Genomic DNA, 56619 nt, shown 5'->3' on the forward strand with positions numbered 1-56619 from the left:
GCGCGCCACGCGCGAGTGCAGCACGTCGCCCACGATGGCCACGGTGAGGTTGCTGAAATCTTTTTTGTAGTGCCGGATGGTGTACATGTCCAGCAGCCCCTGGGTGGGGTGGGCATGCCGGCCGTCGCCCGCGTTGATCACGTGCACATGCGGCGCCACGTGCTGGGCGATGAGGTACGGTGCGCCCGACTCGCTGTGCCGCACCACGAACAAATCGGCCGCCATGGCCGAGAGGTTGGCGATGGTGTCCAGCAGCGACTCGCCCTTGCTGGCCGAGCTGCGCGCGATGTCGAGGTTGATCACATCCGCCGACAAACGCTTGGCCGCGATCTCGAACGTGGTGCGCGTGCGGGTACTGTTCTCGAAGAACAGGTTGAACACGCTCTTGCCGCGCAAAAGCGGCACCTTCTTGACCTCGCGGTCGTTGACACTGACGAAGTTAGCCGCCGTGTCGAGGATGTGCGTGACGATGTCGCGCGGCAGCCCTTCGATGGACAGCAGGTGGATGAGTTCGCCGTTGCCGTTGAGTTGGGGGTTGCGCTTCATCAGCACGGTCAGGCCTCTTTGACTTGGAAATGGAAGGTGCCGCTGTCGTCACGCGCCAGGGCCAGCGACTGCGATGCCGGCAGCGCCACGCGTGCAGCGGCGAAGTCGGCCTGCACCGGCAGCTCGCGGCCGCCGCGGTCCACAAGCACCGCCAGGCGCACGCTGGCGGGGCGGCCGTAGTCGAACAACTCGTTGAGCACCGCGCGGATGGTGCGCCCGGTGTAGAGCACGTCGTCGAGCACCAGCACGTCGGCGCCGTTCACGTCGAATGGCAGCGTAGTCTGCGCGCTGGCGGCCAGGCCGCGCTGGGCGAAGTCGTCGCGGTGCATGGCCGACGAGAGCACGCCGGCGGGGCCTTCGAGGCCCAGGTCCTTTTGCAGGCGCTCAGCGAGCCACGCACCGCCCGATGCGATGCCCGCCAGGCGTGTGGTGCCGGTGTGCATGCTGCGCACGCCGCGCAGCAACTCGCGGTACAGAGCCTCGGCATCGAGCACGAGGCTCCCCGCGATGGAGTGGGTCGGGGTGGTCATGGGAGGGTCCTCAAAAACTGTTCCAGGATGATGCAGGCCGAGGCGGCATCGGCGTCCTTGGCGCCACCGGCGATGGCTTCGGTGGTGCTGTAGCGCTCGTCCACCTCAAACACCTGCAGCCCGAAGCGCCCGCGCAGCTGGCGGCCGAACTTGAGCGCGCGCGCGGTGTTCTCGTGGCTGGCGCCGTCGGGGTGGTAGGGCACGCCGATCACCAGGGCGTCGGGCTGCCACTCCTTGATGCGCTCGGCCACGAGCGCAAAGCGGGCATCGCCCTCGGCCTTGATCGTGGCCTGCGGCGTAGCGCTTTTCAACATGCGGTTGCCCGAGGCTACGCCCGTGCGCTTGAGGCCAAAATCGAAAGCAAGAAAGGTCTGGAAATGCGCAGGAACGGCTGGCTGAGCGGGCAAGCCGGTCATGCGTGCCCCGCCTCGGGCGACAGCATCCAGGCCTTGAGGCCCAGCAGTGCCAGGGCGCGGTCGTAGCGCTCGGGCACGGGGGTGTCGAAGATCACCGACAGGTCGGCCGCCACGGTGAGCCAGGCGTTCTCGGCCAGTTCGGTCTCTAGCTGCCCTTCGCCCCAGGACGAGTAGCCCAGCGTGATCAGCACGCGGCGCGGGCCTGCACCGGTGGAGAGGGCTTCGAGCACGTCCTTGGAGGTCGTCATCTCGAGCCCCCCCGGAATGGTCATGGTGGATGCGTAGACCGATTCATCGGCCTCGGCACTCTCAAAAAGCATCGGTTCGTGCAGTACAAAGCCGCGCTCGGTCTGTACCGGGCCGCCCTGGAACACTGGCTCCTTGGTGAGGTCTTCGCGCCGCAGGGACAGATCGACCTTGTCGAACAGGCCCTTTAAGGTGATGTCGGTGGGCTTGTTGATGATGAGCCCGAGCGCGCCGCGTTCGCTGTGCTCGCACAGGTAGACCACACTGCGCGCGAAAGACTCATCCTCCAGGCCGGGCATCGCGATCAGGAAGTGATGCGTCAGGTTGATGGGCGCAGAATCGGTGGACATCCCGCAATTTTAACGGTGAACATGCAGCCCCCCTTGGCGCCCTCGTATTCCAGCGGGCTGGTCTGGTTCCGGCGCGATCTACGCGCTCAAGATCAGGCCGCCCTGTACCACGCCCTGACACAGTGCCAACACGTGCACTGCGCTTTTGTCTTTGACCGCGACATCCTGGACCCGCTGCCCCGCAAAGACCGGCGCGTGGAGTTCATCCGCGAATCGCTGGTGGAGCTGGACACCGCGCTGCGTGGCCTTGCCGGCCACGAACGTGCAGGGCTCATTGTGGTCCACGCTGTCGCGGCGGAAGTGATTCCGGGCCTTGCGCAAGCGCTGGGCGTGCAGGCCGTGTTTGCCAACCACGACGACGAACCCCAGGCGCTGGCACGGGACAGCACCGTTCGCACCCGGCTGGCCGCGCAAGGCCGCGCGTTTCATACCTTCAAGGACCACACGATCCTGGAGCGCAACGAGGTGCTCACCCAGGTGGGCAATCCCTACAGCGTGTTCACGCCCTACAAGAACGCGTGGCTCAAAAAGATCAATCCGTTTTACCTGAGCAGCTACCCGGTAGAGCGCTATGCCGCGCGGCTCGCGCCCCGGCCCGAAGGGCTGGGCCAACCCGTGCCCACGCTGGACGCGCTGGGCTTCTTGCCCACGGAGCTGGCGCAGCTGAAGATCCCGGTCGGAAGCCAGGGCGCGCACCAGCTGCTGAACGACTTCCTGGAGCGCATCGACCGGTACGACGATGCACGCAACTTCCCCGCGATCAAGGGCCCGAGCTACCTGAGCGTGCACCTGCGCTTCGGCACCATCTCGCCCCGCCTGCTCGCCCGCACGGCACTCGAGCGCGTGCGGCAGGGAAGCCCCGGCGCAGCCACATGGCTCAGCGAACTGATCTGGCGGGATTTCTATTTTCAAATCCTGTACCACCACCCCCACGTGGTGGGGCAAAGCTTCAAGCCCGCCTACGACAACATCGCCTGGGAGACGGGCCCCGCAGCCGACGCACTGTTCGCGGCCTGGTGCGAAGGGCGCACCGGCTACCCCCTGGTGGACGCGGCCATGGCCCAGATCAACCAGACGGGCTACATGCACAACCGACTGCGCATGGTCGTTGCCAGCTTCCTCGTCAAAGACCTTGGGCTGGACTGGCGCAGGGGCGAGGCGTACTTTGCGCTGCAGCTCAACGACTACGACCTCTCGGCCAACAACGGGGGCTGGCAGTGGGCGAGTTCGAGCGGCTGCGACGCGCAGCCGTACTTCCGCATCTTCAACCCGGTGAGCCAAAGCGAGAAGTTCGACCCGGACGGCAAGTTCATCCGTCGGTACCTGCCTCTGCTGGCCGGGTTGCCGAATGCGGCGCTGCACGCCCCCTGGAAGGCCAAGCCGCTGGAGCTGCAGGGCGCGGGTGTGCAACTGGGGGGCAACTACCCTCTGCCCATCGTGGACCACGAGGCGGCGCGGCAGCAGACGCTAGCGCGTTATGCGATGGTCAAGGCCAGCGCCTGAACCGAAAAACTCTTGCTATGGGGCCTGCCCGGCGTGCGTTTGCCATGCGCCATGTCTCGTGCGCCATGGCCCCAATGCGCCGCTTGTTCCGCGTCAGGCGGGCGGCAGGTTGTCCCGCATGGTCATCCCCGCGACGCTGAGGGACCCGCCCGCCGCCAGCCGCAATTTCAGCGACAGATCTGTGCGGTTGTCCGCATGGGCAATCGCCTCTTCGGCGCTGATCGCCCCGGATTCAACCAGCGCAAACAATGATTGGTCAAAGCTGCACATCCCCTGCTCCACGCCGCGGCTGATGGCGGTCTTGAGCTCGTCGACCTGGCCTTTTTGAATCAGGTCGGCCACATAGGGTGTGAGAAGCATCACCTCGGTCGCGGGCACGAGCCGGGCCGACACGCCCCGGATGAGGCGTTGCGCGATAACGGCACGCAGGTTGAGCGACAAGTCCATCTGCAGTTGCTTGTGCGCGTGCTCGGGAAAGAAATTCAGGATGCGCTGCACGGCCTGGTTGGCGTTGTGCGCGTGCAGGGTGGACACACACAGGTGCCCCGATTCCGCGTAGTGCAAGGCATGCTGCATCGTGGCGCGGTCGCGGATCTCGCCGATCATGATCACGTTGGGCGCCTCGCGCATGGCACGGCGCAGCGCCTCGTCGTAGGAGCGGGTGTCGATGCCCACCTCGCGCTGCGTGATCAGCGATTTTTTGTGGGGATGCAGGTATTCGATCGGGTCTTCGATGGTCAGGATGTGGCCCGCCGCATTGGCGTTGCGGTGGTCCAGCAATGCGGCGAGGGTCGTGGTCTTGCCGGAGCCCGCAGAGCCCACCGTCAACACCAGACCACCTTTTAGAAAGGCCAGCTCCTTGAGCACCTTCGGCAGGCCCAGTTCATCCAGACTGGCAATCTGTGAGGCCACGTGGCGGATCACCATGCCCACCTGGCTGCGCTGCAAATGCACGTTGACGCGGAACCGATCACCCTGCGCGGTGGCATAGGAAAAATCGCATTCCATCGTGGTTTCAAACTCGTGGTGCTGCGCCTTGCCCATGATCGAATAGGCCATGGTGCGGATGTCCTGCGCCGTCAGCACCTGCTGGCTGATGGGCAAGAATGCGCCCTGCCGCTTCACGGTGGGCGGCGCCCCGGCCAGCAAAAAGAGGTCCGAGGCACGCTCTCGTGCCACCAGGGCCAGGCAGGCCAACAGCCGGCTGTCGCCAAACGGCGCGGGTGCAGTGGGCTCGATCAACACATCGGAGTCTTGGCGCATGGACAACCCAGAAAAAAGGGCACCCTGAGGCGCCCGTTGTAGGAACTTGGTAGGCCGGCCTGCAGCTCCCGTGGGGCGCTGCAGGCCGAGGCCCACGTTCATCAAGCCGGCTACTCAGGCCTCGGCGGCCGCCGCTTCCAGGCGAGCGTAGTGCTGGACCAGGCTCAGCAGCTCCTCATCCGAGTACGGCTTGCCCAGGTAGTGGTTCACGCCCAGCTCCATCGCATGCTCGCGGTGCTTTTCGGCGATCCGCGAGGTGATCATGATGATCGGCAGGTCGCGCAGGGCACCGTCGGCCCGGATGTTGCGCGCCAGGTCAAAACCATCCATGCGCGGCATTTCGATGTCGGAGAGCACCACGGTAGGACGTTCTTCCTGCAGGCGCTCGAGCGCCTGAAGGCCGTCGGCCGCCAGGGAGACCCGGTAGCCTTCGCGCTGCAGCAGGCGCTGCGTGACGCGGCGCACCGTGATCGAATCGTCGACCACCAACACCAGTGGCACCTGGCTTGGGCCCGCCAACTGCGGGGATACCAAGGCCTTGCCAGAACCGGTGCCACGCTCTTGTGCGACTGGTGGCAAACCCACACTGGCAGCGCGAACCTGCTCGCCGTACACCGTCGACAGAGCGACCGGGTTGTAGATCAGCACCACAGCACCCGAAGCCAGCACCGACATGCCGGCCAGACCGGGCAGACGGGACAGCTGGGGACCCAGGTTCTTCACCACGACTTCCTGGTTGCCCAGCACTTCGTCCACGTGCATCGCGATGCGCTGTGCGGCGCTTCGGAAAATCACCACAGGGCGGGTCTTGCCGGCAGGCTCGTGGCTGCGGCCCGAGGCCTGCAGCAGGGCACCTGCCCAGAAGAAGGGGACCTTTTCCGTACCGTCGTCGAAGGTTCCGGTGCGGTAGGCCTCCTCTAGATCCTGGGCCGAAGTGCGGCGCACGATCTCGACCACGCTGGCAGGCACGCCAATGGCCAGGTCGCCTGCGCGCAGCATCACCACCTGCGTCACCGCGGTAGTCAGGGGCAGCACCATCCGGAACGCCGCCCCTCTGCCGGCTTCGGTGGAAGTCTCGATGCGGCCACCAAGCGCGTTGATTTCGGCGCGGACGACGTCCATGCCAATCCCGCGCCCTGCGAGCCCCGTAACCTCCGAAGCCGTAGAGAACCCAGGCATGAAAATCAGTTGGGCGGCCTCTGCGTCGCTCAGCTCCACGCCGGGCTCCACGATGCCTTGCGCCTGAGCCTTCTCACGAATACGCGGCAAATTCAGGCCAGCACCGTCGTCGCGGAATTCCACCGACACGTCGTTGCCTTCGTGGTGCAGATCCACCGTGATCGTTCCGGAAGCTGGCTTGCCCGCCGCCGTCCGCACTTCGGGGTCTTCGATGCCGTGGGCCACGCAGTTGCGCAGCAAATGCTCGAACGCAGGCGTCATCCGGTCCAGCACGCCGCGGTCCATTTCAATGGAGCCGCCGGTGATATCGAGCTTGATCTGCTTGCCGGTTTCCTTGGACGCCTGGCGCACCACGGCGTACAGACGTTCGGCAATGCCCTCGAACTCCACCATGCGGGTGCGCAGCAAATCGCGCTGCAGCTCGCGGGCCTGGCGGCCCTGGGCAATGAGGTCGTCCTCAGCGCCTTCCATGGCGCGCTGCAGGTTGCGCTGCACGGTGGCCACGTCGTTCACCGACTCGGCCATCATGCGCGTGAGCTCTTGCACCCGGGTGAAGCGGTCGAACTCCAGCGGATCAAAGCCCGCAGCGGAATCCTTGGACAGCGCCAGCCGCGACTGCATTTGTGATTCGGCCTGCACTTCGATGTCGCGCAGCTGTTGCCGCAGCCTGTCGAGGTTGCCCGAAAGATCGGTGAGCGAACTGCGGAACTGCCCCAGGCGCACATCCAGGCGTGAGCGGCTGATCATCACCTCGCCAGCCTGATTGACCAGGCGGTCCAGCAACTGGGCGCGCACACGCACCGACTGATTCGACGCCACACGCAAAGGTGCGAGCTGCGAGGGTCCGGGCATGCGGGCTGCCTGGGAGCCGATCAGCGATACCGCAGCTGCACCTGCAGGCGCGGGAACTACTGCTGCCGCAGAGCTTGTGTCTGTCGGTGCCGCTGTGGAAGTGCCCGAACGACTCGGCTCCACAGGCAGCGACACCACCGTGTCCGCACCGGTCTGGCCAATCGCTCGCAGGGCATCAAAATTGGCCTGCAGCCCGTCAAAACTGCCTTGTAAAGGCTCGATCTGGTCGGTTGTGACCGTTTCTGCGTCGAGGTGCTCGATGGCTGATTCCAACCGGTGGGCCATCTCGCCCAGGCGCATCGCACCTGCCAGGCGCGAACTGCCTTTGAGCGTGTGAAGTGCCCGGAGCACCTCGCTGCGCGCACCCAGGTTGTCGGGGCGGGAAGCCCATTGGCGCAGAGCGCCACCGAGCTGCGGCAACAGTTCAGCCGCCTCTTCCTCGAAGATCGGGAACAGGTCCGGATCGATGACGTCGATGGCGTCGATATCGTCGTCCACGTCCGAACCCAGCGCCACGGCGCGGGCAATCGCGTCGTCGACCAGTTGATCTTGGTCGGGGACCACCACCGACAGGGCGGGCGCCACATGGCCTTGCGGAACGATGAGCGGAGCGGGCTCCAGCGTCGCCTCGGCGAAGGTCTCGGGCTCATCCAGCGTCTCAACCACGGTTGATGCCTCTGCGGCCGCTGGCTGCACCACCTCCGCAGCAGCATCCATCGGGAACGCTTCTGCCGCATCTTCTTCGGGCGGCGTAAGGGTGTTCTCGACCTCGGTTTCCAGGATCTGGCGCAGCTGCGCGAGCACTTCCTGGCTCGGCTCCTTGAGGAAGCCCGCAGCAAATTGGTGCAACAGGCGCCGAATATCTTCGGCCGCTGCCATGAAGGCTTGGCCCTGCTCCTCGGTGCCGCCAGACTGGAACTGCACGTGCTGCAGTGCATGCTCCAGCGTGCGGGCCATTTCGGACAGTGCGCTGAAACCTACCGTGGCCGAGCTGCCGGCCAGGGAGTGCGCCAGCGCCACGGCGTTGTCGGGCAGGGGCTCGTGGAGTTCCAGGGCCCATTCCTGCAGGCTCGTCACCAGACGGCGCGACCATTCGTCGGCCTCGTTCAGGTACACGTTGTACAGCGGGATTGGAATGCGCAGCGTGTCGATGACCTTCACGGCGTCGTCGCTCGAGGCGTCGTCCTGCGCCAGAGGCTCGGCCAAATCGATGGCCTCCGCCACCGGCTCGGCTTCCTGAAGACCATCAACGGCAGGCTCAGCGCCATCCGCCGCCGTGGCGTGCTCCGGCTCGCCAGCGTCCAAAAGCTTTTCCAGTTCAGCAAACTCTTGCGCTTCGAGAAATTCGACCGCTTCGATTGATTCCGCGGAAGGCAGGGCCGGCGCTGCGTCCGCCTCTTCATCCGCGGGTGCCGCGAGCAGCGATACCGGCTCGTCGATGACGGGAGCGGCAGCCACAGGCTCCAGATCGGGGAGCTCAAGGTCGAGCACAAAATCCACGCTCGAAGGATCCGGAACCACTGGCTCGGCCACTGGCGGCGCTTCGTTCAGCGCGGCGCTGAAGACCGAGAAGTCGATGTCCTCCGCCACTTCCGGCGCGGCCGCGGCCTCTTCGATCATGTGCTCCGAAATTTCGGTGGCTTCGAAATCGGGAACGACCAGGTCTTCCTCGATGGCCTGCGGCGGTTCTTCGGCGCGCAGCTCGGCAACGTCGAAGGACAAGGTCTTCCCAAACTGTTCGTCGGTGTTCACCGCGGGTTCTGGCACCACGGAGGCTTCGGCCGGCGGCAGCGCGCCGTCCGGAACCACCAGAGGCACCAGACTGCCATCCAGTCGCATGGCATCGGCCGACGCGTGGAAGGTGTCTGGCCTCCAGGCGGAGGCCTGGCCCGTAGCAATGTCGTCGGCCCAGCGGCTGAAAGCCCGCAGCGCGTCGGACGAGAGGTCCAGCAAGCTCGGCTGCATGGGCTTTTGCTCCGCCAACCAGGCGTTGAGCAATTGCTCCATCGACCAGGCGGCCTCGCCGAAATCGTTCAGGCCCACCATCCTTGAGCTGCCCTTGAGCGTATGGAACGCGCGGCGCAAAGTGGTCTGTTCACTGAGATTGCCAGGCTCATCCTTGAGCACTGCAATGGCCGCCAAACCGTTGACGACCACCTCACGGGCCTCTTCAAGAAAGACCTCGAGCAGTTCGTCCTCGATGTCGGGCGCTGGGGCTGCAGCTGCCACGGGCGCAGCAGTGGGCACGGGTGCCGGGTCGGCACCGCTTTGCGCAGCAGCGGGCAGGTCAAAGGCGATCTCGGGCGAGAGCGCAGCAGGCTCCTGCTCCGCAGTCGCTGCGCTGGAGACAGCCGAGGGCATGTCCGGCAACGAAGGCAGAGAGCCAAAATCGGTGGGCTCGCTGAGGGGCTCCTGCACCGGGAACCGCGGCATCACATCGGGTAGCGGAATCGTCCGCTCCTCGAGCTTGGCAGGCGACTCTTCCACGGCATCGGAGGCACGGGGGCGGGTCTTGCCCATGAGGATGCGCAGCTCACCCAACTCTTCGTCGTACACAAACAGCTTGCGCGCCATGGTGCGCTGGTAGCTGAGCATGTCGATCAAAAAGCCCAGAGCGCCCAGGCTGTTGCCCAGCTTCTCGAAAACGCTTTGGCGGTCGGCCTCGGGCACTTCGTTGATGAGCAAGCGTTCGACCATGTCGCGCATGCGCACCACGGCGAGGGAGGCTTGGTCGAGGCCCAACACCGACAAAACGCCCCGCATCTGGGCGAGGTGGGTGGGCACGCTCGCCAGGACTGCGGTGTCCTGGGGATTGCGGAAAAACTGATCGAGCGCCTTCTCGGCCTCGCCGAGCGTGGAGCGCAGCTCGTCCACGACACTGCCCATGGTCTGGTTGTCGCTGACCCTGCGGTACAGCTCTTCCATCCACTGTTCCAGCGGCTCGGGCTGCGCGCCCGCGCTGACCGCGTCCAGACGCTCGGCAAGACGGTTCGACCGGACCTCCATCTGGTCGTCGGCCGCATCCAGTTCCTCAAAGGTTGCCTGCAGATACAGCACCGAGGTTGCCACTTCCATGGCCAGCGCGGCCGATGGGGGCTCGCCCGAACGCGTGGTCGCGTCCAGCGTCCGCGTCAGGGCCTGGGCCAGGCTTTCACTGCCGGGTTGCAGCTTGCGCAGGGAGTCGCAAACCAAGCTGAATTGGTCCGCTGCGGGCTTGAGCTTGTTGCGGTCTCCACCAGCCAGGGCCGACCAGGTCTCGGTGGCTGCGGCGATCCGCTTGCGGGCTTGGGCCAACATGGCCGGGTCGAACCGACCGAAACGTGCGGATTCGTAATCTACTGGCTTGAACCGATCCAACGCAAAAGCCTGCCGCACGGCTTGCAAGGAAGGTATTTCGACCGTGGCTGCGTCTGCCGGCTTGGCCTGCGAACAGAAAAACAGCAAGTCCTGAACAAGGCGATCAGCGATGGTCGTATCACCCTTGGCCAGGGTGGCGTACTGCATCAGCACACGGGACGCCACACGCTTGACATAGACGTCCGCGGGAAGCAGGCCATTGCCAAACGCTTCAAAAAAGCCCGCACAGATCTTCCAGAACGCACGCGACTGCCGGTCTGGCTGAGAGGCGACAAACCCCAGGCAGGTGTCCCTCAGGCTCAGTGCGGCTTTTTGGTCGCCCGATTTGACGATCCGCAAAACCGCGGAGTCCAGGCGCGCCCGTGCCTCGGTGCCGTAGGGCAGCGGCGCAGCCGACACCGTTCCTTCGGGTTCACGAAAGCGGCGTTCCACCGGCCACAGATCGGCAGGGTGGACCCGGTCGGCGCCGGCCAGAGCCTGGGCATCCCGGTATTGCGGAAACAGTGCGACGGGCGAAGCTGCTTTGCCCGCCAGAACGGTTTCAAGGTATTCAATCAGCGCAAAACTGGCGCGCTCGATGACCGCTGCAGCGTCATCGCTGCAGGTTTCGGGCCGCTGCACAAACTTCTGGACTGCGGACTCCATGGCGCGCAAGACGAGCGCGGGAGGGCCCATGCCGACCATTTCAAGCGCACCGCAGGCCTGGTGCAGCTGCTGACGGGCGATCCGAAGCGGGCCAGCATCCAGCGCCGCAAGGTCTGATTCACGAGCGGCTTCTGCATCGCGCACGAAGCGCCGCATGGCCTTGACAGCACCGTCAAGGGATTTGCGCAGTTCGTCAAGCACCCAAGCCAACGGGCCCAGGTCCTGATCCCCCTGAGTCCCATCCGCCGCCGGTGCATTGTTGACATCAATAGATGACATGGATTCGTCCCCGGCTGCTAGGAGCCAGCTGGTTGATGACTAACGACTAACTGCGGGGTCAGGCGATCTTGAACCGTGCCACCGATTGGCGCAATTCCTCGGCCATGTGCGAGAGTTCGCGCACCTGTTGCGCCGTGGTGCGGGTACCTTCACCCGTCTGCTCCGTCACCGCAAAAATGTGCTGGATGTTGTCAGCCACTTCATTGGCGAGGACAGCTTCCTTGGAGGTCGAAGACGAGATCTGCTCAATCAGTTCAGCAAGGCGGCGCGACACGCGGTCAATCTCGGTCAGTGCGGTACCGGCGCTGTCGGACAGGCGGGCCCCTTCCACCACACCCTGCGTGGAGCGCTCCATAGCGGCCACGGCATCCTGGGTGTCGGTCTGAATGGCCTTCACCAGCGCCGAGATCTGGCGCGTGGCGTCTGCGGAACGTTCAGCCAGTCGCTGCACTTCTTCGGCCACCACCGAGAAGCCTCGGCCGGCTTCACCGGCGGAAGCGGCCTGGATGGCGGCATTCAGGGCCAGCACGTTCGTCTGCTCGGTAATGTCGGAAATCAGCTCGGTGATTTCGCCAATCTCCTGTGACGATTCGCCCAGGCGCTTGATCCGCTTGGAGGTGTCCTGGATCTGGTCGCGGATGGAGTTCATACCGCCGATGGCGTTCTGCACAGCCTGCAGACCGGAATCGGCAGCTTGCAGCGATTGGCGGGCCACTGTAGCGGACTCTTGCGCCTGGGTGGACACTTCGTTGATTCGGGTCGCCATGTCCAGAACGGAGCGGCCGGTTTCACGAATTTCGCGCAGCTGTTCGGTCGATGCGGCCAGCAGCTCGGTCGACGTGCTGTCCACCTGGGCTGTCGTCTGTGCCACCCGGGTTGCCGTGTTCTGCACGCTGCCCACCAGCTGGCGAAGTTCTTCCACCGTGTAGTTCACCGAGTCGGCAATGGCGCCCGTGATGTCTTCGGTCACGGTGGCTTCCTGGGTCAAGTCGCCTTCAGCGACCGACTGCAGTTCGTTCATCAAACGCAAAATGGCGGCCTGGTTGGCGTCGTTGACGCGCTTGGCTTCCTGCTCCTGGCGCTTGGCATCCTTTTGCTGCGATTCGGCAGCTGTCTGGCGGCCCCGGCTGTCCAGCAGCTGAACGCGCGAGATGCCCACGCCGCAAAGAATCACGAACAGGCCGGCAAGGGCCAGGGCTGCCAGCTGGCCACCGCCCACACCCGTCTGGGCGGAGAGCTTGGTCTGCAGGCCTTCAAGCTGGCGGCGCAGTGGTTCGCTGTCGGCAATGATGGCGGACTGCGCTTCGCGGGCAGACACCAGGCCCTGCAGGTTGCCCAAAATGGCGCTAGCCTGTGTGCGGGTCTGCTCATAGAGCTTGATCAGCGCTTCGAGTTGTTCACGGGTCTGTGCATCCTTGGTTGCCGCCAGGCGCAGTTCAGGGCTGCCATCCAGAAGGCCTTGGGCGATTTCCTTGAACGAGTTCAAATCCTTGCCAAGCAAGAACACGGCCTCGGGGCTGACGCCTTCCATGGTCTGAAATTCGTTGGCGGACTTGCCGATACGCTGCGTCAACATCACCAGCTGGCCGGCCGCGGAGATTTCAGCGGCTGGAGCGTTTTGCTGCAGTTTCAGCGACGACACGGTTTCGGCAATTTCCAGCAGATCGGACGACTGGCGGTTGATGGTGCGCAGAGCGTCACCCACCTGGGTCAGAATTTTTTGCTGGCCCATCACCACGCTGGCATTGCGCTCTGCGCGTTCCATCAGCGGATTGACCGCATCCAGGTCCGGCTTGTAGGGCTCGCCCAGCGATTCCACGCCCAGTTCCTTGTCACCGGCAGTCAGGCCACGCACGTTGCGCGCCAACACGCCCGAGCTTTCCACCACGTCAGGGAAGGCCTGGGGGCTACCCACCAGGGCCTGCGATACCGACTTGGCCAGGCGCTGCGACTGCATCAGCGATTGGCCGGTAGCGGCCAGCTGCTGCGCGGAGCGATCGGCTTGCTGCAGCACCCAGAATGCAATCGCACCCAGCACCAACACCCCGAAAAGCAGCAAGCCCAGCAGCCGCCGCTGGTGGGCGGCAGTCGTAGCGCGGCCCAGCAGTGGCAGAGAGATGAGGTCCTCCTCGACATCGGGCGCCGTCAGCTCCGGCGTGTAACCGTCGGGATCGCCCTGCACGCTGTTCATGGCTTCGGCCTGGTACGCATCGCGCAGTTGCCCGCCGTCCAGCGAGCCCGTGGCCAGAAGGTCCTGCCCGTCATCGACAGCGCCGGCATGCGCGCCGGTGTCCGGCGTGTCAGGTTTCCGGTTGAACAGTTTTCCAAATTGATTGACGACGGACATGGTGCAGCCTTACAGAAAAACTCAAGCACTGATGCTCAGGAAAGCGGGATGTTGGGAAAGAACCTGCAGGTTCAGTTCCTGCCAGCGCGTACCGCTGGAATCGATATAAGTGGTGCCAAAGAAGGCGGGGGCGTCCCCGGCAGGCGGCTCGGAGGACACGAACGCGTCGGTCCCGCGCAAGCCGGCAAGCCGATCGACCAGCAAAGCGGCGTTCACTTCGAGGGCCGCATTGAAGGCCAGCAGGCTGGCTTCGGTCAGGGCCTGCTCAGTGCGCGGAGCGGCCGAACCTAGCAGGCCCGCCAGATCGACCACACCCACCAGACCGCCGCGCAGGTTCGCGACGCCCAGGAACCAGCTTTGGGTGTAGGGCACCGCCTGGATGGCGACCCAGGGGAAGATTTCCCCCGACTGTCCCAGGGGCAGCAAATAGAGACTCCCGGCGGACTCTACAGCCAGCCAGGACGACACAGACGTTCCTTCGGTTCTTGCAGCCTGCAGTCGGCTGGCAAGTCGGGTCTGGAGCTCTCGCAGGGCTTCGCGGTTGGCCATGAACGCGCCGCAGCCTCAGTTCAAAGCGTCGATTTTGGCCTGCAGTTCAGCGGGATCCACGGGCTTGGTGATATAGCCACGCGCACCCTGACGCATCCCCCAGACGCGGTCCGTCTCTTGATTCTTGCTGGTGCACATGATGATGGGCACATCGGCATAGAGCGGATCACGGGTGATGGCCCGCGTGAGCTGAAAACCGTTCTGGCCGGGCATCACCACATCCATGAGGATCAGGTCCGGCTTTTCTTCTGCGAGGCGGCGGAACGCTTCATCGGCATTTTCTGCGGTACGTACCTGCATGCCTTTTTTCTGAAGCAGGTCCGTCAAAAACATCAACTCGGTCTTCGAGTCGTCGACGACCAATACTTTCTGGATGGGCATTACATCGCTCCTTGTTGGGGATTGCCGAACTGCTGCACGGCCTGCAGGAGTTGGTCTTTGGTAAACGGTTTGGTGAGATATTCCTGGCAGCCGACCATGCGCCCACGCGCCTTGTCGAACACGCCGTCCTTCGAGGACAGCATGACCACCGGGGTATCTGCAAAACGGGCGTTGCGCTTGATGATGGCGCAGGTCTGGTACCCGTCGAGCTTGGGCATGAGGATGTCGCAGAAGATCAGCTGAGGCTGGTAATCGTTGACTTTGGCCAAAGCGTCAAAGCCGTCGTCGGCCAACAAGACTTCGTGCCCCCCCTGCTTGAGAAAAATCTCGGCGCTTCGACGGATGGTGTTGCTGTCATCCACCACGAGCACTTTGAAAGATGCGCCTGTTGTAGTCAATTGTTACTGCTCCCGACGGAAAAATAAACAACCCTGCGGTCATAGTTACGGCAGCGTTTCAAATCTGAACCATCTCGAAGTCTTCTTTGCGGGCGCCACATTCAGGGCAGGTCCAGTTCATCGGGACCTGATCCCAGGGCGTGTTGGGTGCAATGCCGTGCTCAGGTGATCCTTGAGCTTCGTCATATATCCACCCGCAAATCAAGCACATCCAAGTTTTAGAGTCGATCACAGCTTAAAGGGCCTTCACATAGAATGCAACGATTGTATCTAGTCATCTCAGCGGGCTGCGGCTTCGGTGCCACCCTTCTAGCAGGATCTGGTCCATGACCACCAAAGCATCCCCACCCCCCCCAGAAATCATAGATATTGAAGATGACGGTTCGCAAGACGCCAGCCCGGCCTGTGTGCTGGTCTTCAACGCCAGCGACCCCAGCGGCTCCGGCGGCCTGACCGCCGACATCACCACCATCGCCTCTGTCGGCGGCCACCCGATCGCCGTGGTCTGCGGCGCCTACGCACGCGATACGGCGCAGATTTTTGACCATTTCAGCTTCGACGACGAAGCCGTTGCTGAGCAGGCACGGACGGTGCTTGAAGACATGCCGGTGCAGGCCATCAAGGTCGGCTTCGTGGGCAGCCCTGAGAACATCAGCGCCATCGCCGAAATCACGACCGACTACGACGAAGTCCCCGTGATCGCCTACATGCCCAACCTGTCGTGGTGGACGGAGGAGCAGATTGACGAGTACCTGGACGCCTTCCGCGAATTGTTGTTACCGCAGACCTCAGTGTTGGTAGGAAACCACAGCACACTGTGGCGCTGGCTCTTGCCAGACTGGTCCGGCGACCGGAATCCCACGGCGCGCGACATCGCCCGCGCGGCCTCCGAGATGGGCGTGCCCTACACCCTGGTTACCGGCATCCCCCTGCCCGAGCAGTTCGTCGAGAACGTGCTCGCATCGCCCCAGACCATCCTCGGCAACGGCAAGTTCGAACTGTTCGACGCCACCTTTGCCGGCGCGGGCGACACCCTCTCGGCTGCGCTCACCGCCTTGGTGGCCTCCGGCAACGACCTGGGCGAAGCCACCAGCGAGGCGCTGAGCTACCTGGACCGCTGCCTGGATGCCGGCTTTCGCCCCGGCATGGGCCACATCGTGCCCGACCGCATGTTCTGGGCCCAGCCCGACGACGATGACGATGCCGACGACGACACCCCCATCGACGATAAACAGGCCATCGAAGGCTTTGTGATGCCCCCCCATGACACCAAGCACTGATCTCAACATTCCTTTGTTCGAACGCGCCAAGGCGCTCATCCCCGGCGGCGTGAACTCGCCCGTGCGGGCCTTCAAGGCCGTGGGCGGCACGCCGCGCTTCATCAAGCGGGCGCAAGGTGCGTACTTCTGGGACGCCAACGACCAGCGCTTCATCGACTACATCGGCTCGTGGGGTCCGATGATCCTGGGCCACGGCCACCCGTCCGTGCTCGACGCGGTGCAGAAGGCGGCGCTCGAAGGCTTCAGCTTCGGCGCGCCCACCGAGCGCGAGGTCGAGCTGGCCGAGGAGATACTGGGCCTGGTGCCCTCCATGGAGATGATCCGCCTGGTCAGCTCGGGCACCGAAGCCGGCATGAGCGCCATTCGCCTGGCGCGCGGCGCTACCGGCCGCAGCAAATTCATCAAGTTCGAAGGCTGCTACCACGGCCATGCCGACTCGCTGCTGGTCAAGGCCGGCTCGGGCTTGGCCACCTTTGGCAATGCGACCAGCGCGGGCGTGCCACCCGAGGTGGTGCAGCACACCCTGGTGCTCGAATACAACAACGTGGCCCAGTTGGAAGAAGCTTTTGCCCTGCACGGCAAGGAACTGGCCTGCGTGATGATCGAGCCGATTGCCGGCAACATGAACCTGGTGCGCGCGAGCGTCCCGTTCATGAAGCGCTGCCGCGAGCTGTGCACCGAATACGGCGCCCTGCTGGTGCTCGACGAGGTGATGACCGGCTTTCGCGTGGCGCTGGGCAGCGCGCAGAGCGTGTACGCCCAATCGATCCCCGGCTTCAAGCCCGACATCACGGTGCTGGGCAAGGTGATTGGCGGCGGCATGCCGCTGGCGGCCTTCGGCGGGCCGCGCGCCATCATGGAACACCTGGCCCCGCTGGGCGCCGTGTACCAGGCCGGCACGCTGTCGGGCAACCCGGTGGCCACCGCCTGCGGGCTGGCCACGCTGCGCGAGATCAAAAAGCCCGGCTTCTTCGATGCGCTCTCGGCCCGCACCCGCTCGCTGGTCGATGGGTTGTCTGGCGCTGCTGCTGCCGAGGGTGTGCCCTTCAGCGCCGACTGCGAAGGCGGCATGTTCGGCTTCTTCCTGCTGCCCGAGCTGCCCCAGAACTACGCCCAGGTGCTCAAGACCGACAACGCGCGCTTCAACACGCTGTTCCATGGTTTGCTGGACCGCGGCGTCTACATTGCGCCGGCGCTGTACGAGGCTGGTTTTGTGAGCTCCGCCCACACGGCCGACGACATTGCGGCCACCATCGCCGCCGCAAGCGAAGTTTTCAAAACGCTATCGAAATAATAGCTACAAGCGCTTATTCATCAAGCGCTGGCGGCCATTTTCATTCATATTTCGGCTCCCAAGCCGTTAGAGCAGGCCGCGCAACTCGCGTGCGGCCTCCTGCAGCAGCGGCAGCATGTCGCGCTGCAGGCTGCCCTCGTCGATCTGCTTGGGTGACGCCACCACGTTCAGCGCCGCCACCGTGCGGCCCTGCAGGTTGCGCAGCGGCACGGCCAGCGCGTGCACGCCCAGCTCATGCTCTTCCACCGCCAGGCAGCAGTCGTCCCGCCGCACCTTGGCAATCACCTGCCGCAGCGGCCCGACCTGGGTGATGGTGTGCGGCGTGAGGCGCTGCAGCGCGCAGCCCTTGAGCCAGGCCGTCAGCTCCGCCGCAGGCAGCGCGGCCAGCAGCACCCGCCCGGTGGATGTGGGGTGCGCCGGCAGCCGCGCGCCCAGGTGCAGGCCGTAGGCCAGCACACGCGACGGAGCACCGTACACGCCGCTGCGCGCCACGATCACGACCTCATTGCCATCCAGCACCACGGCCGAGAATGACTGCTGGGTCTGCGCCGCCAGCCGGTTGAGCGTGGGCTGCAGCACCCGCGGCAGACGGGCCGACGCGAGGTAGCTGCCCGAAAAGCGCAGCACTTTGGGCGCCAGCCAGAAGTAGCTGCCGTCCGTCTCCAGATAACCCAGGTGCGCCAGCGTCAGCAGGTGCCGGCGGGCCGCAGCACGCGTGAGGCCGGTGCGCTGCGCCGCCAGCGTGGCGTTCAGCCGCTGGCGCTCGGTGTCGAAACTCTCCAGCACCGCCATGCCCTTGGCCATGCCTTCGATGAAGTCCGCCTTGGCGATGGAGGACGCGGTCTGAACGGTGGTCATTGCGCGATGATCGCACAACATATCCGCCAATCGCACGCTACCGCCTGTGCGCCCTGCCCGTTTGACGCAGATCAACCTACGCTTGGCAGCATCTTTTCCCCACGAGGTTGCCCCACCATGCGTACCCAGGTTGCCATCATCGGCGCAGGCCCCGCCGGCCTGCTGCTCGGCCAGTTGCTCTACACGTCCGGCATCGACGCCGTCATCATCGAGCAGCGCAGCCCCGACTACGTGCTGGGCCGCATCCGCGCCGGCGTGCTGGAGCAGGTCAGCATGGACCTGCTGGACCAGGCCGGGGTCGGCGCCCGCGCCCATGCCGAAGGCCTGCCGCACGACGGCATCGAGCTGCTGTTCAAGGGCGCACGGCACCGCATTGACCTGCACGCGCTGACCGGCGGCAGCCGGGTCACCGTGTACGGCCAGACCGAAGTGACCCGCGACCTGATGGACGCCCGCGCCGCCGAGGGCCTCGCCACCGTGTACGACGCCCAGAACGTGAGCGTGCACGACTTCGACGGCCAGCAGCCGCGCGTGACGTACGAGAAGGACGGCCAGACGCACGAGGTGCTGTGCGACTTCATTGCGGGCTGCGACGGCTACCACGGCGTGTGCCGCGCCAGCGTGCCGGCCGACGCCCTCAAGACCTACGAGCGCGTCTACCCCTTCGGCTGGCTGGGCGTGCTGGCCGACGTGAAGCCCGTCTCGCACGAGCTGATCTACGCCAACACCGAGCGCGGCTTTGCGCTGTGCAGCATGCGCAGCAACACGCGCAGCCGCTACTACCTGCAAGTGCCATCGACCGACAAGGTGGAGCAGTGGAGCATCGAGCAGTTCTGGGCAGAACTGGGCAACCGCCTGGACCCCGAGGCGCGCGAGAACCTGGTCACCGGTCCGGCGCTGGAGATGAGCATCGCCCCGCTGCGCAGCTTCGTGGCCGAGCCCATGCGCTTTGGCCGCCTGTTCCTGGCGGGCGACGCCGCCCACATCGTGCCGCCCACCGGCGCCAAGGGCCTGAACCTGGCGGCGAGCGACGTGGGGTACCTGTGGAATGCGCTGTCGGACTACTACCGCGACAAGTCCAGCGCGGGCATCGACACGTATTCCGACCGGTGTCTCCGCCGCGTGTGGCGCGCCGAGCGCTTCTCGTGGTGGTTCACCTCGCTGATGCACCGCTTTCCGGACACGGGCGAGTTCGGGCAGAAGATGCAGGAGGCGGAACTGGATTACTTGGTCAACTCGCGTGCGGCGTCCACTTCGCTGGCGGAGAACTATGTGGGGTTGCCGCTCGACTTTGCGCAATAGGCACTACTGGTGGGATACAGGCCGTAGAGGCTGATCCGGTCGTCTGAGGCGGACCGCGCCGGCATCAGGCTTCACCTGTGCGTACGGACGATGCACGCATTTCAGTCGAGGGAAAAATCCTTGTCCAGAATACCTTCACAGCGTTCGCAGTAAAGGTATCTGGTCCTGTTCCCTACTGCCAACGCCGCCCACCCGGTGGCGCTATCGATGGTCAGCCGGTAAGTCTTGCCATTTTTAGAACGGATGAAACCCTCGGCCGTGCAGTCACCCGTGATCATTGCCTTTTGATAATTGAAGGCCGTGCTCGCGAGCGCATGCTGGACGAAGAACCGCATTTTTCGCTCGGTAAGCTCCGAATCGCCACACACATCCTGATCGCCTGACGAATTCACACCCACAGAACTCTTGATGATGTATGCCGCTTTGTTGTCCTTCTGAATGGAAGGCAGATCTTCTGCAGCATGGGCCAGCGAACCGACGCCGAGGACCATGCCGATCAGCGTGGTGGACAGTATCTTTTGCATCATCATTCAGCCGCGTGCGGTCGACTCCCTGGCAGCGCATGCAGCTGTTGACTTGGATAAGACCGACGGCCGCGCCGATGCTGTGACAGCAGGCAGCGTACGGGCAGGCACTGCGGCACTTGTCTAAGCCGTGGGGCCGAGCCGACCCGTGAGCATCATCCACGCCAGATTCGCCATGCCCAGCGCAATGGCCGCGGCCAGCACGCCAATCACCCACGCCACCCAGCGCGGGCGTGTCGTGTCCTGGTCTTCGTCGTCGGTAGGGGGTGAGGCCATCGCGTGCGCTCAGCCCCGCTGGGCCAGGCATCGGCGCCCGCTATCCCAGCACCGCATTGGCTTGCGCAATGTCACCCGCATCAATGGCGGAAGTGGCGCACGCCGCTGAACACCATCGCCACGCCGCGCTCATTCGCGGCGTCGATGACTTCGTTGTCGCGCATCGAGCCGCCGGGCTGGATGACGCAGGTGGCGCCTGCGTCCACCACCACATCGAGGCCGTCGCGGAAGGGGAAGAACGCGTCGCTGGCCACCACGGTGCCCTGCAGCGACAGGTTGGCGTGGCCGGCCTTGATGCTGGCGATGCGGGCGGAATCCAGGCGGCTCATCTGGCCGGCGCCCACACCCATGGTCATGCCGCCCTTGCAGAACACGATGGCGTTGCTCTTGACGTACTTCGCCACCTTCCAGGCGAACAGCAGGTCTTCCAGCTGCTCCAGCGTGGGCTGCTTTTGGGTCACGACCTTGAGGTCGATGAGCGACAGCTCATGGTTGTCGGCCGTCTGCAGCAGCAGGCCCGAGCCGATGCGCTTGGCGTCCATGGCGTTGCGGCCGCGCTGCCAGTCGGTCAGCACGTCGGTCTTGGATGCGTGGGGTGGCAGCGCGATCTTGAGCAGGCGGACGTTGGCCTTGGCCTTGAAGACTTCCAGCGCCTCGGCGGTGAAGTCGGGGGCCATCAGCACTTCGACGAACTGCTTGCTGATCTGCGCTGCGGCCGCGCCGTCGAGCGTGCGGTTGACGGCGATGATGCCGCCGAACGCGCTGGTGGGATCGGTCTGGAAGGCCTTGCTGTACGCATCGAGTGCATCCAGGCCCACGGCCACGCCGCAGGGGTTGGCGTGCTTGACGATGACGCAGGCAGGCGCCTCGAAGCTCTTGACGCATTCCCACGCGGCATCGGCGTCGGCGATGTTGTTGTACGACAGCTCCTTGCCTTGCACCTGCTCGGCCGTGACCAGCGAGCCGGGCGCCGGGTGCAGGTCGCGGTACAGCGCGGCCTGCTGGTGCGAGTTCTCGCCGTAGCGCAGGTCTTGCACCTTGGTGAAGATGCCGTTGCTTTGGCCGGCGAACTGGGCGCGCGCGGGCACGTAGGTTTCCGACAGTTTTTCTTCTTCGAACGTGACGGAAGACAGGTAGTCGCTGATGGCACCGTCATACTGGGCGATGCGGTTGAACGCAGCCACTGACAGCGCAAAGCGCAGCTTGTTGGAGAGCTTACCGCCTGCTTTCAGTTCGGCCAGCACAGCGTCGTACTGGTCGGCAGAGGTGATCACGCCCACGTCGTTCCAGTTCTTGGCGGCGCTGCGCACCATGGCGGGGCCGCCGATGTCGATGTTCTCGATGGCGTCGGCCAGCGTGCAGCCGGCCTTGGCCACGGTGGATTCGAACGGGTACAGGTTGACCACCAGCAGGTCGATGGTGTCGATGCCGTGCTCCTTCAAGGCGGCCATGTGCTCAGGCAGTTCGCGGCGGGCCAGCAGGCCGCCGTGCACCTTGGGGTGCAGCGTCTTCACGCGGCCGTCCAGCATCTCGGGAAAGCGGGTGACCTCGGCCACCTCGGTCACGGGCAGGCCGTTGTCGGCCAGCAGCTTGGCGGTGCCGCCGGTGGACAGCAGCTTGATGCCCAGCGCGTGAAGGGCCTGGGCAAATTCGACGATGCCGGTCTTGTCGGAGACGGAAAGAAGTGCGTTCATGGCAGTGGTGGTGGGGAAAGTTTGAATAAAAACGGGGCCTGGCGCTTGATGGATAAGCGCTAGCAGCTACAAATTTAATAGCAATGGGTTGCGTGGGCCTTCACAGCAGCTTGTGCAGCGACAGCTTCTTGCGCAGGGTGTTGCGGTTCAGGCCCAGCCATTCGGCGGCGCGGGACTGGTTGTTGTCGGCCTGCTGCATCACCACTTCCAGCAGCGGTTTTTCGACCACGCGCACCAGCATGTCGTACATGCCGTCGGGCGTCTCTCCGCCCAGGTCGCGAAAGTAGCCTTGCAGGCTCTCGCGCACGCATTCCTCTATGTGTTTCTTGCTCATGCAGCCATTCCCTCTTGTTCTTCTGAGTCAGCGTCCACGCCGGTGGCGGCTGGCAACCGGTCCATCTGCTGCCCCAGGGCATCCAGGTGGTCGGCCACGGCCTGCCACTGCGTGGCGCTGTCTTCGATCGTATTGATGTGTTGCCTGAAGGCCTCGCCGCCCGGCAGCGCGCGCAGGTACCAGGCAATGTGCTTGCGCGCACTGCGCACCCCGGTCAGCTCGCCGTACAGGCTGTAGTGGTCGTGCAGATGCTCCAGCAGCAGGCGCCGCACCTCGGCCACTAGCGGCGGCGCCAGGTGTTCGCCCGTGGCCAGAAAGTGGCCGACCTCGCGGAAGATCCACGGCCGGCCCTGGGCGGCGCGGCCGATCATGATCGCGTCGGCACCGGTGGCGGCCAGCACATCACGCGCCTTTTCGGGCGATGTGATGTCGCCGTTGGCCGCCACGGGCACCTTCACCGCGGCCTTGACCGCCGCGATGGTGTCGTACTCCGCATGGCCCTTGTAGCCCTGCTCGCGCGTGCGGCCGTGCACGGTGAGCATCTGGATGCCCACGCCTTCGAAAGCGCGGGCGAGCTGCACCGCGTTCTTGTGCTCCTGGCACCAGCCGGTGCGCATCTTCAGCGTGACGGGCACGTTGAAGGGCGCGCAGGCATCAACCACCGCAGCGGCGATCTCCACCGCCAGGGCCTCGTTCTGCATCAGGGCGGAGCCCGCCCATTTATTGCAGACCTTCTTGGCGGGGCAGCCCATGTTGATGTCGATGATCTGCGCGCCACGCTCCACGTTGTAGACCGCGGCTTCGGCCATCATCTGCGCCTCGGTGCCGGCGATCTGCACAGCAATCGGCCCAGGCTCCCCCTCATGGTTGGCACGGCGCGAGGTTTTGAGGCTGTTCCACAGGTCCTTGCGCGAGGTCACCATCTCGCTCACCGCGTAGCCCGCGCCCAGCGCCTTGCACAACTGGCGGAACGGCCGGTCCGTGACGCCCGCCATGGGGGCGACGAACAGGCGGTTCGCCAAAGGGATGTGGCCAATGTGCATGGGGAGGGGGGTGCGCGCAGGGGGCAGCAGCGAATGCTGAAAAAGGAGGCGGGATTGTACCTGCCCAAAATTTCAGCAACTGAAATGTTCCGCCCACTGAAATATGGGGCGATGGTGGTGTGACTGCGAGGGCTCGGAACCGGCGCCGAATGCCCCGCGATGCGCTGGGCAGCGGCGGGCGAACGCTCTGGGTTGCGTCTCGGCCTGTTCAGCGGAGTGCGGTGTCAATCACCGCGATGCGAGATCGGTGTCAGCCGCTTTAGAAGGCGCTGCACCGCGCTGAGCGAAGTGCCACCACGCATTGGGCAGGTTGTCGAACTGGTGGCGGGCCATCAGGCCACGCAGCCAGTCACGGTTGTGTTGCACGTCGGGTGAAAACCCTTGCGCCCCCGGCTGCGCGCCGGCCAGCTCCACACCGGGGGGCGTGCCCATATCCACATCGTGCCCATCGGCCAACGGGCCGCGTACCACCTTGCTGGCCTTCAGGCCATCCACCACCCTTACCTGCACCACCCAGCCGCCGCGTGCCCTGTCGGCCGCGGTGGCCTGGCAGGTTGCACGAAAAGCCAGGCCCTTTTCCTTGAGTTCCTGCGCAACGCCTTGCAGGGCGGCGCGGGTGTCCGAGGTTTCGCGGCAGGCAGGTGCGGACTGTGGGCCGGGCGCAGTGGCCACCAGCGGGTCAGTGGTTTCTGGCACTGCCGCCTGCGGGCTGTGCACACAAGCGGCCAGCAGGAACGCCGTCACCACCGATGGCCAACGCATGCCCTGCGGGCGTGCAGCGCCGTGCAGACGCTGGGTGGCCTTGGCAAGTGCGGGGATCTGGGGCGTGGTGGTTGTATGCATGGGCAAACTCCTGAGTGGCATGCCTGCAGATTTCCTGCTCGGCACCGTGTTGCCCACGATATAAACCGCCCTGCTCCGCCCGCATGCGCCGATGCCGCAGCCCCGCGTAGGACAGCGCCACCACGCACGATTGGAGCGCTGACGCCGCCCTACACTTCGCGGCTATGGAAATCTGGATGCACCAGCTGCTTGAATGGCTCGCACTGCCGCAGTTCGGCCTGAGCACCGTCTTCATCGTTTCGGTCATTTCGGCAACGCTCCTGCCGCTGGGCTCAGAGCCCGCCGTGTTCGGCCTCATCAAGATCAACCCCGAGATGTTCTGGCCTGCGATCCTGGTGGCCAGCGCCGGCAACACGTTGGGCGGCGGGATCAGCTGGTGGATGGGCTTTGGCGCGCACAAGGCGGTAGACAGAGCCCGGGGCGGCGCGACTGAAGTGCGCGCCCTGGCCTGGCTGCAGCGCTTTGGCGCACGCGCCTGCCTGCTGAGCTGGCTGCCCGTGGTGGGCGATCCGCTGTGCGCCGTAGCGGGCTGGCTCAAGCTCCCCTTCTGGCCGTGCCTTGCCTACATGGCGGTGGGCAAGTTCTTCCGGTATCTGGTCATGACGAGCGTGTTGCTGTACTTCATGCCCGGACAGCTGGGCACTTGAACGGCTCGCCCCGGCATCTACAGACCCGCGTGGCCGCTGGGTAACGACTGGCCCAGGTCTCCTTTGGCCACGGGCTCTTCGACCACCACCTGGTTGCGACCGCCCTCTTTGGCCATGTACATCGCCGTGTCGGCGCGCGAGAAGAACTCCAGCACCGACTCGCCCAGCACATAGTGGGTAACGCCGATCGAGACCGTCACGCGGCCCTTGAGCAGGCCGGTCCAGGCGTGCGTCTCGACCTGCGCACGGATGCGCTCGCAGGTGTTGAGTGCGGGCAGGAGCGAGGTGGCCGGAAAGATCAGCAAAAACTCCTCGCCGCCATAGCGCCCGAACACGTCGCCACCGCGCACACCCTGCTGTGCGATGCGCGCGAAAGTGCGCAACACCTCGTCGCCGCCCAGATGCCCCAGCTCGTCGTTGATGCGCTTGAAGTGGTCGATGTCGAGCACGGCCAGGCACAGCGGGATGCCGCTTTCATCGGCCATCTGTTTTTGCTCTTCGAGCGCGGCCAGTACGTAGCGGCGGTTAAAGCAGCCCACCAGCGGGTCGCGCTGCGCGTCTTCCTGGATGTTCTTGATCTTGCGGCTGGCGTGGTAGAGGCTGCGGTACAGGCGCTGCACCTTGCCCATCAGCAGGATGAAGGCAGGCAAGGCCGCGAGCAGAGCGAGCCCGTGCAGAAGCTCCAGGCGCAGCAGCGCGGTGTTGCGCTGCTCCTGGAAGTGCAGCGCTATTACCCCCGCATACAGAGCCAGGAAACACGCTGCCAAGCCCAGCAGTGCGCGGCGCGGCACCGTGAACGTGCCGTAAGCCACGGCCACAAAAGCAAACGGCGCAAGCAGGATTTGCGTGACCGGCGCGAGATAGAACAACACCAGCATGCAGCCCAGGGCGGTGGCCACGATGGCCAGCTTGAGGTGCCTGTGGCGCAACTTCTGGTGCATGCCGCTGCGAAACACGATCCAGAACGCCCCGCAGCAGAGCCCGATCAGCCCTGCCAGCACTGCAAGCACCTGGGCATCCACCATGTCAAAGGCGTAAAAACCCAGCATGGCCAGCGCGTGCAGGCCGATCAGCCCCAACACCTGCACCCACTGCTGCGCCACGCTGCGCGCACCCTGCGGACCCAGTCCATCCATCGCCCGGCGCGCCGGCCGCACCATGGCAGACGCCGAGTCATCGAACTCCATGACGGCGTCGGACAAGGGAAAGGCATCCGTGGCAGAAAACGGATTCTTGCGTCCAAAAAACATGTGGGGGCAGGCGTGGGCCTGGGTTCGTTCTGGGTGACAACCACTCACCGGGCGGGCCGCCCGCAGCAGGGCGCCCCACGGCAGGCCCCGCGCATCTTACGCAGGCCTGACACAGCCCCACCCCGTGTTTTCCAGTAGCACCGCGCCGATTCGTCGCTGCGTTGCGATGGGTCAAAGGCAGGCGCGCTGCCAGTGCCGCGCCTGGGCACCGGGCCTCAGGCCCTTGCAGCCCTCGCGCCCCGCAGGGACCACCAGCCTTCCAGGGAATAGACGCACAGCGCGCCCCAGATCAGCACAAAGCCGATCAGGCGAGCGGGCTCGAACGCCTCCTGAAACACCCACACCCCGAGTGCGAACTGCAGGCTGGGCGAGATGTACTGGAGGATGCCCAAGGTAGACATCGGGATCAGGCGCGCCCCTGCGGCAAACAGCAGCAGTGGCACCGCAGTGAGGGGCCCAGCCAGCAGCAGCCAGCCCAAGGTGGAGACATCCCCGTGCACTATTGCGCCTTGCCCTTGCCACGCCCACCAGCCCAGCACGATGGCTGCTACGGGGGCGAGCAGCATGGTCTCCAGCGCCAAGCCTTCGAGCGCCCCCAGGGCGGCCACCTTGCGCAGCAGGCCATAGAAGCCAAAACTCAGGGCCAGCACCAGCGCGATCCACGGCAGCCGACCGGCCTGTACCGTGAGCCAGAGCACACCGGCAGCGGCCACGGCCACCGCCAGCCACTGGCCGGCCCGCGGCCGCTCGTGCAAAAACACAAAGCCCACCGCCACATTGACCAGCGGCAAGATGAAGTAACCGAGGCTCGCGTCCACCACATGCTGGTTCTGCACGGCCCATACGTAGGTGAGCCAGTTGCCCGACAGCAGCACAGCCGACAACGCAAACGCCGCCAGCACCCGCGGCTGGCGGAGCACAGTGCCTATCCACGCCCACTGCCTGCGCACCAGCAGCACGACCAGCACAAACACCAGCGACCACAGGGTGCGGTGCATCACGACCTCCAGCGAAGGCACATTGGCCACTTGCTTGAAGTACAGGGGAAAGAGCCCCCAGGCGACATAGGCCAGCGCGGCGTAGAGGATTCCGGGGTTCATGGTGCAGCGGGGTCGGGTGGGATCGGCCTGCGCCGCTCCGGGTCGAAAAAAATCCCTGCACGCCGGTGAGGCTGTGCAGGGAGCTCGTTCAGGTGCCCAGGGTGGGGGGCGGCCTATCGGCCGGCGCCACCGAGCCTCAAACGTTGAACAGGAAGTTGAGCACGTCGCCGTCCTTGACCACGTACTCCTTGCCTTCTGCGCGCATCTTGCCCGCGTCCTTGGCGCCTTGCTCGCCCTTGTAGTGGATGTAGTCGTCGAACGCGATCGTCTGCGCACGGATGAAGCCACGCTCGAAGTCGCCGTGGATCACACCTGCTGCCTGGGGCGCGGTGTCGCCGATATGTATCGTCCATGCGCGCACTTCCTTCACGCCGGCGGTGAAGTAAGTCTGCAGGCCCAGCAGCTTGAACGCGCCACGGATGAGGCGGGCAAGGCCGGGCTCGGTCTGGCCCATCTCGGCCAGAAACATGTCACGGTCCTCATCACTCATTTCGGCCATTTCGGCTTCCATCTTGGCGCAGATGGCTACAACGGGCGCGTTCTGACCGGCCGCGTATTCCTTGAGGCGGTCCAGGAAGGGATTGTTCTCAAAGCCGTTTTCGCTCACATTCCCCACGAACATCGCTGGCTTGGCGGTGATCAGGCACAGGGACTTGAGCAGGGGCTGCTCTTCCTTGGTGATTTCCACCGAACGTGCGGGCTTGCCTTCGTTGAGCGCGGCTTGGATGCGGGTGAGCAACGCCACCAGTTTGGCGGCGTCCTTGTCGTTGCCCGACTTGGCGGCCTTGGTGTAGCGGTTGAGCGCCTTTTCCACCGTGCCCATGTCGGCAAGACACAACTCGGTCTGGATGACTTCGATGTCGGAGATCGGGTCGACGCGGCCAGCGACATGAATCACGTTGTCGTCTTCAAAACAGCGCACCACGTTCACGATGGCATCGGTTTCTCGGATGTGGGCCAGGAACTGGTTGCCCAGGCCTTCGCCCTGGCTAGCACCTGCCACCAGGCCCGCAATGTCTACAAACTCGACGATGGCGGGCACGATGCGCTCGGGCGAGATGATCGCCGCGAGTTGCTGCAGGCGGGGGTCTGGCACTTCCACCACGCCCACATTGGGCTCAATGGTGCAGAAGGGATAGTTCTCGGCGGCAATGCCGGCCTTGGTCAGCGCGTTGAAGAGAGTGGACTTGCCGACGTTGGGCAGGCCCACGATGCCGCATTGGAGGCTCATGGCAGGGCTTTCTGGAATTCGGAGACAAACCGCCGATTTTACGGCGCGCCAGCCATGTCCCTCGCACAGGGGGCGTTCAAGTCTCAGTCAAAGCGCAGATCGGCCGACACGCGCTGTCCCACGCGCAGCGTCTGGCCAGCGCCTTGTCGGACGATGGCGTTCATGCCGAAAGTGATGGCGCCGTTCAGGCGCCGGTCTTGCCGGTATGCGCGCAGGGTGGCTCCGACCTCGGGGCTGCTATCGGCGGTGGCGGGGTCGATGTCAGGAATGGGGCAGCGCGCGCAGGGCTTGACGGGCTGCAGGTGAATCTCTCCCTCGCTTCCGCCATCGACCCGCACCAGGTCTACCCGGTCTTCATCGTGCGCATCGACGCCGCCGAGCACGACGTTGGGCCGAAAGCGCTCGATGCCCACAGCGCCATGGCCCGCCGCCGTGAGGCGCCCATTCAACTCCTGCATGGACGCTTCGCTGACCACGAGCACCGGGTACCCGTCGGAGAACTGATTGGGCGCCTCGATGCCCCCCGTCCAGTCCATGCTGGACAGGCGGCGGTACTCAGGGTCGAAGCGCACCAGGCGGCAAGGCTGGCCCAGAAAATCGGTGAACCACTGCGCCGCCACGGCGCCCATGTCCCAGGCTGGCACCGTATCCCGCCAGACAGTGACGGTAGCGGGGGCCTCGACGGCATCGATGGCGACGTGCAGGGCCAGCATGCCGGGCGCGCGCAGGACCATTTCTTCGCTTTTGAGCTGTGGGCGGATCAGCGCCATGCGCGGCAGGGCCCGTTGGGTCAGGAAGACCCCTTGGGCATCCACCACCATCCAGGCGCGGTCGAGGTCCAGGCCTGTTTCAGTGAGCAGCGCCTCCTGCACCTCGATGCCGGCGCAGGATTTGACGGGGTAGACAAACAGGCGCGCAATGGTGCCGGATAGATCGGAATCGGGGTGGAAGCTCACGCCTGCGCGCTCCTCAAAAATGGGCTATGGACATGGAGAACTCGCTCTCCGCCCGCAATTCTGCACTGCGGCCGGGGGCTCAAGCCGCCTCCTACAATGCCCTCATGGCCCAAACCTTTGACATCTGCATTCGTGGCACCGGCATAGTGGGCACCACCTTGGCGCTGCTGCTGGCGCGGGACCGGCTGAAAGTCGCCTTGCTACCGGCGCCCGGCGCCAAAAATCCCGCTGCGACTGATGTGCGGGCCTACGCCCTGAACCTGGCCTCGCGGCAATTGCTTGAATCCCTGCGCAGCTGGCCCGATGACGAGCACGCCACGGCGGTGCGCCAAATGCAGGTGCAGGGCGACCAGGGCGGGGCCGTGCAGTTCGACGCGGCGGCTCAGGGCGTGGACGCGCTGGCGTGGATCGTGGATGTGCCCGCGCTGGAGTCGCGCTTGGCGCAGGCCGTGCGGTACCAGCCCCATGTGGAGCTGGTCGACGCACCGGTGCCCGCGGCGCTCACCGTGGTCTGTGAAGGCCGGGCGAGCACGACCCGCGAAGAATTCGGCGTGAACTTTGAAGTCACGCCCTACCCGCAGCACGCCATCGCGACCCGCCTGCAATCTGAGCGCCCCCACGGACAGGTGGCGCGCCAGTGGTTCTCCCCCGACGGAATCCTGGCCTTCTTGCCGTTGGGGGGCCCGCAGGGGAACTCCGTAGCCGTCGTGTGGTCCGTCTTTCAAGAGCAGGTCGCGCCACTGATGGCGTTGCCCCCGGAGGATTTCGCACAGAGATTGCGTACCGCGAGCCAGGACGCGCTGGGTGCGCTGCAAGTAAGCGCTGAGCGGGCCGCATGGCCTTTGCAGTTGGCCAAGGCAGACCGCTGGTGCGGCGCATTGCCGCCCGCCGCGGGGCGCGCCGGTCGCAGCTGGGTGTTGGCCGGCGACGCAGCACACAATGTGCATCCGCTGGCAGGGCAGGGGCTGAACCTGGGGCTTGCTGACGCGCAGGCCCTGGCCCGCGTGCTGCATGAACGTGACTACTGGCGCAGCGTGGGCGACGCGCGGCTGCTGCGGCGCTATGAGCGGGAGCGCAAGGCCGCCCTGCTGCCCATGGGGTTGGCCACGGATGGCCTGCAGCAACTGTTTGCGCGCCAGGATGGCCCGATACAGGCGCTGCGCAATTGGGGCATGAAGGGCTTTGAAATGAGCGGCCCGCTTAAGAGTTTTGTGGCCCGCCAGGCCATGGGAATGTAACGACCCCGGACGGGCGCACACAGTGCAGCCCGGCCCGATACCTTGAAACCGAGACCACCATGAAATTCATTCCCACCCTGATCGCGGCCATCGGCCTTGCCACCGGCGCTTTGGCGTCTGCCCAGGAAGCCGATATCCGCAAGGCGCTGGCGGAACGCATCCCGCAAATGGACAAGATCGACGAGGTGCGGCCCACCCAGATGAAGGGGCTGTACGAGGTGCGCATCGGTACTGATCTGTTCTATACCGACGCCAAGGGCGACTACGTGATCCAGGGCGAGCTGATCGATGCCAAGGCGCGGCGCAACCTTACCGAGGACCGCATCGCCAAACTCACTGCGGTGGAATTCTCGGCCCTGCCGCTCAAGGACGCGTTCACCATCGTGCGGGGCAACGGCAAGCGCAAGGTGGCCGTGTTTGAAGACCCCAACTGTGGCTACTGCAAGCGCTTCGAGCGTGACCTGCAGAACGTGGACAACGTCACGGTGTATCTGTTCCTCTATCCCATCCTGAGCCCCGACTCCGCAGAAAAGTCCCGCAACGTCTGGTGCGCCAAGGACAAGGTAAATGCTTGGCAAGACCTGATGGTGCGCGACAAGCCGGCCCCCGCAGCGAGCTGTGATACCGCGGCGCTGCAGCGCAACCTGGCATTTGGCCGCAAGCACAAGATCACGGGCACGCCCACGCTGATCTTTGCCGATGGCTCACGCGTCCCAGGCGCCATCGGCGCCCAGGAAGTCGAAAAGCGCCTGGCCGAAGCCACCGGCGAATCCACCCGCGCCAACTAGCTTTTTCGTTTCCACCGCGCGCCCACCAGGGCCGGTCGCTTGCCGCCACTGGCCCGCACCTCGCAGACGCCCATGCCCTCCTCCCGCCGCCACGAGCCCGCTGCCATTCACTACCACGTGGAGCCGGCCGACCTGCACGCCCATCTTTTCAGCGTGACGCTCACGATTGCCCATCCCCAGGCGCTGCAGGAAGTCGCCTTGCCGGTGTGGATTCCGGGCAGCTACTTGGTGCGGGAGTTCTCCAAAAACCTTCAGGAACTGAAGGCGCACCAGGGCAAACACGACGTACCGCTCACGCAGTTGGACAAGCACCGCTGGCGTGCGGACTGCAGTGCCGACAAGCCCCTGGTGCTGACCTATGCCGTGTGCGCTTACGACACCTCGGTGCGCACGGCCTGGCTGGACACATCGCGCGGGTTCTTCAACGGAACCAGCCTGTGCCTGCAGGTGCGCGGCCAGGAAAAGCAGAGCCACACCCTCGAAATCGCCAGCACGCCCGCCACCGCTGAGTGGTCGGTCGCCACCGGCCTCACCGCGTTCCAGACCGACAAGAAGGGTTTCGGCCTCTATCGCGCCGACGACTACGATGAACTGGTCGACAGCCCCTTCGAGATGGGCACGTTCTGGGTAGGGCGCTTCGTGGCCGGCGGGATTCCCCACCGCTTTGTGGTGGCCGGTGCCGCCCCATCTTTTGACGACAAGCGCCTGCTGGCGGACACGCAGAAAATTTGCGAGACCGCCATCCGCTTCTGGCACGGCGATGGGCCCGCCCCCTTCAAGAGCTACCTCTTCATGCTCAACGCCGTGGGAGACAGCTACGGAGGCCTTGAACACCGGAACTCCACGGCTTTGATCTGCGGCCGGCGAGACTTGCCCAGGGTGGGCGAAAGCCGGGCCAGTGACGGCTACACCACCTTGCTGGGTCTGATCAGCCACGAGTACTTTCACACCTGGAACGTCAAGCGCTTGCGCCCCGCCGAGTTTGCGCAGCACGACTACGCCCGCGAGAACTACACCGACTTGCTGTGGTTCTTTGAAGGCTTTACGAGCTACTACGACGATCTTTTGCTGCGCCGCGCCGGCTTGATCGACGATGCCGCGTACTTGAAGCTCATCACCAAGACCATCAACCAGGTTCACCAGACCCCGGGGCGTGCCGTGCAGACCGTGGCGCAGGCCAGCTTTGATGCATGGGTCAAGTACTACCGCCAGGATGAGAACACGCCCAACGCCACGGTGAGCTACTACACCAAGGGCTCGCTGGTGGCGCTGTGCCTGGACCTGGCCCTGCGCCGCGACGGAAAGAGCAATCTGGACGAGGTGATGCGCGCCCTGTGGAAGCGCTGCCAGGGCGGTCCAATGACGGAAGACGATCTGCGCACCGTGCTGCGCGAGCTCAGCGGGAGGTCTTTTGACACCGAAATCGCGCAGTGGGTGCACAGCACGGCGGAACTTCCACTGGCAGAACTTCTGGCGGCCAACGGCGCGCACCTTCAGGCCGAGGCGCCACAGCTGGCACAGCGGCTGGGGCTGCGGGTCGCGGAAAACCACAGCGTGCAGATCAAGACGGTGCTGCGGTCAGGTCTGGCAGAACAGGCGGGCATGGCCGCAGGGGACGAGTGGCTTGGCGTAGAGGTGCTTGGCCAGGGCTGGCGCATCAGCCGGCTGGATGACGTGGCGTTCTACCTGGGCACAGAGACCTCTGCGACGGCGCTCGTCGCGCGCGACGGCCGGCTGCTGCGGCTTGCGCTGGAACTGCCGCCCCGCAGCCAAGGGGCGGCGCACCGCAAGGCGGCCCGCACTGCCGCACCAGACACAGTCAGCCTATCTACATCAGACGCCGCCGCGCTGACTCGCTGGCTGGGTTGATCGAACGCGAGTACGGTCTCTTGCCCGCGAAATTTCCCTTCGAGCTCGCTTCGGTATATTCCCTCACGCTTTCATAACTACCCAAACATCCAGGAGATCCCATGGCCTACGAAACCATCGAGGTCCGCGTCGAAGCGGACAAGGTTGGCATCATCACGCTCAACCGCCCCAAGCAGCTCAATGCGCTGAATGACCAGCTCATGAATGAACTGGGTACGGCCTTGAAGGATTTCGACGCCAATGAGTCGATCGGCTGCGTCATCGTGACGGGCAGCGAAAAGGCGTTTGCGGCGGGTGCGGACATCGGCGCCATGGCCAAATACAGCTTTGCGGACACCTACAAGGGCGACTACATCACGCGCAACTGGGAAGCGATCCGCTCCATCCGCAAGCCCGTCATCGCCGCCGTGAGCGGCTTTGCCCTCGGTGGCGGCTGCGAACTGGCCATGATGTGCGACTTCATCATCGCAGCCGACAACGCACGTTTCGGCCAACCGGAAATCAAGCTTGGCGTGATTCCAGGTGCTGGCGGAACCCAGCGCCTGCCGCGCGCCGTGGGCAAATCGAAGGCCATGGACATGGCCCTCACCGGCCGCATGATGGACGCCGCGGAAGCCGAGCGCGCAGGGCTCGTCAGCCGCGTCGTGCCGTACGACAAACTTATGGACGAAGCGCTGGGCGCTGCCATTCTCATTGCCGGCTTCTCGCAGATTGCGGTGATGGCCGCAAAAGAGTCGGTGAACCGCGCGTTTGAGGGCAGCTTGTCCGACGGCGTGATGTTCGAGCGCCGCCTGTTCCATGCGTTGTTCGCCACGCAGGACCAAAAAGAAGGCATGGACGCCTTCCTGAACAAGCGCCCCGCCAACTTCACACACCAATAATTTTTGTTCTATAATCTGGGGCTTACGGTGGTATAGCTCAGTTGGTTAGAGCGCAGCATTCATAATGCTGATGTCGGTGGTTCAAGTCCACCTACCACCACCAAATTCAAGTGCTCAGCCAAAAGCCCGCAACGCGCCAGTGATTGCGGGCTTTTTTGTGGCCGCAATGCCCACGCCGTGGCGGTAAGTCCTTGTACGAAAACGCTTTTTCGCGCCCTGGCCCGTAAAATCGCCTTCCCCGCCCGCTTCCCGACCCATTCACCAGCCTCTGGATACACACCATGAACCGCTGCACTCGTGCCCTCCCCTCCCCCACAGCCGGCATTGGTCGATGCCTGCACGCTGCACGCACGCTGCTGGCTGCTGCTAGCCTCACCGCATTGACGTGCCTCGGGACTCCCGCTCTTGCACAGGTGCAGCCGGGCCTGGGCGTGGTGCGCAATTTTCCTGACGCGTCGCTGCGGGGCACCCTGACCATCCAGGGGGGCTCCGAAGCCGTGCTCAGCGGGCGCACCATTCGCATGGCGCCCGGCATGCGCCTGTTCAGCCCACAGAACTCGCTCGTCATGCTGCACACGGTGCAGGGCAAGACCTTCAAGGTCAACTATCTGATCGAGAACAGCACGGGCATGCTGTTATCCGCCTGGATCCTGACTGAAGGCGAGGCTGCACAGCCGCGCAACGGATCGGACACGATCCAGTTCAATTTCCGCACTGACGCAGACCCGGCGAAGAAGTAACCCGGCGCTGACAGCCCTGCTGCAGGGACGCCCACCGCCCAGCGCCCCACCGGCCGCCCCACGCGCGCCGCCGCATCCCCATTCGGACACGAGATTGATTGCCATGGCCAAAAAAGTCTTCATCAAAACCTTCGGCTGCCAAATGAACGAGTACGACTCGGACAAGATGGCCGACGTACTCCACGCCGCCCAAGGCTACGAGCCCACCCAGAACGTGGACGAGGCCGACCTGATCCTGTTCAACACCTGCTCCGTGCGCGAGAAGGCTCAAGAAAAAGTGTTCAGCGACCTCGGCCGTATCAAGCACCTGAAGGCCCGCGGCGTGAAGATTGGCGTCGGCGGCTGCGTGGCCAGCCAGGAAGGCGCCGAGATCATCAAGCGCGCGCCTTATGTGGACGTGGTCTTTGGCCCCCAGACGCTGCACCGCCTGCCAGAAATGCTGAATCAGCGCGATCGCATGGACAAGCCCCAGGTGGACATCAGCTTTCCAGAGATCGAAAAGTTCGACCACCTGCCGCCCGCGCGGGTCGAGGGTGCATCGGCGTTCGTGTCGATCATGGAAGGCTGCAGCAAATACTGCAGCTACTGCGTCGTACCTTATACCCGTGGAGAAGAAGTGAGCCGTCCCTTCGACGATGTGCTCGTGGAAGTGGCGGGCCTGGTCGACCAGGGCGTGAAAGAGATCACCCTGCTGGGCCAGAACGTGAACGCCTACCTGGGCAAGATGGGTGGCACAGCGGAGATCGCGGACTTTGCCCTCCTGCTCGAATACGTGTCTGACATCCCGGGCATTGAGCGCATCCGCTACACCACCAGCCACCCCAATGAATTCACGCCCCGGCTGATCGAGGCCTACGCCAAACTGCCCAAGCTGGCCAGCCACTTGCATCTTCCCGTTCAGCACGGCAGCGACCGCATCCTGATGGCCATGAAGCGCGGCTATACCGCCATGGAATACAAGAGCACGGTGCGCAAGCTGCGCGCCATCCGCCCTGACCTGGCCATGAGCAGCGACTTCATCGTCGGCTTCCCCGGCGAGACGGAAGAAGACTTCAACAAGATGATGAAGCTGATCGACGACATCCACTTCGACAACAGCTTCAGCTTTATCTTCAGCCCACGCCCCGGCACGCCCGCTGCGGGGCTGCACGATGACACGCCGCACGACGTCAAGCTGCGCCGATTGCAGCATTTGCAGTCCGTGATCAACGCCAACATCAAGTCCATCAGCGAAAGCCGCGTGGGCACGGTGCAGCGCATCTTGGTGGAAGGCGCCTCCAAGCGCGATGCCACCGAGCTCATGGGCCGCACCGAGTGCAACCGCGTGGTGAACTTTGTCGGCCAGGCACGTTTGGTAGGTCAGATGGTGGACGTGACCATCACCGAAGCCAAGGCGTACACGCTGCGCGGCGAGGTGGTCACGCACGAAGCCGCACTGGCCTGAGTCTGCAGCGACGCCTGTCACGATGTCTGCACAGAGCAGTCTGCCTGGCGTAGGCCCTCTAAGGGTCGGCGGGCCGCTGAACGGGTTTTCATTTCAGCAACTGCTGCTGCTGGCCTTCTTGCTGATTGCCGGGCTGTTGGGCGTGAGTTCGCTGCGGGCGCTTTACACGCTGGAGCAGCTCATGGTGCAAAGTCGCCACGGCACCAGCGAAGCAACGTCTCTCGGGATCGCGGCCCAGGTCCTCAACCAGCGTGGACAGGCCCTGGAGCGTGCAGCGCGGCAGTCTCTGGTCTTGCGCGATGCGCCCTTGCGCCGCAGCTTCAACGACATGTCGCTCGAAGCCCTGGGCGTGCTCGATCAGCTGCACAAAGGGGGACTGCCGGAAGAGCAGACCGCCGAATGGCGCAAGCACCTGGACGCAGTGAAGGACCTGTTGGACGCGCCGCCAGAGCGCGCACTCGACAACGAGCGGCTCGTCGCAGAAGAGTTTGTGGCGCTGGAGACTCTGAACCTGAACATTGGCCAATCGGTTCAGGACATCAATGCCCAGCGCAACCGTGAGCTTCAGGACCGTGTCGAGGCGAGCCGCCGTGACGTGACACACCAGGTGGTGGGGGTGATCGTGCTGGCGCTGGTCCTCGCGCTGGCTCTGGGCATCTGGCTGGCGCGTCCCTTCAAGCGGCTCGAAGGTACGATCCGCCGGCTCGGCGAAAACCAGTTGGACGAGCCCGTATTGATTTCGGGGCCCGATGACGTGCGCCGCGTCGGCCAGCAACTGGAATGGCTGCGCTTGCGATTGCTGGAGCTGGACGCGGACAAGGCGCGCTTTCTGCGGCACGTCTCGCACGAACTCAAGACACCGCTGGCCGCACTGCGCGAGGGTGTGGCACTGCTGCAAGACGGGGTGACCGGCGAACTCAACGCGGGCCAGCGCGAAGTGACGCAAATCCTGCACCACAACACACTGGTGCTGCAGAGCGAAATCGAAGCCCTGCTGCGCTTCAACGCTGCTGCCTTCGAGGCGCGCCAGCTCCATCGGAGCGACACCGACCTGCTCACGCTGCTGGAAAACCAGGTCGAGTCGCAACGCCTGCAATGGCAGGCGCGGGGACTGCGGGTGCTGGTAGAGGGCGCCCCGGTATCGCTGCCGGTCGACGCCGACAAGATCTCCTCGGCTGTCAGCAACCTGCTGTCCAACGCCATCCGTTTTTCACCCAAGGGCGGCACGCTGCGTCTCATCCTGTCACGCCAAGCCGGTACCGTGCGCGTGGATGTCGTGGACCAGGGCCCCGGTGTGGCGCCAGCCGATCGGGACCATGTGTTCGAGCCCTTTTACCGGGGTGTTCGCCAGCCGGATGACGCCGTGCGCGGCACGGGTATCGGCCTGTCCATCGTCCAGGAATATATTGCCGCCCACGGGGGCACGGTCCGCCTGGTCGAAGACGGCCTTCAATCATTTTTTCGCATAGAGCTACCGCATGCAGCCCAGTAACCCTTTCACGCCTTCCGTCCGCGCGCAGGTGCAGCGCAGGCTGAGGCCCGTGGCAGTTGTGCTGACGGCAACGTGGCTGATGGCGGGTTGCGGCGCCCTGTCGCCGCAAAAGCCCACGACGACGCCCTCCACTCCGGTCACAGTCGTCGTCGCGGTCCCCGTCAAGGTGCCGTCATCGTCAGAGACTCCACCCGCGGCGCCAGAGCCTCAGCCTGTGGCCGATCCTGTGCGCCAGGTGCTTGCTCAGACCGATGGGATCCTGCGCCTTGCGCCGTCGGACCTCCCCAAGGAAATCACCCGGCTCGGAGAAACCGAAGAAGCCGCCGTGGAAACCCCATTGCTGCTCGCTACCGCGCTGGCGCAGACCCGCCAAGCGGTGGACACCGCGCGCGCGCTCGGGCTCGTGCAGCGGTTGCTGGCCAACAACGCCCCCGCCGCACAGCCGCTGCATCCTCTCGCACGCCTTCTCGAAGCGCGCCTGCTCCAGCAACGCCGGCTGGAGGACCAGATGGAGCGCCAGGCGCAGCAGCTGCGCGATGCCCAGCGCCGCAACGACCAGCTGAACGAACGGCTGGAAGCCGTGCGCGCCATCGAGCGCAGCCTGACCACGCGCCCTGCTGCCGTGCCTGCGGCCCCAGCATCTGCGCCGGGCAGCGCCCCCCAGCGGCCCGCTCCCTGACATCAAGACGCACCATGCCCGCCGCCAGCACGCCCCCCAAGCCCCGCCCTGCCGCCCCGGCCCGCATCCTGGTGGTGGATGACGATGCGGACATGCTGCGCCTGTTGTCCCTTCGGCTGAACGGAGCCGGCTACGAGGTAATCGCCGTGGGCTCGGCCGAGGCGGCATTGGCCCAGCTCGATATGGCGCGGCCCCAACTGGTGCTGAGCGACGTGCGGTTGCCGGGCCGCGACGGCCTGGCCCTGTTTGACGAGGTGCGCGCCCGGCATCCCTCGCTGCCGGTGATCTTGCTGACCGCGCACGGCACGATCCCCGACGCCGTCGAAGCCACATCGCGCGGCGTTTTCACCTACCTCACCAAACCCTACGACGGTAAGGACCTGCTGGAGAAGATCGGCCAGGCGCTGGCACTAAGCGCCCCGGTAGTCACCCACGCCCATGCCAACGAGGCGTGGCGGGCCGAGATCGTGAGCCGATCCAACCGCATGACGGACCTGCTGGCCGAGGCCTACATGGTGGCGCAGTCCGATGCCAGCGTGCTGCTGCTGGGCGACAGCGGCGCGGGCAAGGAACTGCTGGCCCAGGCCATCCACCGCGCGAGCCCGCGGGCAGCCAAACCCTTCGTGGCGGTCAACTGCGGGGCGATTCCCGAGGCCTTGCTGGAATCCGAACTCTTCGGTCACATGAAGGGCGCTTTCACAGATGCGGTGAGCAATCACAAAGGGCTGTTCCAGGCCGCGGAGGGCGGCACATTGCTGCTGGATGAAATCGGCGACATGCCGCCGGCCCTGCAGGTCAAGCTGCTGCGGGTGCTGCAGGAGCGCGCCGTGCGGCCGGTGGGCGCCAGCCAGTCCACGCCGATTGACGTGCGCATCATCTCGGCCACCCACCGCGACCTGGAAGCCGCGATGGCCACGGCCCAGTTCCGTGAAGACCTGTACTACCGCTTGAACGTGGTGACCCTGGTGCTGCCCACCCTGGCCGACCGGCGCGAAGACATATCGCTGCTGGCCAACCACTTTCTCGACAAGCTGGCGCGCAAGTACGACAAGCGCCTGTCGGGATTCGCCCCTGAGGCCCTGAAGGCCCTGACCCTGGCCGCCTGGCCTGGCAATGTGCGGCAACTCTACAACGTGGTGGAACAGGTGTGCGCGCTCTCCACCACGCCACTCGTGCCCCTCACCCTGGTGCAGCGTGCGCTGCGCACGCCATCGACCCAGGTGCTGAGCTTTACCGAGGCGCGCCAGCGCTTTGAACGCGACTACCTGGTGGGCCTGCTCAAGATGACCGACGGCAACGTGGCCGATGCCGCGCGGCTGGCCCAGCGCAACCGCACAGAGTTTTATCGCCTGCTGCAAAAGCACGCCCTCACCCCGGGCCACTTCAAGAACGATGCGCCCGGCGCCGAGGATGTCGCCGAAGAGCGACAGGACTAAGTCGTTGATTTTCAACAACTTCTGAACCGGAACCCTTGGCCGTGTCGCCGTGAAGCGACAGAAACAGCATTTTTAGGGCATCTTCGGTGCGCCGTACAACCGCTTACATTCGAATGATCGCTTAAGTTATTGATGTAGAACAGTTTTTTGAAGCTGGCACAGGGTTTGCCCTAGTCATCAGCATGCAAGCTGTTTTCATCCATTCTTTGCCCGTTGCACGGTGCGCCCAGTGGGCCGTGGGCCTGCTGGCGGGGGTGCTCCTGGCGGGTGCAGCGCAGGCGCAAGGCTTTGATTTTGAAAGCGTGACGCGGCTGGCCCGCGAACGCTCCGAAAAGCCGTATCGCGCGCAAAGCGACAAGCTGCCAGCGGACTTGGCCAAGCTCAACTATGACCAGGTGCGCGACATCCGCTGGCGCCCAGACCGCGCGCTCTGGCGCGCCGAGAAGTTGCCATTCGAGGCGATGTTCTTCCACCTCGGCCTGTACCAGACCGAGCCCGTGCTCATCAATGAGGTCACGCCCCAGGGACCACGGCACATCAGCTACAGCCGTGCCGATTTCGACTACGGCAAGAACCAGGTGCAGCCCCAGGCCTGGGGCGACCTCGGCTTCGCAGGCTTTCGGCTGCACAACCATTTGAATTCGAGCGCCTACAAGGACGAACTCGCGGTCTTCCAGGGTGCGAGCTATTTCCGTGCACTGGGCAAGGGCCAGCAGTACGGCCTGTCGGCACGGGGGCTGGCGATTGACACGGTGGGCGCCGCACCCGGCCAGACAGAGGAATTTCCGCGCTTCACGGAGTTCTGGCTCGTCAAGCCCGACCCGCTGTCGGCGCAGGTCACGGTCTTTGCGCTGATGGATTCACCCCGCGCCACCGGGGCCTTCCGCTTTGACATTCAGCCGGGTGTGCAGACCACCACCACGGTGCGCAGCCGGATCTTCGTGCGGCCCGGTGGGGGCAAGCCCATCGCGACGCTGGGCATTGCACCGCTGACTAGCATGTTCTTCTTCGGCGAGAACCAGCCCCGCAAAGAGGATTTCCGCCCCGAGGTGCATGACTCTGACGGTCTGATGATTGCCACCGGCGAAGGCGAGTGGCTCTGGCGCCCCCTGCAGAACCCCAAGCAGACGCTGGTGACCTCGTTCGCCACCAAGAACCCCAAGGGTTTTGGCCTGATGCAGCGCGACCGCCAATGGGCTAATTACGAGGATGTGGAAGCCCGCTATGAGCGCCGTCCGAGCGCCTGGGTGCGGCCATTGCATGACTGGGGCCCGGGCCGCGTCGAGCTGGTGCAGCTCAATACCCCGGACGAGACACACGACAACATCGTGGCGTATTGGGTGCCCGCCCAGATGCCGGCACCTGGCCAGCCCCTCGAGTTTTCCTACGAAGTGACCTGGCAAGGCGATGAGCAACAACGCCCGCCGGGGGGCTGGGTTACCCAATCGCGCCGCGGCATGGGCTACACCAAAGAGACTGCCGCAGCCCTGCGCCAGCAGGCCCAGTACGTCGTCGACTTCGACGGCCCCGCCCTCAAGGCCCTGCCGGCCAATGCCGCCGTCAAGGCGGTGGTGACCGCCGATGCCAACGGCAAGGTGCTTGAAAACATCGTTTACCGAAATCCCGCCACCGACCAGTGGCGCATGACCGTTCGCGTACAGCGCCAAAAGGCCGATCGCCCGATCGAGCTGCGCGCCTTTCTTCAACACGACAACCACGCTGTGAGTGAAACATGGACGCACATCATTCTTCCCGAGTAAGCCCCCCCACGGGCGGCACGACTCCCACCAGCGCGGCACCCGCCGCGCTGAGGACCGAGGGCGTTTCCTATCTGCGCCCGGTTCCCTCCCGCCGCAGCCCTCTGCGCGAGCAGCGCCACCCCAACGCCGTCACCGCGCCGCCGCTTCACCGCGGCTCGATGACGCCGGTGCCCTGGCGCGGTTTCTGGAACAGCATGGGCACCGCCGTGCTGCTGCGCCTCACCGGCCGAAGCCGCAACGGCAACCGCAACAGTGGCCCTGTCGAGCCAGCTGACGGCCAGACGCAGTCCTGGCAACGCGCTGCACAGCAGCGCCGCTTTACTTTTCTGGTGCTCACAATTTTGGCGACGGCCATGGCCAGCCTGCTGTTCGCCGGCGTGCAGCCTACATACGACAACCCCTGGTTGGGCTACGGGCAGATCGCGCTGTTCGCCTTGCTGTCGGCCTGGGTCGTCACCGGTTTTCTCACCGGGCTGATGGGTTTTTGGGTGATGGTGCGCGGCGACAAACACGCGCTGTCGGTGCGCAGCGTTGCGGGGCACGAACTGGCACCGGACGCGCGCACGGCGATCATCATGCCGATCTGCAACGAAGACGTGGCCACGGTGTTTGCCGGGCTGCGGGCAACGTGCGAGTCGGTCGCATCGACCGGCCACGGGGCCACTTTTGATGTGTTCGTGCTGTCTGACAGCTACGACCCCGCCATTGCCGCCGCGGAGCGCGCCGCCTGGGAAGAGCTGCGCAGTGCCCTGGCGCAGCACGGCCAGCAACCTCAGGTGCAGGTGTACTACCGCCTGCGCGCCCGCCGCACGCACCGCAAGGCCGGCAACGTGGCCGACTTCTGCCGCCGCTGGGGCAAGGACTACCGCTACATGGTGGTGCTGGATGCCGACAGCGTGATGAGCGGCGACTGCATCGTTTCGATGGCCAAGCTGATGGAAGCCAACCCCTCTGCCGGCATCATCCAGACCGCCACACAAGCCATCGGCCACGTCACGCTGCACGCCCGCGCGCAGCAGTTCGCATCGCGCGTCACCGGCCGCCTGTTCACGCTGGGCATGCAGTACTGGCAGCTGGGCGAGTCGCACTACTGGGGCCACAACGCGATCATCCGCGTGGCGCCTTTCATGGAGCATTGCGCGCTGGCCCCCATCAAGGGCAAGGGCGGTCTGGCCGGCGGCATCATGTCGCACGACTTCGTCGAAGCCGCGCTGATGCGCCGCGCCGGCTTCCACGTGTGGCTGGTGGCCGACCTGATCGGCAGCTACGAACAGCAGCCGCCCGACCTCTTGGCCGAACTGCAGCGTGACCGCCGCTGGTGCCAGGGCAACCTGCAGAACGCGCGCTTGATGGCCGAACCCGGCATCCACCCCGTGCACCGTTCGATGTTCGTCACTGGCGCCATGGCGTACCTGTCGGCACCGCTGTGGCTCGCGTTCCTGACGCTGGGCACGGCCCTGTGGCTGTCGGGCGCCAAGCTGGTGGCCGACTGGCACATCCTGCCCGCCCAGCTGCTGGCCTTGTGGGCCTGGACGCTGTGCCTGCTGTTCCTGCCCCGCATCCTGGGCGTGGCGGCAGTCTTCATGCGGCGCGAGCAAGCGCAGTATGGCGGTGCTTTCAGCCTGCTCAAGAGCGCTGTGCTGGAAAGCGTGCTGGCCATCCTGCAAGCCCCCATCCGCATGCTGGCGCACTCGCTGTTCGTAGTGATCGCACTGACCGGCTTGAAGCTGGAATGGAAGTCGCCCCCGCGGGAAGCCCACGCCGTGCCCTGGCGCCATGCCATGCGCCAGCTGGCCCCCATGAGCGTGGTGATCGCTGTGCTGGCCCTGGGCGTCGCGTTCATCGACAGCAGCGCACTCCTGTGGCTCATGCCCGTGGGCCTGCCCCTGGCGCTGGCGATTCCGCTGGCAGTGTTGACCAGCCAGATCGCTTTGGGCAAGGCGCTGCGCGCGCAGCAGCTGCTGCTGATCCCCGAGGAATCGTGGTCGCCCCCGGTGCTGCGCCGCGCCTGGCTGCACGCCAGCCGCCTGGCGGCACCGGTGCTGAAGGCTGCGTAACCGCGCGGCCCCTTCGGTCCACCCGCAAAAAAGCCGGCATCGCGCCGGCTTTTTTGTTTTGCTACTATTTTTATAGCTGCAAGCGCTTATAGATCAAGCGCTAGGGACCCAAAAGGCTTCAAATCAGAACGGCATCTTGGGCATACCGCCGCCGCCCAGGCCCTTCATGCCGCCCATCTTCTTCATCATCTTCATGAGGCCGCCGCCCTTCATCTTCTTCATCATCCCCTGCATCTGCTCGAACTCCTTGAGCAGGCGGTTGACCTCTTGCACATGCACGCCGGCGCCGCCTGCGATGCGCTTCTTGCGCGTGGCCTTGATGAGCTCGGGCTTGCGGCGTTCCAGCGGCGTCATGCTCTGGATGATGCCCTCCTTGCGTTTGATGTCCTTCTCGGCCTTGTCCATGTCCAGGGCACCCGCCTTGGCCGTGAGCTGGGACGGCAGCTTGTCCATGAGGCTCGACAGTCCGCCCATCTGCTTCATCTGCTGAATCTGCGACAGGAAATCGTTGAGGTCAAAGCCATCGCCGCTTTTGACCTTGGCGGCCAGCTTCTGCGCGGCCTCCATGTCCACGCCGGCCGTCACCTGCTCCACCAGCGCCACGATGTCGCCCATGCCGAGGATGCGGCCCGCGTGGCGTTCTGCGTCAAACACCTCCAGCCCGTCGATTTTTTCGGATACGCCGGCAAACTTGATGGGCGCACCGGTGATCTGGCGCACCGACAGCGCCGCACCGCCGCGCGAATCGCCGTCGAGCTTGGTCAGCACGATGCCAGTGATCGGCAGGGCTTCCTTGAAGGCCTTGGCGGTGTTGATTGCGTCCTGGCCCTGCATCGCATCGACGACGAAGAGCGTCTCGACTGGGTTCAAGGCGGCATGCAAGTCCTTGATTTCCTTCATCAAGGCTTCATCGATGGCCAGGCGGCCGGCCGTGTCGACCAGCAGCACATCGAAGTAGTGCTTCTTGGCGTAGTCGAGTGCGGCGCGCGCAATATCCAGCGGTTTCTGGTCCGGCGTGCTCGGGAACCACTCGGCGCCCGCTTGTTTGGTGACGGTCTTGAGCTGCTCGATGGCCGCGGGGCGGTAGACGTCGCCCGACACCGTCAGCACTTTCTTCTTGCGCTTTTCGATCAGGTGCTTGGCCAGCTTCGCCGTGGTCGTGGTCTTGCCGGCGCCCTGCAGGCCCGCCATCAGGATGATGGCCGGCGGCTGGGCGGCGAGGTTGATGTCAGACACACCCTGGCCCATGGTGGCGGCCAGCTCGCGGTTGACGATGGACACCAGCGTCTGCCCGGGCTTGAGCGAACCAAGCACTTCCTGGCCGAGCGCCTTCTCCTTGACCCGGGCAATGAAGTCGCGGACCACCGGCAGCGCCACGTCGGCCTCCAGCAGTGCCATGCGCACCTCGCGCAGCATGTCCTGCACGTTGGATTCGGTGATGCGGGCCTGGCCACGCATCTCCTTGACGAGGCGCGAGAGTTTGTCGGTAAGGGCGGAGGCCATAGAAGATGTTCCGGTGTTGCCTGCACGCGATCCACACGGTGGTGGCAGCAGGCAGGCCCGCCAGGGCATTGGCGGTGGGGCAAAAGGCTAAACTGTGACCCATGATTTTAGCGAGTAGCTCCCCCATCAGCTGGCTGCTGGCCCTGGCCGCCGCGGTGGCATACGGCGTACCGGCAGTTGCCGGGCCGCGACTGGGCGCCACGGCAGCCCGCAATGCGCTGCTGGTGGCGTGGGTGCTGCATGGCGCAGTGCTGGTCTGGGGCCTGTGGGGCGACGCGCCCCGCTTCGGCTTTGCCCCGGCGCTGTCGATGACAGCGTGGCTGGTGCTCACGGTGTATGCGGTCGAGCGGCAACTGTTCCCGCAGATGCAGTCCCGCTGGGTACTGGCAGCACTTGGCGCAGTCGCAGTGCTGCTGGCCGTGGTCTTTCCGGGTCAGCCACTGCATGTCGCAGCCTCTGCCTGGCTGCCGCTGCACCTGGCGCTGGGCATCGCTTGCTACGGACTCTTCGGCGCTGCGGTCGTCCACGCCTGGCTCATGACCCGCGCCGAGCGCCATATCCGGCAGGCCGAGGATCCGCACAGCGGCATCCCGCTGCTCACGCTGGAACGCCTGACCTTTCGTTTCGTGACCGCAGGCTTTGTGCTGCTCACCGCCACGTTGCTGGCGGGCTGGCTGTTTGGCGACACGCTGTACGGCCGCGCCTGGCGGTGGGACCACAAGGCGGTCTTCTCGCTGCTGTCGTGGCTTACCTTCGCCACATTGCTGCTGGGCCGTGCACGCTTTGGCTGGCGCGGCCGCAACGCGGTGCGCGTGTTGTATGCCGGCGCCACCTTGTTGCTGCTGGCCTATGTCGGTTCGCGCTTTGTGCTTGAAGTGGTGCTGGGGCGCAGCGCATGAAATACGTCGTCCTGCTCATCGTCCTGGTGGTGGTCATCGGCATCTGGCGCAGCCGGCGCGACAGCGAGGCCGCATCCCGCACCCCGTCGTCTCCACCTGCCGCCCCGCCCGGCGGATCGCAGGACATCCTGGCCTGCGCGCATTGCGGCGTGCACATTCCGCAAGCCGAAGCATTGATGCTGGGCAGCCAGGCCTACTGCTGCCCGGAGCACCGCCAACAAGGGCCGGCCTGACGCCATGCAGATGCCGTCTGCAGGCATGTTCGCGCCCAGCGCTGTCGACGCGCCCTTCGTGCGCCTGTGGCGCGGGTTCCTGACCGGCCGCGTCATGGTGGCACTGGCGTTGCTGGTGCTGCAGGGCGTGGGGCAGATCGTGAACCAGACGCCGGAACCCGCCGTGCTCACGGTGTGCGTGATCTATTTTGTGGCCACTGTCGTCTTGCGGGTGCTTGCCCAGCACACAGCGCCGTCCCCCCGTGCAGGTCCCCAATGGCTGCCGTCCATCGGGGCCGACCTGGCGGTCGTCGCTGCCCTTCAGCTGCTGCACGCAGGCGCGATGAACTACACGCCGCTGTTCGGCCTGCCGATCCTGATGGCGGCGGTGCTGGGAACCATGACCCTCGCCCTGGGCACCACCGCCGCGGTCACCCTGCTGCTGCTGGGCTGGGCCTGGTGGCTGGGCTCGGGCACGGCCGGGGACGACGCCCCGCGCTATCTGCAAAGCGCGTTGACCGGAACCGGCTACTTTGTGGTGAGCTACCTCGTGCACCAGCTGGCCTCCCGGCTGGCGCGGGAACAGGAGCTGGCCCACCAAAGCCAGGTCACGGCCCGAGTGCAGACCCAGGTCAGCGCCCTGGTGATCCAGAACCTGACCGATGGCGTGCTGGTGGTGGACGACAACGACACCGTGCGCCTTGCCAACCCCGCCGGCCTGCTGTTGCTTGGGGGGAGCGCTGCGCCAGAACTGCCCTTTGCGCTGGGCGCCGAGCAGCCCTGGAACCCGCTGGTCATCCTGGCGCGGCACACGTTTCGTCAGGAACAGCCCCAGACCGCCGCCGTGGATTTGCTGCACCCTGGCCAGAGCCCGACTGGCCTGCATGTGCGCACCTGGCTCACGTCCACCCGCGAAGCTGCGCGCCAGACCCAAACCGAGCGCCTGTGCGTGATGTTTTTGCACGATCTGCGCGAGATGGAAGCGCGGTTGCGCACCGAGAAGCTTGCGGCCATGGGGCGCATGTCGGCCGCTGTGGCCCATGAAATCCGCAATCCGCTGGCGGCCATCGTGCAAGCCAACGCTTTGCTCGAAGAAGACCTGCACGACCCGGGCCAGAAACGGCTGGCCCGCATGGTGCAGCAAAACGCCGATCGTTTGGCGCGCATTGCAGAGGAGGTGCTGGACATCGCCCGCGTGCAGCACCAGATCAGCCACGCGCCCGCCTCCACGGTGCCGCTGGACGAAACCGTGGCGCTGATATGGAATGACTGGCAGGCCCAGGACCCCGCGCGTCGCCGGGCCGTGGTCTCGCTCGATGCCGACGCCACCCAGGTCGAGTTTGACCCAGAGCATTTGCGCCGGGTGCTTGTGAACCTGCTGGACAACGCATTGCGCTACATGGGCCAGGAGCCTGACTCGTTGCTGCTGAGCACGCGGGCGCAGCCGTCAGGCCAGGTCAGCCTGCAGGTGTGGAGCGACGGCGCACCGATGGACAAGTCGGTGGAGCGTCACCTGTTTGAACCCTTCTTTTCGTCGGAGAGCCGCTCCAGCGGCCTGGGCCTCTATATATGTCGCGAGCTGTGCCAGCGCCATGGGGCGTCCATCAGCTACCAGAGAATCACCCACACCACCACATCGCGCGGGGACACCGGAGGCAATGCATTCACTGTGGGTTTCCGCCGTACCACCCGTCCCACGGAAGCCGCTACGCTGTTTGACACCATCGTGGTCTGATCCCCACTGCCATGAACGCCACCCCTGCTTCCATCCTCGTCGTGGACGACGAACCCGACCTTCGCACTTTGTACGAGCTCACGCTGCTGCGCGAGGGCTACCGCGTCGAGACTGCGTCCAGCGTCCAGGAGGCGCGCGACCAGCTCAAGGCCCAGCGCTTTGACGCCGTGATCACCGACATGCGCCTGCCCGATGGCTTTGGCATGGAGCTGCTGCAGGACCTGCGGGAGCAGCAGCGCAAGGAACGCTGCGTCGTGATGACGGCCTATGGCTCGGCCGAGAACGCTGTCGAGGCCTTGCGCTCCGGGGCTTTCGACTATCTGACCAAACCGGTGGACCTCAAGCAGTTCCGTTCGGTGGTGGCATCCGCCGTGCAGGGCACGGGCGGCGTGCCCGCGCCCCGCGCGGCGCGCACGGGGGGCAACCAAAGCAAGGCTGCGGGCACGGCGCAGATCGAATCGCTGGGAGCCGGGGCGGCACTGGACCGGATGGTCGGGGAGTCGGTGGCCATCCGCACTGTCAAGCAGCGGGTCGCCAAGGTGGCCCGCGGCATGGCCCCGGTGCTGGTCCATGGCGAATCGGGCACTGGCAAGGAGCTCGTGGCGCAAGCGCTGCACGCCAGCAGCCAGCGCGCCGATGGGCCGCTGGTTGCCGTCAACTGCGGCGCGATCCCCGAAAACCTGTTGGAAGCCGAATTCTTTGGCGCCCGCAAGGGCTCGTATACCGGCGCCTCGGCGGACCGCGACGGCTACTTCCAGGCGGCGCGCGGTGGCACCTTATTTCTGGATGAAATTGGCGATCTTCCGTTGGCCATGCAGTCCAAGCTGCTGCGCGCCATTCAGGAACGCAGCGTGCGGCCCCTGGGTTCGACCCAGGAAGAAACGGTGGACGTGCGCATCGTCAGCGCCACCCACCGCGACCTGGCCGCGGACGTCCAGTCAGGCCGGTTCCGGCAAGACCTATATTACCGGTTGAACGTGATCGAGATCGTGATTCCGCCGCTGCGCGAGCGACGCGAAGACCTCCCTGCGTTGTGCGCGGCCTTGCTGTCCCGCATTGCGCAGGAGTCGGGCATGCCGGTGCCCAGGCTCACAGAACAGGCACTTGCGGCCATCGCTGCGCATCCGCTCACAGGGAATGTCCGCGAGTTGGAGAATCTGCTGCACCGCGCGGTAGCGCTCAGTGACGGCGATGAACTGCATGTGGAAGGGCCCACGGTGTTTGCGGAACCTGCGTCCCCGCGAGCGGTCTCTTCCCCGGCCGCGCCGCGTTCAGACGCTTCGCCATTCACCGCCCACACCTCCAGCGACTCGATCCTGCCATCCGCACAAGCGTCCTCGGCGGTCAACACCCCCGGCAGCAGCGTGCCCCTGCCCAGTGACCTGCAGGCCTGGCTGGACCAGCAAGAGCGCGACATCCTCATCAGAGCGCTGCGTGACACCGGCTTCAACCGGACCGCGACCGCCGCACGTCTGGGCATCAGCCTGCGCCAGATCCGTTACCGCATTGCCCGCCTGAACATCGCCGCGCCGAACGATCTGGACCCCAATGAAGATATTGGCTGATGCCGCCGATGATGCAGGCTCGCCGTGGAACGGCGGCTGGCTCCGTGCCGCGCAACAGCTCGCGTCCCCAAACTTTAGTGAGCGCCCCGCCGAGGCGCGATCCGCCATCGACCTCATCGTGGTGCACTCGATCAGCCTGCCTCCGGGCGAATATGGCACCGGCGCGGTGCAACAGCTGTTCACCAATGCACTCGACTGGGACGCCCATCCCTACTTCCAGAGCATCCGCGGCCTGGCGGTCTCGTCCCACTTCTTTATCGAGCGTACAGGCAAGCTCTGGCAGTTCGTGGACTGCGACCAGCGCGCGTGGCACGCCGGCCAATCAGCCTACCGAGGCCGTACGCAGTGCAACGATGACTCCATCGGCATCGAACTTGAAGGTCTGGAGGGGCGAACATTTGAGGCCCCTCAATACCAGGCGCTGACCCAGCTCTGCCGCGACATCGCACAGCGTTATCCCATTGCACACATTGCTGGGCACGAGCACATCGCCCCAGGGCGCAAGCAGGACCCGGGTCCTGGCTTCGACTGGCCGCGCTTGCACGAGGGACTGACCTGGCCGCTGGAGCGGTTTCCTGCGGGCACCCTGGCAACGGCCCCGAACGCGCGCTGAGGCTGGAGCCTCGGCACAACATTTTTCATTTTTTGTTTGTGCGTTTGCACATGCTGGGATGCTTCAAGCGCGACCCAAGCGCCATGCGGTTTTCCCGGCAGAAACGGTTCGCAGCGCCTGTCGCCATGCGGGTCTCGGGGCAACATCCACGCAGATCAACAGCTTGCGCCGGAGTGTCGCATCAGCACCTTGCAGGCCTAACACAGGCTGGTTCGTCCTCAGGGCTTTTTTACGGCGATACACTACCGGTAGTGTCTTGAATGCCTGTGACACACCATATATAGTGTGCGCCAGACTCAACCTCGCGCACCACTCACACTGCGCGGCGGCACTCCAGCCGAGCATCACACCCCGGACAGCCCATAGAAGAGGACACCCATGCAAGCTGCTTTGAATACGCCTTCCATCGCCCACGCCACACCCCAAGATGCACCCGCATCCGAGGCCGCGTCGGCAACCGCCGCCAATTCGCTCACGCACTACCAGATCATCCGCCGCAACGGCGCCGTGGTGCCCTTTGAGCCCCAGAAAATCGCGGTGGCGATGATGAAGGCGTTTCTTGCAGTGCATGGCACCCAGGGCGCCGCGTCCGCCAGCGTGCGCGAAGTGGTGGACACGCTGACGCAGAACGTCGTGCGCGCGCTGATGCGTTCACGCCCCGCCGGTGGCACCTTCCATATAGAAGACGTGCAAGACCAAGTGGAACTTGGCCTGATGCGCGGCGGCCACCATGAAATCGCCCGGGCCTACGTGCTCTACCGCGAGCGCCGCACGCAGGAGCGTGCACGCCAGACCGAACAGCAGGCTGCTGTTCCATCCGCACCGCTGCTGCATGTCATCGATGGGAACAAGCGCGTGGCGCTGGACCTGAACCGCCTGCAGTCCCTGATCGAATCTGCCTGCGTGAACCTGGGCGCGGACATCAGCGCCGATCCCATCGTCGCGGAAACCATGCGCAACCTGTATGACGGCGTGCCCATGGACGAGGTCTACAAAGCCTCGATCTTGGCCGCGCGCACGCTGATCGAAAAGGACCCGGACTACACCTACGCCACTGCCCGCCTGCTGCTGCACACCATCGTGCGCGAGGTACTGGACAAGGAAGTGACCCAGGACGCCATGGGCCAAGCCTATCTTGAGTACTTCCCCCAGTTCATCCAGAAGGGCGTGGACAACGAGCTGCTGGACGAGCGCCTGCTGACGTTCGACCTGGCCCGCCTGGGCGCCGCCCTGAAGGCCGACCGCGACCTGCAGTTCGACTACCTGGGCCTGCAGACGTTGTATGACCGCTACTTCCTGCACGTGCGCAAGACCCGCATCGAGCTGCCCCAGTGCTTCTTCATGCGTGTGGCCATGGGCCTGTCGCTCAACGAAGCCGACCGCGAAGCACGCGCCATCGAGTTCTATGAAGTGTTGTCGTCCTTCGACTTCATGTCGAGCACGCCCACGCTGTTCAACAGCGGCACGCTGCGCTCGCAGCTGTCCTCGTGCTACCTGACCACGGTACCCGACCACCTGGAAGGCATCTACGACTCCATCAAGGAAAATGCGCTGCTCTCCAAGTTTGCCGGCGGCCTGGGCAACGACTGGACCCGCGTGCGTGCTCTCGGCTCGCATATCAAGGGCACGAACGGCGAATCGCAGGGCGTAGTGCCGTTCCTCAAGGTGGTCAACGACACCGCCGTGGCGGTGAACCAGGGCGGCAAGCGCAAGGGCGCCGTCTGCACCTACCTGGAAACCTGGCATCTGGACATTGAGGAGTTTCTGGAGCTGCGCAAGAACACCGGCGACGACCGCCGCCGCACGCACGACATGAACACGGCCAACTGGATCCCCGACCTGTTCATGCGCCGCGTGATGGAAAAGGGCACCTGGACCCTGTTCTCGCCCTCCGATGTGCCCGACCTGCACGACCTGTTCGGTGCCGACTTCGAGAAGGCCTACGTGGCCTACGAACAGAAGGCTGCGCGCGGCGAGATCAAGCCCTCGAGAACGCTGCAGGCCACCGACATGTGGCGCAAGATGCTGACAATGCTGTTCGAGACTGGCCATCCCTGGATCACCTTCAAGGATGCCTGCAACGTGCGCTCACCCCAGCAGCACGCCGGCGTGGTGCACTCGTCCAACCTGTGCACCGAGATCACGCTCAACACCAGCGACACCGAAACCGCGGTGTGCAACCTGGGCTCGGTCAACTTGCTGCAGCATTTGAAGGACGGCAAGATCGACCACGACAAGCTCAAGAAGACCATCAAGGTCGCCATGCGCATGCTCGACAACGTGATCGACATCAACTACTACGCCGTCAACAAGGCCCGCGACTCCAACCTGCGCCACCGCCCCGTGGGTCTCGGCGTGATGGCCTTCCAGGACAGCTTGTACGAACTGCGCATTCCCTACGCTTCTCAGCAAGCCGTGGAGTTCGCCGATCAGTCGATGGAAGCCATCTGCTACTACGCCTATTGGGCGTCCACCGAATTGGCCCGCGAACGCGGCCAATATTCCAGCTACAAGGGTTCCCTTTGGGACCGCGGCATCCTGCCTTTCGACACCCTGGACATGCTGTCGCAAGCCCGCGGCGGCTACGTGGAAGTGGATCGTTCGTCGACGCTCGACTGGGACGCGCTGCGCAAGAAGATCGCGCAGGACGGCATGCGCAACTCCAACTGCGTCGCCATTGCTCCGACGGCCACGATCTCCAACATCATCGGTGTAGATGCCTCGATCGAACCTTCGTTCGGCAACCTGTCCGTGAAGTCCAACCTGTCGGGCGAATTCACCGTCATCAACGGCGGGCTGGTGCGCGACCTCAAGCGCCTGGGTCTGTGGGACGACGTGATGATCATGGACCTCAAGCACTTCAAGGGATCTTTACACCCCATCGATCGCGTGCCCCAGGACATCAAGGATCTGTATTCGACAGCCTTCGAAGTCGAGGCGCAATGGCTAGTGGAAGCAGCTTCGCGTCGCCAGAAGTGGATCGACCAGGCGCAAAGCCTGAACATCTACATGGCTGGCGCATCGGGCAAGAAGCTGGACGACACCTACAAGCTTGCTTGGATCCGTGGCCTCAAGACCACGTACTACCTGCGCACGCAAAGCGCCACGCACGTCGAGATGAGCACCGTGAACACGCGCCAGCTCAACGCAGTGTCCTCAGGCAGTGATGGCGGCGCGCAGCAAGCCTCGGCGCCTGCACAGGCCAAGCCCAGTGCGCTTGAAGTGGCTGCCGTCGCGACCACCGCCCAGGCCGATGCGCTACCCGCAACGGACATCAAATTCTGCGCGATCGATGATCCCGGCTGCGAAGCCTGCCAATAAGAACTTAGCGTGCAACGCCTCGCGCTGATCCGAGGCATTGCGCATGTGCTGTGAAGCAACAAATCGTTGCTGCACAACGCTTCAGTGCTTTCCTTTTTGCAGCACTGCTTTCATAATCCGAACACTGGAAAATCTATGTTGACCTGGGACGAAGAAGTCAAGCCCTCATCGCAAAATCAACTGGACGGCGGTCTGCAAAACAACCGCCTGGCGGCGCAACCGCCTGTGCCTTTCCAGAGCGCTGAAGCGGAGCCCGCGGCCCCGGCTGCAGCAGCCCAGCGCCGTGTCAATGCAGCCGACAAGCGCATCATCAACGGACAGACCGACGTCAACCAGCTGGTGCCATTCAAGTACAAGTGGGCCTGGGAAAAATACCTCGCCACTTGCGCCAACCACTGGATGCCGCAAGAGGTGAACATGACGCGTGACATCGCGTTGTGGAAGGACCCGAACGGTCTGACGGAAGACGAACGCCGCATCATCAAGCGCAACCTCGGCTTCTTCGTGACCGCCGACTCGCTGGCCGCCAACAACATCGTGCTCGGTACCTACCGGCACATCACCGCACCTGAGTGCCGCCAATTCCTGCTGCGCCAGGCGTTTGAAGAAGCCATCCACACCCACGCCTACCAGTACATCGTGGAGTCGCTGGGCCTGGATGAGTCTGAGATCTTCAACGCCTACAACGAGGTGCAGTCCATTCGCGATAAGGACGAATTCCTGATCCCCTTCATCGAGGCGATCAGCGACCCGCACTTTCATACCGGTACACACGAGACCGACCAGACGCTGCTCAAGTCACTCATCGTGTTTGCCTGCCTGATGGAAGGCCTGTTCTTCTACGTCGGCTTCACGCAGATCCTGGCGCTGGGCCGTCAGAACAAGATGACGGGCGCCGCGGAGCAGTACCAGTACATCCTGCGCGACGAGTCGATGCACTGCAATTTCGGGATCGATCTGATCAACCAGCTCAAGCTGGAGAACCCCCACCTGTGGACGTCGGAGTTCAAGGCCGAGATCAAGGCTCTGTTCCTCAAGGCAGTCGAACTGGAATACCGCTACGCCGAGGACACGATGCCCCGCGGCGTGCTGGGCATGAACGCCTCCATGTTCAAGGGCTACCTGCGCTACATCGCCAACCGCCGCGCGACCCAGATCGGGCTCGAAACGCTGTTCCCCAATGAGGAGAACCCGTTCCCGTGGATGAGCGAGATGATCGACCTCAAGAAGGAACGCAACTTCTTCGAGACCCGGGTTATTGAATACCAGTCCGGTGGGGCGCTGTCCTGGGACTAGCACCTTCTTTGTATCGCACCACCATGGATTTTTACACCACGTTCCGCACCGACAGCGCCACAGAGCGCCGCAGCGTGGGACGTTCCCGTGTTCATGGGGATGGGGACTACCTCCATCTCCATGGATCGCTTCTTGTCCATTGAAGACAGGAAGTGCTCTTTGCAAATTGACTCAAGGAGAACATGATGGCAACTGCGAAAAAACCGGCCGCTAAGAAAGCAGCCCCAGCGAAGAAGGCCGCCCCTGCCAAGAAGGCAGTAGCAGCGAAGAAGGCAGCACCGGCGAAGAAGGCCGCTCCCGCCAAGAAGGCAGCACCTGCAAAGAAAGCCGCTCCAGCCAAGAAGGCCGTAGCAGCAAAGAAGGCAGCACCGGCGAAGAAAGCCGCTCCCGCCAAGAAGGCAGCACCTGCAAAGAAAGCCGCTCCAGCCAAGAAGGCCGTAGCAGCAAAGAAGGCAGCACCGGCGAAGAAGGCCGCGCCCGCCAAGAAGGCAGCACCTGCAAAGAAAGCCGCTCCAGCCAAGAAGGCCGTAGCAGCAAAGAAGGCAGCGCCAGCGAAGAAGGCCGCTCCCGCCAAAAAGGCAGCGCCGGCGAAGAAAGCCGCTCCCGCCAAAAAGGCAGCAGCACCCGCCAAAAAGGCCGTAGCAGCAAAGAAGGCGGCTCCCGCCAAGAAGGCAGCTCCGGCAGCAAAGAAGGCGGCTCCCGCCAAGAAGGCGCCCAAGGCCCCTGCCCCTGCGCCCGCACCTGCTGCGCAGACGACGCTGAACCCTCAGGCAGCCTGGCCGTTTCCTACGGGCAACAAGCCCTGATCCTGGCGTATCACGCCCTCAACCCGGTGCCTGTGCACCGGGTTTTTTTATGCCTGAAAAAGACGGGCGCCCGGCGGCAGGGCAAAGGGAACCACTCGCTCTCCCCAGGCAACCTGAGGCAGCGAGGTCACCCCTGGCCCTCATTCCGGCTTGAAATCAAGCGTGTAGTTCTGCGGACCACGCTGCGCAATCTTGAGCGCGCCCACACGATTGCCCAATGCGGCGCAACGCACGAGGGACCAGCCTTTTTCCAATCCGAACAACAGTGCTCCGCGCCAGGCATCACCACAGCCGGTCGGGTCAACAACTTGCGCAGGGACTACCGGTGGGACATGGGTCTTTGCACCATCTACCCACACCTCGCAGCCCTCAGCGCCCAGCGTCACCACCAGGCCCTGCACCTTGCGCGAGAGCTCTCCCAACGTCATCCCAGTGCGATCGGCAAGCATTCTGCCTTCGTAGTCATTCACCGTCACCCAGGTGGCCTGCTCGACAAACCGCGTGAGCTCTTCGCCATTGAACATGGGCAGACCCTGGCCCGGATCGAAGACAAACGGAATGTCCGCGGCCACAAACTGGGCCGCATGCTGCAGCATGGCATCACGCCCATCGGGCGAGATGATGCCCACCTTCACGGCGGCATCGGGCTCGATGCGATGGGCGTGGGCCTGCATCATTGCGCCGGGGTGAAACGCAGTGATCTGGTTGTTGTCCCGGTCGGTCATGATCATGGCTTGCGCCGTGTAGGTGTCCTGCACTTGGCCTACATGGCGACGGCTGATGCCGAGTGCCTCCAGGCGTTGCAGATACTC

General features: G+C 64.7%; 48 protein-coding genes and 1 tRNA gene (2 of these 49 running past the window's edge). 25 read left to right on the forward strand and 24 right to left on the reverse strand.

Going from position 1 to position 56619, the window contains the following annotated elements; translation table 11 throughout:
• The 4 genes in view from ACSQ3Q_RS19595 to ACSQ3Q_RS19610 are tightly spaced (at most 2 nt apart) and all read right to left on the reverse strand, a layout consistent with a single transcriptional unit that may run on beyond the window.
• Positions 1-552: the 5' portion of an aspartate carbamoyltransferase catalytic subunit gene (locus tag ACSQ3Q_RS19595; protein WP_436136003.1), read on the reverse strand. 411 nt of this gene lie to the left of the window's left edge; only the first 552 of its 963 coding nucleotides appear in the window; it begins with the start codon at positions 550-552; the stop codon falls past the left edge of the window.
• A 2-nt stretch (positions 553-554) separates the two neighbouring features.
• On the reverse strand, positions 555-1076 hold the full coding sequence (gene pyrR / locus ACSQ3Q_RS19600) for a bifunctional pyr operon transcriptional regulator/uracil phosphoribosyltransferase PyrR (protein WP_436136004.1): 522 nt from the start codon (positions 1074-1076) through the stop codon (positions 555-557).
• On the reverse strand, positions 1073-1492 hold the full coding sequence (gene ruvX / locus ACSQ3Q_RS19605) for a Holliday junction resolvase RuvX (RefSeq protein ID WP_436136005.1): 420 nt from the start codon (positions 1490-1492) through the stop codon (positions 1073-1075). The genes pyrR and ruvX overlap by 4 nt, the downstream gene beginning before the upstream one ends.
• Positions 1489-2088, reverse strand: coding sequence for a YqgE/AlgH family protein (locus tag ACSQ3Q_RS19610; RefSeq protein WP_436136006.1), 600 nt, complete (start codon positions 2086-2088; stop codon positions 1489-1491). Before ACSQ3Q_RS19610 ends, ruvX begins: the two co-directional genes overlap by 4 nt.
• A 21-nt stretch (positions 2089-2109) precedes the next feature.
• Here ACSQ3Q_RS19610 and ACSQ3Q_RS19615 point away from each other — a divergent pair, with 21 nt between their 5' ends.
• Entirely contained in the window at positions 2110-3591 is a 1482-nt protein-coding gene (locus ACSQ3Q_RS19615; protein WP_436137037.1) for a cryptochrome/photolyase family protein, read from the forward strand.
• 93 nt (positions 3592-3684) lie between these two features.
• On the opposite strand, the gene ACSQ3Q_RS19620 is transcribed toward ACSQ3Q_RS19615, so the two are convergent.
• The 7 genes from ACSQ3Q_RS19620 to ACSQ3Q_RS19650 all read right to left on the reverse strand — a co-directional run bounded on the left by ACSQ3Q_RS19620 (position 3685) and on the right by ACSQ3Q_RS19650 (position 15073).
• Positions 3685-4854 carry a PilT/PilU family type 4a pilus ATPase gene (locus ACSQ3Q_RS19620; RefSeq protein WP_436136007.1) on the reverse strand — a complete coding sequence of 390 codons (1170 nt, stop codon included), beginning with the start codon at positions 4852-4854 and terminating at the stop codon, positions 3685-3687.
• 114 nt (positions 4855-4968) lie between these two features.
• A complete protein-coding gene (locus ACSQ3Q_RS19625; protein WP_436136008.1) occupies positions 4969-11166 on the reverse strand; it encodes an Hpt domain-containing protein in 6198 nt (2065 codons plus the stop codon).
• Between the two features lie 58 nt (positions 11167-11224).
• Positions 11225-13513, reverse strand: a complete 2289-nt coding sequence (locus tag ACSQ3Q_RS19630; protein ID WP_436136009.1) for a methyl-accepting chemotaxis protein — start codon at positions 13511-13513, stop codon at positions 11225-11227.
• 21 nt (positions 13514-13534) lie between these two features.
• Positions 13535-14062, reverse strand: coding sequence for a chemotaxis protein CheW (locus ACSQ3Q_RS19635; protein WP_436136010.1), 528 nt, complete (start codon positions 14060-14062; stop codon positions 13535-13537).
• Positions 14063-14077: 15 nt separating this feature from the next.
• Positions 14078-14443 carry a response regulator gene (locus tag ACSQ3Q_RS19640; RefSeq protein WP_010459520.1) on the reverse strand — a complete coding sequence of 122 codons (366 nt, stop codon included), beginning with the start codon at positions 14441-14443 and terminating at the stop codon, positions 14078-14080.
• Positions 14443-14841, reverse strand: coding sequence for a response regulator (locus ACSQ3Q_RS19645; protein ID WP_436136011.1), 399 nt, complete (start codon positions 14839-14841; stop codon positions 14443-14445). The genes ACSQ3Q_RS19640 and ACSQ3Q_RS19645 overlap by 1 nt, the downstream gene beginning before the upstream one ends.
• A 58-nt stretch (positions 14842-14899) precedes the next feature.
• The gene (locus ACSQ3Q_RS19650; RefSeq protein WP_409827011.1) at positions 14900-15073 is read right to left on the reverse strand and encodes a rubredoxin; all 174 of its coding nucleotides are present in this window, start codon (positions 15071-15073) and stop codon (positions 14900-14902) included.
• Between the two features lie 94 nt (positions 15074-15167).
• Here ACSQ3Q_RS19650 and thiD point away from each other — a divergent pair, with 94 nt between their 5' ends.
• Positions 15168-16121, forward strand: coding sequence for a bifunctional hydroxymethylpyrimidine kinase/phosphomethylpyrimidine kinase (gene thiD, locus ACSQ3Q_RS19655; protein ID WP_436136012.1), 954 nt, complete (start codon positions 15168-15170; stop codon positions 16119-16121).
• Complete coding sequence (gene hemL, locus ACSQ3Q_RS19660) at positions 16105-17415, forward strand: glutamate-1-semialdehyde 2,1-aminomutase (protein WP_436136013.1); 1311 nt, start codon at positions 16105-16107, stop codon at positions 17413-17415. The genes thiD and hemL overlap by 17 nt, the downstream gene beginning before the upstream one ends.
• A 66-nt stretch (positions 17416-17481) precedes the next feature.
• Here hemL and ACSQ3Q_RS19665 read toward each other — a convergent pair whose 3' ends face one another.
• Positions 17482-18273, reverse strand: a complete 792-nt coding sequence (locus ACSQ3Q_RS19665) for an IclR family transcriptional regulator domain-containing protein (RefSeq protein WP_436136014.1) — start codon at positions 18271-18273, stop codon at positions 17482-17484.
• A gap of 117 nt (positions 18274-18390) precedes the next feature.
• Here ACSQ3Q_RS19665 and pobA point away from each other — a divergent pair, with 117 nt between their 5' ends.
• Positions 18391-19575, forward strand: coding sequence for a 4-hydroxybenzoate 3-monooxygenase (pobA, locus tag ACSQ3Q_RS19670; protein WP_436136015.1), 1185 nt, complete (start codon positions 18391-18393; stop codon positions 19573-19575).
• A gap of 101 nt (positions 19576-19676) precedes the next feature.
• Here the strand turns inward: pobA and ACSQ3Q_RS19675 are convergent, their stop codons facing one another.
• From ACSQ3Q_RS19675 to ACSQ3Q_RS19700, 6 genes are all read right to left on the reverse strand, one after another.
• A complete protein-coding gene (locus ACSQ3Q_RS19675; RefSeq protein ID WP_436136016.1) occupies positions 19677-20099 on the reverse strand; it encodes a hypothetical protein in 423 nt (140 codons plus the stop codon).
• 123 nt (positions 20100-20222) lie between these two features.
• Entirely contained in the window at positions 20223-20375 is a 153-nt protein-coding gene (locus tag ACSQ3Q_RS19680) for a hypothetical protein (RefSeq protein ID WP_436136017.1), read from the reverse strand.
• Positions 20376-20455: 80 nt separating this feature from the next.
• A complete protein-coding gene (purH, locus tag ACSQ3Q_RS19685) occupies positions 20456-22069 on the reverse strand; it encodes a bifunctional phosphoribosylaminoimidazolecarboxamide formyltransferase/IMP cyclohydrolase (RefSeq protein ID WP_436136018.1) in 1614 nt (537 codons plus the stop codon).
• Between the two features lie 100 nt (positions 22070-22169).
• Positions 22170-22403, reverse strand: a complete 234-nt coding sequence (locus ACSQ3Q_RS19690) for a Fis family transcriptional regulator (RefSeq protein WP_056167477.1) — start codon at positions 22401-22403, stop codon at positions 22170-22172.
• Positions 22400-23446, reverse strand: a complete 1047-nt coding sequence (gene dusB / locus ACSQ3Q_RS19695; protein WP_436136019.1) for a tRNA dihydrouridine synthase DusB — start codon at positions 23444-23446, stop codon at positions 22400-22402. Before dusB ends, ACSQ3Q_RS19690 begins: the two co-directional genes overlap by 4 nt.
• 228 nt (positions 23447-23674) lie before the next feature.
• On the reverse strand, positions 23675-24289 hold the full coding sequence (locus ACSQ3Q_RS19700; protein ID WP_436136020.1) for a D-Ala-D-Ala dipeptidase: 615 nt from the start codon (positions 24287-24289) through the stop codon (positions 23675-23677).
• Between the two features lie 176 nt (positions 24290-24465).
• Here ACSQ3Q_RS19700 and ACSQ3Q_RS19705 point away from each other — a divergent pair, with 176 nt between their 5' ends.
• Positions 24466-24936, forward strand: coding sequence for a YqaA family protein (locus tag ACSQ3Q_RS19705; protein ID WP_436136021.1), 471 nt, complete (start codon positions 24466-24468; stop codon positions 24934-24936).
• A gap of 17 nt (positions 24937-24953) precedes the next feature.
• On the opposite strand, the gene ACSQ3Q_RS19710 is transcribed toward ACSQ3Q_RS19705, so the two are convergent.
• From ACSQ3Q_RS19710 to ACSQ3Q_RS19725, 4 genes are all read right to left on the reverse strand, one after another.
• Positions 24954-26138: a diguanylate cyclase gene (locus ACSQ3Q_RS19710; RefSeq protein ID WP_436136022.1), complete on the reverse strand. Its 1185-nt coding sequence runs from the start codon at positions 26136-26138 to the stop codon at positions 24954-24956.
• A 263-nt stretch (positions 26139-26401) separates the two neighbouring features.
• Positions 26402-27286, reverse strand: a complete 885-nt coding sequence (gene rarD, locus ACSQ3Q_RS19715) for an EamA family transporter RarD (protein ID WP_436136023.1) — start codon at positions 27284-27286, stop codon at positions 26402-26404.
• A gap of 136 nt (positions 27287-27422) precedes the next feature.
• Positions 27423-28517 (reverse strand): redox-regulated ATPase YchF, encoded by a 1095-nt coding sequence (ychF, locus tag ACSQ3Q_RS19720; RefSeq protein ID WP_436136024.1) that lies wholly within the window; start codon positions 28515-28517, stop codon positions 27423-27425.
• Positions 28518-28600: 83 nt separating this feature from the next.
• Positions 28601-29473: an MOSC domain-containing protein gene (locus ACSQ3Q_RS19725; protein WP_436136025.1), complete on the reverse strand. Its 873-nt coding sequence runs from the start codon at positions 29471-29473 to the stop codon at positions 28601-28603.
• Positions 29474-29577: 104 nt separating this feature from the next.
• On the opposite strand from ACSQ3Q_RS19725, the gene ACSQ3Q_RS19730 reads away from it, so the two are divergent.
• The 12 genes from ACSQ3Q_RS19730 to mdoH all read left to right on the forward strand — a co-directional run bounded on the left by ACSQ3Q_RS19730 (position 29578) and on the right by mdoH (position 43857).
• Complete coding sequence (locus ACSQ3Q_RS19730; RefSeq protein WP_436136026.1) at positions 29578-30711, forward strand: FAD-dependent monooxygenase; 1134 nt, start codon at positions 29578-29580, stop codon at positions 30709-30711.
• A gap of 59 nt (positions 30712-30770) precedes the next feature.
• The gene (locus ACSQ3Q_RS19735; RefSeq protein WP_436136027.1) at positions 30771-31499 is read left to right on the forward strand and encodes a DsbC family protein; all 729 of its coding nucleotides are present in this window, start codon (positions 30771-30773) and stop codon (positions 31497-31499) included.
• Positions 31500-31571: 72 nt separating this feature from the next.
• The gene (locus ACSQ3Q_RS19740) at positions 31572-33368 is read left to right on the forward strand and encodes a M61 family metallopeptidase (protein WP_436136028.1); all 1797 of its coding nucleotides are present in this window, start codon (positions 31572-31574) and stop codon (positions 33366-33368) included.
• Positions 33369-33469: 101 nt separating this feature from the next.
• Positions 33470-34249 (forward strand): enoyl-CoA hydratase, encoded by a 780-nt coding sequence (locus ACSQ3Q_RS19745; protein WP_436136029.1) that lies wholly within the window; start codon positions 33470-33472, stop codon positions 34247-34249.
• Between the two features lie 26 nt (positions 34250-34275).
• Positions 34276-34352, forward strand: a tRNA-Met gene (locus ACSQ3Q_RS19750).
• Between the two features lie 178 nt (positions 34353-34530).
• On the forward strand, positions 34531-34989 hold the full coding sequence (locus ACSQ3Q_RS19755; RefSeq protein WP_436136030.1) for a hypothetical protein: 459 nt from the start codon (positions 34531-34533) through the stop codon (positions 34987-34989).
• 103 nt (positions 34990-35092) lie between these two features.
• The gene (miaB, locus tag ACSQ3Q_RS19760) at positions 35093-36433 is read left to right on the forward strand and encodes a tRNA (N6-isopentenyl adenosine(37)-C2)-methylthiotransferase MiaB (protein WP_436136031.1); all 1341 of its coding nucleotides are present in this window, start codon (positions 35093-35095) and stop codon (positions 36431-36433) included.
• Positions 36434-36455: 22 nt separating this feature from the next.
• Complete coding sequence (locus ACSQ3Q_RS19765; protein WP_436136032.1) at positions 36456-37925, forward strand: sensor histidine kinase; 1470 nt, start codon at positions 36456-36458, stop codon at positions 37923-37925.
• A gap of 49 nt (positions 37926-37974) precedes the next feature.
• Positions 37975-38604 (forward strand): hypothetical protein, encoded by a 630-nt coding sequence (locus ACSQ3Q_RS19770; protein WP_436136033.1) that lies wholly within the window; start codon positions 37975-37977, stop codon positions 38602-38604.
• 14 nt (positions 38605-38618) lie between these two features.
• Complete coding sequence (locus ACSQ3Q_RS19775) at positions 38619-40040, forward strand: sigma 54-interacting transcriptional regulator (protein WP_436136034.1); 1422 nt, start codon at positions 38619-38621, stop codon at positions 40038-40040.
• A 182-nt stretch (positions 40041-40222) separates the two neighbouring features.
• Positions 40223-41800: a glucan biosynthesis protein G gene (locus tag ACSQ3Q_RS19780; protein WP_436136035.1), complete on the forward strand. Its 1578-nt coding sequence runs from the start codon at positions 40223-40225 to the stop codon at positions 41798-41800.
• On the forward strand, positions 41773-43857 hold the full coding sequence (mdoH, locus tag ACSQ3Q_RS19785; RefSeq protein ID WP_436136036.1) for a glucans biosynthesis glucosyltransferase MdoH: 2085 nt from the start codon (positions 41773-41775) through the stop codon (positions 43855-43857). The genes ACSQ3Q_RS19780 and mdoH overlap by 28 nt, the downstream gene beginning before the upstream one ends.
• Before the next feature lie 123 nt (positions 43858-43980).
• Here the strand turns inward: mdoH and ffh are convergent, their stop codons facing one another.
• A complete protein-coding gene (gene ffh / locus ACSQ3Q_RS19790; RefSeq protein ID WP_436136037.1) occupies positions 43981-45360 on the reverse strand; it encodes a signal recognition particle protein in 1380 nt (459 codons plus the stop codon).
• A gap of 101 nt (positions 45361-45461) precedes the next feature.
• Between ffh and ACSQ3Q_RS19795 the strand changes: the two genes are divergently transcribed.
• From ACSQ3Q_RS19795 to ACSQ3Q_RS19830, 8 genes are all read left to right on the forward strand, one after another.
• Positions 45462-46259 (forward strand): cytochrome C assembly family protein, encoded by a 798-nt coding sequence (locus ACSQ3Q_RS19795; protein ID WP_436136038.1) that lies wholly within the window; start codon positions 45462-45464, stop codon positions 46257-46259.
• A complete protein-coding gene (locus tag ACSQ3Q_RS19800; protein WP_436136039.1) occupies positions 46256-46492 on the forward strand; it encodes a PP0621 family protein in 237 nt (78 codons plus the stop codon). Before ACSQ3Q_RS19795 ends, ACSQ3Q_RS19800 begins: the two co-directional genes overlap by 4 nt.
• A gap of 10 nt (positions 46493-46502) precedes the next feature.
• Positions 46503-48206, forward strand: coding sequence for a two-component system sensor histidine kinase NtrB (locus ACSQ3Q_RS19805; protein WP_436137038.1), 1704 nt, complete (start codon positions 46503-46505; stop codon positions 48204-48206).
• An 11-nt stretch (positions 48207-48217) separates the two neighbouring features.
• Positions 48218-49771, forward strand: a complete 1554-nt coding sequence (locus tag ACSQ3Q_RS19810; protein ID WP_436136040.1) for a sigma-54-dependent transcriptional regulator — start codon at positions 48218-48220, stop codon at positions 49769-49771.
• Complete coding sequence (gene ampD, locus ACSQ3Q_RS19815; protein ID WP_436136041.1) at positions 49755-50384, forward strand: 1,6-anhydro-N-acetylmuramyl-L-alanine amidase AmpD; 630 nt, start codon at positions 49755-49757, stop codon at positions 50382-50384. Before ACSQ3Q_RS19810 ends, ampD begins: the two co-directional genes overlap by 17 nt.
• 378 nt (positions 50385-50762) lie before the next feature.
• Positions 50763-53705, forward strand: a complete 2943-nt coding sequence (locus ACSQ3Q_RS19820; protein WP_436136042.1) for a ribonucleoside-diphosphate reductase subunit alpha — start codon at positions 50763-50765, stop codon at positions 53703-53705.
• 135 nt (positions 53706-53840) lie between these two features.
• Positions 53841-55001, forward strand: a complete 1161-nt coding sequence (locus ACSQ3Q_RS19825; RefSeq protein WP_436136043.1) for a ribonucleotide-diphosphate reductase subunit beta — start codon at positions 53841-53843, stop codon at positions 54999-55001.
• A 185-nt stretch (positions 55002-55186) separates the two neighbouring features.
• On the forward strand, positions 55187-55807 hold the full coding sequence (locus ACSQ3Q_RS19830; protein ID WP_436136044.1) for a histone: 621 nt from the start codon (positions 55187-55189) through the stop codon (positions 55805-55807).
• Positions 55808-55947: 140 nt separating this feature from the next.
• Here the strand turns inward: ACSQ3Q_RS19830 and ACSQ3Q_RS19835 are convergent, their stop codons facing one another.
• Positions 55948-56619, reverse strand: the 3' portion of a protein-coding gene (locus tag ACSQ3Q_RS19835; RefSeq protein ID WP_436136045.1) for a carbohydrate kinase family protein. 225 nt of this gene lie beyond the right edge of the window; the window shows 672 of its 897 coding nt (coding positions 226-897); its start codon lies off the right edge, out of view; its stop codon occupies positions 55948-55950.

Origin of the sequence: Acidovorax sp. LjRoot129, from assembly GCF_964253765.1 — a bacterium.
Taxonomy (GTDB): Bacteria; Pseudomonadota; Gammaproteobacteria; order Burkholderiales; family Burkholderiaceae_C; genus Acidovorax.

What these genes read in the sequence shown, in the direction of transcription:
- ACSQ3Q_RS19745 (WP_436136029.1), top strand. Translation starts at nt 33,470, where the DNA reads ATGGCCTACGAAACCATCGAGGTCCGCGTCGAAGCGGACAAGGTTGGC.
- ACSQ3Q_RS19620 (WP_436136007.1), bottom strand. Translation starts at nt 4,854, where the DNA reads ATGCGCCAAGACTCCGATGTGTTGATCGAGCCCACTGCACCCGCGCCG.
- ACSQ3Q_RS19610 (WP_436136006.1), bottom strand. Translation starts at nt 2,088, where the DNA reads ATGTCCACCGATTCTGCGCCCATCAACCTGACGCATCACTTCCTGATC.
- ACSQ3Q_RS19755 (WP_436136030.1), top strand. Translation starts at nt 34,531, where the DNA reads ATGAACCGCTGCACTCGTGCCCTCCCCTCCCCCACAGCCGGCATTGGT.
- pobA (WP_436136015.1), top strand. Translation starts at nt 18,391, where the DNA reads ATGCGTACCCAGGTTGCCATCATCGGCGCAGGCCCCGCCGGCCTGCTG.
- ACSQ3Q_RS19690 (WP_056167477.1), bottom strand. Translation starts at nt 22,403, where the DNA reads ATGAGCAAGAAACACATAGAGGAATGCGTGCGCGAGAGCCTGCAAGGC.
- ACSQ3Q_RS19795 (WP_436136038.1), top strand. Translation starts at nt 45,462, where the DNA reads ATGATTTTAGCGAGTAGCTCCCCCATCAGCTGGCTGCTGGCCCTGGCC.
- ACSQ3Q_RS19615 (WP_436137037.1), top strand. Translation starts at nt 2,110, where the DNA reads ATGCAGCCCCCCTTGGCGCCCTCGTATTCCAGCGGGCTGGTCTGGTTC.
- ffh (WP_436136037.1), bottom strand. Translation starts at nt 45,360, where the DNA reads ATGGCCTCCGCCCTTACCGACAAACTCTCGCGCCTCGTCAAGGAGATG.
- ACSQ3Q_RS19765 (WP_436136032.1), top strand. Translation starts at nt 36,456, where the DNA reads ATGTCTGCACAGAGCAGTCTGCCTGGCGTAGGCCCTCTAAGGGTCGGC.
- miaB (WP_436136031.1), top strand. Translation starts at nt 35,093, where the DNA reads ATGGCCAAAAAAGTCTTCATCAAAACCTTCGGCTGCCAAATGAACGAG.
- thiD (WP_436136012.1), top strand. Translation starts at nt 15,168, where the DNA reads ATGACCACCAAAGCATCCCCACCCCCCCCAGAAATCATAGATATTGAA.
- ACSQ3Q_RS19735 (WP_436136027.1), top strand. Translation starts at nt 30,771, where the DNA reads ATGAAATTCATTCCCACCCTGATCGCGGCCATCGGCCTTGCCACCGGC.
- ampD (WP_436136041.1), top strand. Translation starts at nt 49,755, where the DNA reads ATGAAGATATTGGCTGATGCCGCCGATGATGCAGGCTCGCCGTGGAAC.
- ACSQ3Q_RS19665 (WP_436136014.1), bottom strand. Translation starts at nt 18,273, where the DNA reads ATGACCACCGTTCAGACCGCGTCCTCCATCGCCAAGGCGGACTTCATC.
- ACSQ3Q_RS19675 (WP_436136016.1), bottom strand. Translation starts at nt 20,099, where the DNA reads ATGCAAAAGATACTGTCCACCACGCTGATCGGCATGGTCCTCGGCGTC.
- purH (WP_436136018.1), bottom strand. Translation starts at nt 22,069, where the DNA reads ATGAACGCACTTCTTTCCGTCTCCGACAAGACCGGCATCGTCGAATTT.
- ACSQ3Q_RS19630 (WP_436136009.1), bottom strand. Translation starts at nt 13,513, where the DNA reads ATGTCCGTCGTCAATCAATTTGGAAAACTGTTCAACCGGAAACCTGAC.
- ACSQ3Q_RS19820 (WP_436136042.1), top strand. Translation starts at nt 50,763, where the DNA reads ATGCAAGCTGCTTTGAATACGCCTTCCATCGCCCACGCCACACCCCAA.
- ACSQ3Q_RS19825 (WP_436136043.1), top strand. Translation starts at nt 53,841, where the DNA reads ATGTTGACCTGGGACGAAGAAGTCAAGCCCTCATCGCAAAATCAACTG.
- ACSQ3Q_RS19775 (WP_436136034.1), top strand. Translation starts at nt 38,619, where the DNA reads ATGCCCGCCGCCAGCACGCCCCCCAAGCCCCGCCCTGCCGCCCCGGCC.
- ACSQ3Q_RS19740 (WP_436136028.1), top strand. Translation starts at nt 31,572, where the DNA reads ATGCCCTCCTCCCGCCGCCACGAGCCCGCTGCCATTCACTACCACGTG.
- ACSQ3Q_RS19810 (WP_436136040.1), top strand. Translation starts at nt 48,218, where the DNA reads ATGAACGCCACCCCTGCTTCCATCCTCGTCGTGGACGACGAACCCGAC.
- dusB (WP_436136019.1), bottom strand. Translation starts at nt 23,446, where the DNA reads ATGCACATTGGCCACATCCCTTTGGCGAACCGCCTGTTCGTCGCCCCC.
- ACSQ3Q_RS19640 (WP_010459520.1), bottom strand. Translation starts at nt 14,443, where the DNA reads ATGCCCATCCAGAAAGTATTGGTCGTCGACGACTCGAAGACCGAGTTG.
- ACSQ3Q_RS19830 (WP_436136044.1), top strand. Translation starts at nt 55,187, where the DNA reads ATGGCAACTGCGAAAAAACCGGCCGCTAAGAAAGCAGCCCCAGCGAAG.
- ACSQ3Q_RS19780 (WP_436136035.1), top strand. Translation starts at nt 40,223, where the DNA reads ATGCAAGCTGTTTTCATCCATTCTTTGCCCGTTGCACGGTGCGCCCAG.
- ACSQ3Q_RS19705 (WP_436136021.1), top strand. Translation starts at nt 24,466, where the DNA reads ATGCACCAGCTGCTTGAATGGCTCGCACTGCCGCAGTTCGGCCTGAGC.
- hemL (WP_436136013.1), top strand. Translation starts at nt 16,105, where the DNA reads ATGACACCAAGCACTGATCTCAACATTCCTTTGTTCGAACGCGCCAAG.
- ACSQ3Q_RS19680 (WP_436136017.1), bottom strand. Translation starts at nt 20,375, where the DNA reads ATGGCCTCACCCCCTACCGACGACGAAGACCAGGACACGACACGCCCG.
- rarD (WP_436136023.1), bottom strand. Translation starts at nt 27,286, where the DNA reads ATGAACCCCGGAATCCTCTACGCCGCGCTGGCCTATGTCGCCTGGGGG.
- ACSQ3Q_RS19635 (WP_436136010.1), bottom strand. Translation starts at nt 14,062, where the DNA reads ATGGCCAACCGCGAAGCCCTGCGAGAGCTCCAGACCCGACTTGCCAGC.
- ACSQ3Q_RS19800 (WP_436136039.1), top strand. Translation starts at nt 46,256, where the DNA reads ATGAAATACGTCGTCCTGCTCATCGTCCTGGTGGTGGTCATCGGCATC.
- ACSQ3Q_RS19805 (WP_436137038.1), top strand. Translation starts at nt 46,503, where the DNA reads ATGCCGTCTGCAGGCATGTTCGCGCCCAGCGCTGTCGACGCGCCCTTC.
- ACSQ3Q_RS19730 (WP_436136026.1), top strand. Translation starts at nt 29,578, where the DNA reads ATGGCCCAAACCTTTGACATCTGCATTCGTGGCACCGGCATAGTGGGC.
- ACSQ3Q_RS19625 (WP_436136008.1), bottom strand. Translation starts at nt 11,166, where the DNA reads ATGTCATCTATTGATGTCAACAATGCACCGGCGGCGGATGGGACTCAG.
- ruvX (WP_436136005.1), bottom strand. Translation starts at nt 1,492, where the DNA reads ATGACCGGCTTGCCCGCTCAGCCAGCCGTTCCTGCGCATTTCCAGACC.
- ychF (WP_436136024.1), bottom strand. Translation starts at nt 28,517, where the DNA reads ATGAGCCTCCAATGCGGCATCGTGGGCCTGCCCAACGTCGGCAAGTCC.
- pyrR (WP_436136004.1), bottom strand. Translation starts at nt 1,076, where the DNA reads ATGACCACCCCGACCCACTCCATCGCGGGGAGCCTCGTGCTCGATGCC.
- ACSQ3Q_RS19700 (WP_436136020.1), bottom strand. Translation starts at nt 24,289, where the DNA reads ATGCATACAACCACCACGCCCCAGATCCCCGCACTTGCCAAGGCCACC.
- mdoH (WP_436136036.1), top strand. Translation starts at nt 41,773, where the DNA reads ATGGACGCACATCATTCTTCCCGAGTAAGCCCCCCCACGGGCGGCACG.